The organism is Nocardia rhamnosiphila NBRC 108938 (genome assembly GCF_000720425.1).
Classification (GTDB): domain Bacteria; phylum Actinomycetota; class Actinomycetes; order Mycobacteriales; family Mycobacteriaceae; genus Nocardia; species Nocardia rhamnosiphila.
The window spans coordinates 573,695-631,044 of record NZ_JOAJ01000003.1; the positions used below are offsets into that span (position 1 = coordinate 573,695).

A 57,350-nucleotide genomic window follows, 5' to 3' on the forward strand; every position below is an offset into this window, starting at 1 on the left:
GATCCCCGCGACGACCCGGTCGCTGAGATCGGAGTTGCCCACGATGTGGCGGGCGTCGAGCATGCCGAGCGCGGCCACCAGATCGTCGGAGGCCACCTTCAGGGCATGCGGGACCGTGCGCACACTGTGGTCGAGTTTGATATGCGCGTCCCACAGCGGATACCAGAGCCGGTCGGCGATCTCGGCGACCCGTTTCGGGTCCATATCCTCGTGTAACAGCACCAGATCCAGATCGGAGTACGGCAGCATCTCCCGGCGGCCGAGTCCGCCCACGGCCATGATCGCCAGTCCGCTGTCCGGCGCTATCCCCACTTCGGCACCCTTGCTGGTGAGCCACAGCTCGTACAGATCGACCAGGGCCGCGCGCAGCGATTCGGCGTCCAGCCGCGGATGTCGCGGCGCGCCGCCGCCCAGCAGCTGATCCCGGGCCCGTACCAGGTCCGCGGCACCGTGCGACAGTGCGGCCGCTTTTCCGGGCCACCCACCGCCGGTTCGCCCGGGCTCCCGACCCTGCCGGTTGTCTCCCAACGAAACCACCACCCGTTCACGCAGGCGACCCCGCCCCGACCGGTAATCGGTAGGAGCGGGGCCGCGTTGTCGTCGTGCACCCGCCGGCGCGCTCGATGCGCGCAGCGGTCTATAGCGCGTCGGTGCCGCGTTCCCCGGTCCGGACCCGGACGATCGTTTCGACCGGGGTGACCCAGACCTTGCCGTCGCCGATCTTGCCGGTGCGCGACGCCTCGACGATCAGATCCACGACCCGGTCCACCGTCGCGTCGTCGACCACGACCTCGACCCGCACCTTCGGCACGAAATCCACCGAGTACTCGGCACCGCGATAGACCTCGGTGTGACCCTTCTGCCGTCCGTATCCCTGGACCTCGCTCACGGTCATACCGAATACGCCCGCCTGCTCCAGGCCGGTTTTGACGTCTTCGAGCGTGAACGGTTTGACGATTGCGGTGATCAGTTTCATGGGGTTCATGCCTCCTTGACGGCCGAACGTGCGGTTCCACCCAGTGCAGCGAAATCGTATGCCGTCTCCGCGTGTTCGGAATCGTCCATACCGTTGGACTCCGCTTCGGCGTCGGCGCGCAGGCCGATGGTGAACTTGATCGCGTACGCGATCACCAGAGCGATCACGAAGGAGTACACCAGAACCGCGACCGCGCCGAGGGCCTGCCGGCCCAGCAGCTCGAGATCACCACCGTAGAACAGGCCTTCCGCACCGGCGGGCGCCTCGGGCGCGGCGAACAAGCCGATCAGCACCGTGCCGAGGATACCGCCGACCATGTGGATACCCACGACGTCGAGCGAATCGTCGTAACCGAACTTGAACTTCAGGCTCACCGCCAGGGCGCAGACCACACCCGCGATGACGCCGATGGCCAGCGCGCCGAGGACGTTCACCGAGGAGCAGGAGGGCGTGATGGCCACCAGGCCGGCGACGATTCCGGAGGCGGCGCCCAGCGAGGTCGGCTTGCCGTCGCGGATCTTCTCCACCACCAGCCAGCCGATCATCGCGGCGGCGGTGGCGACCAGTGTGGTGACGAAGGTGGCCCCGGCGACACCGTCGGCGGCCGCCGCGGAACCGGCGTTGAAGCCGAACCAGCCGAACCACAACAGCGCGGCACCGAGCATGACGAAGGGAAGGTTGTGCGGGCGGAAGGGAGTTTTCGGCCAGCCCGCGCGCTTACCGACGACGATGGCCAGCGCGAGCGCCGCGGCACCCGAGTTGATGTGTACGGCGGTACCACCGGCGAAGTCGATGGCCTCGACCTTCTCCATGATCCAGCCGCCACCCCAGACCCAGTGCGCGACCGGGAAGTACACCACGGTGGCCCAGATGGCGGCGAAGACCAGCCAGGCGCTGAACTTCAGGCGGTCGGCCACCGCACCGGAGATGAGCGCCACGGTGATGATCGCGAACATCGCCTGGAACGCGACGAATACCGTCGCGGGAATGGTCCCGATCAGCGGGACACCCGCCGATTCGTCGCCGAACCCGGCGATCAGGGTCTTCAGGCCGAAGAACTGCCCGGGGTCCCCGAGTAGTCCGCCTTTGTCGGTGCCGAAAGCGACCGAGAAGCCGTACAGCACCCAGAGCACGGTGACCACGCCCATCGCGCTGATGCTCATCATGATCATGTTGAGCACGTTCTTACCGCGGACCATACCGCCGTAGAAGAAAGCCAGCCCGGGTGTCATCAACAGGACGAGCGCAGCGCTCGTCAGCATCCATGCGGTGTCGCCGGCGTTGGGCGCGCCGATCACGGTTTCCACCAGTTTCCTCCCTCATCCTCTGGCCCCGCCGCTCACGCGACATCGGGCCCGCTTATGAAGGGTCCTCATTCGGTGTTTCATCCGTGACGCCCAGGTGTTTCACCTAGGTGAATGGATCACGCCCCAATGTTTCGGGTGTGTTGCGCACACTGTGCGGAGGTTTCCGGACCGCTGTGCGACCCGCCGGAAGCACCCATATCGACACGGAATCCCGGTGGTTATCACGGTGCGGTGAGGGCGCGGGCGAGGCGCGCCGCCTCATGCGCGAGACCTGTGGGGTCTGTCGCGATGAATGTCGTGGTGCTCGCGATATTGCCCTGCGCGAACCAGGTGCGGTCGGGACGGCCCGCGACGAGAAGCCTCCCGCTGCCGGGCTGGGTGGTCAGACCGCCGAACGGATGCCGTTCGGCGGAGGCGGAGGTCAACAGCGAATGCACCAACCCCTCGGCGGCCTGCGGCACGGTATAGGCCGGTGGGTTGACCGCGTTGATCACCACGTCGGCGGTCCATTCGGTGTCGTCGGTCACCATGAACCCGCTGCGAGACCGGGGGTGGATCTTCTGCAACCCTGGTCGCAGCCGTACCTGACCGGAATCGAGCAGGTTCAGCAGGATATTCGCATTGCGCGGCACCATGGGCGAACTCAGGCAGTTGATGGTGCGGAAGTACGCGCCGCGCAGCATTGTCTTGTCCTGCTCGCCGAACAGCGGCCACACCGCCGGCACAACGGTCCGGACGGCCCGGCCGAGCAGTCGCCGGCCTTGATGCGGGTCCGCCACCGAGGACAGCTGGCGCCGCAACCGCTGCACCGGAGGCTCGGTGTCATTGCCGACGACCTCATCGGTCAGCGTCCCGAAATCCTGCCCGAGCTCGGCGAGCTCCTTCTTCATCAGTTCGATCAGCATGGTGAGTGTCACCTGATCTCGGCCCTCGCGCACTTCTCGCAATACGTATTCGGGGGTCAGAAACCGCGGCTCGTACCGGATGGGACGTTGCTGGACGGCGGGCAGTACGCCGCTGCGGGACATGAGGGTGATCGGACCGGCGTGTCCGGTGGAGGCCAGGCCGACGACGATATCGACAGCGGTCAGTCCACTGCCGATGACGGCGACGTGCCGGTCCGCGGGAACCTCGGCCAACCTGCGGGACAACGGGTAAGGCTCATGGATGTACCCCGGCACTGCGGCCAGCCCATAACTGTCGTGTGGCTGTCCGCCGCCGACGGACAGCACCGCGCGGTCCACTCGGAATGCGCTGCCGGCGGCGGTGTGCAGAATGGCATCGCTATCTCGCGAGAACCCGGTGACGCCGGAATTCACGACACTCACCCGCCATCCGTTCCGGCGCAGGCCGGCGATGGCGATATGCGCGGTCTGTTCCAGGTATTGCCCGTACACCGCGCGCGGCACCACCGGCAGGCCGAGTCCATCGTCGAGGTAGCGGACGAGTTCGGGGCGTTCCTGCAACCAACGCCGGTAATGATCCAGATCTCCGCCGCGCGCGGTCATGGCCATCGGTGGTGCGTTTACTCGTACGGAGTCCTGGTCGCATTGGTATGCCCGGCCGCGCCAGACCGCGGAGGAGCTCTCGAACACCGTGATCTCACCCGGCTTCGCGTCCGAGGCGGCGAGCGCGTCGAGTAGGGCCACCGTGGCCATTCCCGCGCCGACGATTCCGATATGCATGGCTGATCCCTTTTCCTGGTTCTCGACGGACGTGCGTCGACCAGCCTTCTCGGCCGCCGGGCGAGATCCCATCCCTCGATCAGGGGGTTCCGGCACCCCCTCATATGCGGGGTTGCCCGACGTCTCGCGTGCGGGAACCATGGCGCGCATGCGCAAGTCGACCGGTGAGCCGCCGGGTGGTCTGCTGGCGGGAATCGCCGCAGCGCCCGACGCGGAGAGTCTGTTCGCCGTGACGTCGGACCGCCTGCGCCGTGTCGCGCCCTTCGACGCGGCCGTATGGGTTGCCACTGATCCGAGCAACGGCTTGACGGCGGCACCGGTGCGGATCGAGAACCTGCAGCCGGGGGGATGCGGCATCTACTGGGAATCGGAATTCCTCGTCGACGCTGTCAATCCCTTTCGGCTGTTGACCGAATCCCCGGTGCCGGTCTCCGGGTTGCGGGAGGCCACCGGCGATCGTCCGTGGTCGAGCCCGCTGTATCGCGATTTCATGCGGCCCCGGGGCTTCGACGACGAATTGCGGGCCGTGTTCCGGGTAGATGGCAGGCCGTGGGGACAGCTGAGTCTGTTCCGCGAGCGCGGTCACGCGCCGTTCCGGGCCGAGGAGATGGCGGTGGTCGGCTCGTTGTCGAGCCCGATGGCCCAGCGGCTACGCTCGTACGCCCGATCCACCGAGCCGCCGCGACGGCCCTCCGATACGCCGGGAATGCTGCTCTTCGACAATGCCGGAAACCTGACGTCGATCAATGACGAGGCCCGGAGTTTCCTCGCCGAGATGCCGCCGGGTCCGCGCGCGGCGACGCCGTCCGGTATCGACCTGCCTCTGCCGGTGTGGATCCGTAGCACCGTCGGCCGTGCCCGCGAGGCAGGTGGAAACGCGCGCATTCGGATGCGGGCGCTCACCGGCGGGTGGCTGATATGCCATGCCTCGTGCCTGCGCGGTGCCGACGGCACCGCGGGGATGACCGCGATGACGATCGGACCCGCCCCGGTATCGGAGATCGCCACACTGGTTGTCGCCGCCTACGAGCTGACCTCCCGCGAGCGCGAAGTGACCGAACTGATCGCGCGTGGGCTGTCCACCGCCGAGATCGCGAGCCGACTGTTCCTGTCGCCGCATACGGTCCGCGACCATGTGAAGGCGATCTTCGACAAGGTCGCCGTAGCGACCAGGGGTGAGTTGGTCGCGAAACTCTACACCGAGCATTACGAACCGCTCGTAGCGCCCGAAAGCACCCGAGTTCGCTACCCGTAGCGGGCAGCGGGTCGAAGACCAGGTATCCCGTACCGACAGACCTAGCCCAGCAGTGCGTCGACGAAGGCGGAGGGTTCGAACGGCGCCAGATCGTCGGCGCCCTCGCCCAGACCCACCAGTTTGACCGGTACGCCCAGTTCGTGCTGGATCTGGAAGACGATTCCGCCCTTGGCGGTGCCGTCCAGCTTGGTCAGTACGACACCGCTGATATCCACCACTTCGGCGAAGATACGGGCCTGCGCGAGACCGTTCTGGCCCACGGTGGCGTCGAGTACGAGCAGCACCTCGTCCACCGAGGCCTTCTTCTCGACGACGCGTTTGACCTTGCCCAGCTCATCCATGAGCCCGGTCTTGGTGTGCAACCGACCCGCGGTATCGACCAGGACCACGTCCACACCGGCGTCGATACCGGTGGAGACGGCGTCGAAGGCGACGGCGGCCGGGTCGGCACCCTCGCGGCCGCGCACGGTATCCGCGCCGACCCGCTCGCCCCAGGTCTGCAACTGATCGGCCGCCGCGGCGCGGAAGGTGTCCGCGGCCCCGAGCAGTACCCGGCGTCCGTCGGCGACCAGCACCCGGGCGAGTTTGCCGGTGGTGGTCGTCTTCCCGGTGCCGTTCACCCCGACGACGAGCAGGATCGACGGGTGATCGGCGTGCGGCAGCGCGCGCACCGAACGGTCCAGTTCCGGCCGCAACGATTCGATCAGCACCTCGCGCAGGACCGACCGCGCGTCCTCGGCGGTGCGGACACTGCGGGCGGCCATCTCCTCGCGCAGCCGTTCCACGATGACGGTGGTGACCGCGGTACCGATATCGGCCATCACCAGCGTGTCCTCGACCTCTTCCCAGGAGTCCTCATCCAGGTCGCCACCGCCGAGCAGCCCCAGCAGGCTCTTGCCGACCGCGTTCTGCGACCGGGACAACCGCCCGCGCAGCCGGGTCAGCCGACCCGAGGTCGGTGCGATCTCCTCGACCTCCGGGACCAGATGGGCTCCGGCGGCGGTATCGGGTGCCACCACCGCCGGCTCCGCACCCGCTTCGGCGGGTGCGCTCGCCTGCTCGGCGGCCGCCTCGGCCGCGGCAGTATCCGGAGTCGCGGGGACATGGCCGGTACCCGGTTCCGTTACCGGCCCGGTGGCTGCGGTGTCCGTAGGCCCGGCGGTCCCGGTATCCGCCGGTGCGGTCGAGGTCGTCTCCGTCGTCTCGGGCGGGACGGTGCCGGTACCGTCGGCGGTCGTCGCGCCGGATTCCGTGCCGGTCGCCGCGGTGTCGATGGTATCGGCCTCGGGTAGCGGTACATCGGTGATCCCACGGCGCGGAGCATCCCGCGGGACGGCGGCGTCGTCGCCGATATGCGGCTGCCCCTCCACATCGGTCCGCTCAGTGGGACTCGGAGTCGCCCGTTCCACAGGGCTCGGCCCCGGCGGTACGGGGGCGGCGGTGGCACCCCGGCCGCCCTGGCTGAACGAGAATCCACCCGCCGCCTGATACCCGCCCGACCGGTCGGTCAGCTCTTCCTTCTCCGCCGGCGCCGTCAGCGAGACCCGGCCACGCTTGTACCGGACGAAACCGGCCACGAGCGCGACCAGCAGTACGGCGGCGATCACTGCGATCAGAATCCAGGCTTGCGCACTCACGCCGACCATCCTTCCAGAGCGGTACCGAGCGGTAGGTTACCCGGCCCGGCCCGCGCGGCGGCGGCCCGCACCCGCTGCCGCGCACCCGGTACATCCCCAGCTCAGCCCCGCGAACACGGCCGGTGAGATTTCTTGTCCTGCGGAACTTCTCGCGACAGGCCAATAGGATCGGCGATGTGACCGATCGAAACGTGCTTGGGGGTCCGCTACAAGAGTGCGGCACCGATCCTCTGACCGGGTTCTACCGGGACGGCTGCTGCAGCACCGGCCCGGAGGACCTGGGCAGCCATACCGTGTGCACGGTCGTCACAGCAGAGTTCCTCGAGCATCAGGCGTCCATCGGAAACGATCTGAGCACGCCTCGTCCGGAGAACAATTTCCCCGGGCTCCAGCCGGGGGACAGATGGTGTGTCGTGGCGGTGCGCTGGTTACACGCGCACGAGGACGGTGTCGCCGCACCGGTGGTGCTGGCGGCGACCCATGAGAATGCCCTGGAAGTGATCGCTATGGAAATCCTGCGCAAATACGCGGTAGACGTACCCGACGACGTCAGCGACCTGCTCTGAACACCGGCGCGGACCCACGGCCGGTGGTCGGGCGCGGCGGCTACTCCGCCGCGCTCCCGGCCGCCGCGAGATCGTGCCCGCGCAGTCGCTGCGAGATGACCTGGGTGATGCCGTCGCCGCGCATGCTCACGCCGTAGAGCGCGTCGGCGATCTCCATGGTCGGCTTCTGGTGGGTGATGACGATCAGCTGGCTCTTCTCCCGCAACTGCTCGAACAGTCCGATGAGCCGGCGCAGATTGGTGTCGTCGAGTGCCGCCTCCACCTCGTCCATCACATAGAACGGCGAGGGGCGGGCACGGAAGATGGCGACCAGCAGCGCCACGGCGGTCAGGGATTTCTCCCCGCCGGACAGCAACGACAACCGCTTGACCTTCTTCCCGGGCGGGCGCGCCTCCACCTCGATACCGGTGGTGAGCATATCGGTGGGATCGGTGAGCAGCAGCCGGCCGTCGCCGCCGGGGAACAGCGCGGCGAAGACCTGGACGAACTCCCGTTCCACATCGGCGTAGGCGTCGGTGAAGACCTGCAGGATCCGCGCGTCGACCTCGGCCACCACGTCCAGCAGATCCTGGCGGGCCTTTTTGACATCCTCGAGCTGGGTGGCCAGAAAGTTGTAGCGCTCCTCGAGCGCCGCGAACTCCTCGAGGGCCAGCGGGTTGACCTTGCCGAGGGTGGCCAGATCCTTTTCGGCGCGTTTGGCGCGCCGCTCCTGCGAGGCGCGGTCGAACGGCATCGGCGCCGGCGCGCTGACCTGCTCACCGCGTTCCTTGGCCTGCTCGTATTCCCGCATCTCCAGCTCGCTGGGTGGCAGGGCGACCGCGGGACCGTATTCGGCGATGAGATCGTCGAGCGCGATACCGAACTGTTCGGCGATGGTGACTTCCAGCTGTTCGATCCGCAATGCCGCCTGCGCTTTGGCCACCTCGTCCCGGTGGACCGCGTCGGTGAGCTGTTCGAGCTGGGCGTTCAGGGCCCGCACCCGCTCTTTGATCCGGTCCACCTCGGTGGCGCATTCGGTACGCCGCCGGACCAGTTCGTCGCGGCGTGCGGCGGCGGCGGCCACCACTTTCTCGAGTTCGGCCGCCAGGTCCGCACCGGATCCGGCGACCGCGGCGGCGACGCCGGCGGCCTGCCGCCGGGCGGCCTGCGCCCGTTCGGCCCGGGCCCGTGCCTCGCGTTCGGCACGGGCGGTGCGCCGCAGCGAATCCGCCTTACCGCGGACCGATTCGGCACGCTCTTCGGCCGTGCGCACCGCCAGCCGCGCTTCCACCTCCATGGCCCGGGCTTCGGCGAGTGCGGCGGCGGCCTCCTCCCGGGCCAGTGCGGCGGCCTCGGTTCCGGCGGCGCCGGCGGCATCGCTGTCGGTATCGGCCTGTTCGCGCTCGGCGTGCCGCAGCCGGTCCTCGAGCTCGGCCAGCTCGCCGACGGCTTTCTCGTGTGTGGTCTCGGCGTCGGCGCGCTGGCCGGTCAGCCGCTCGGATTCGGCGTCGGCCGCGCGGACGGCCGCACCGAGCCGGCCGAGCCGCTCGTAGACGGCATTGAGGGCCTGATCGGATTCGTGCAGGGCCAGCAGGGCGTGGTCGACCGCTTCTTTGCGGTCGGCCTGTTCCTCCAGCGCCCCGGCCAGGCTCGCTTCCAATTCTTCGGCGTGCCGGCGGGCGGCGATCAGATCGGCCTCGGCGGCATCGATACTCGCCTGGATCTCCAACCGGCCGGGTGCGCGGTCCGAACCGCCGACCAGCCATCCGGTCCCGGCCAGATCGCCCTCGCGGGTGACCACCCGCAGTTCCGGGCGCGCACTGAGCAGCGCGGACGCCGCGTCCAGATCGTCGACCACCGCGACCCGGCGGGTCAGCGCCACCACGGCCGCGCGTACCGGCCCCGGGCAGTCCACCACCTCCAGCAACCAGCGTGCCGCCGCGGGCAGTGCCGGTTCGTCGAGATCCGCCGCCGCCGGCCCCTCGTACACCAGTGCGGCCCGTCCGCCGTCGGCTTTCCCCAGCGCCCGCAGTGCGCTGAGAGCCGTCTCCCCGGTATCGGCCACCACCGCTTCGGCCACCGGCCCCAGTACCGCCGCGACCGCGGACTCGTACCCGGTGTGTACCCGCAACTGCCCCGACAGCGGGCCCAGCAGGCCGGCCGGATGGTTCTCGGTGAGCCAGGCCGCGCCGTCGCGACTGGCCAGGTTCATGCCGAGCGCTTCGATCCGCGCCGTCAGCGAGGCCACCAGCCGACCGGCCTCCCGATCCTCGGCGCGCAGTTCGGTGACCCGGCGGTCGGCCAGGCCGAGCGCCTCCACGGCGTGCTCGTGCTGGACATCGAGTCCGGCCTCGCCGGCGTCCAGCTCGGCCAGTTCGTCCTGTACGGCATCGAATTCCGACTGTGCCGCGGTACCTCGCGCCCGGGCCTCGGTGATGGCGGCGGACAACCGCACGATCTCGGCGTCGATCGATTGCGCGCGGGTGCGCAGGTTCTCGACCTGTCCGGACAACCGGACCAGCCCCTCACGCCGGTCGGCGATGGCCCGTACCGCGGCCAGATGCGCCTGTTCGGCGGCCTTGGCGGTGTGCTCGCGATCGCCCAGACTCTCCCGCGCGGCCTCCAGCGTTTCGGTGGCCATTTCGACGGCCTCGCGCAGTTCGGCTTCCTCGGCCTCCACCCGGTCGGCCTCGGCCTCGAGCTGATCGGGGTCGCGGCCGGTGTTGGCGGGGGCGGCCGTATCGAGGTGCCGGGCGCGATCGCCGGCGATCCGGATGGTCGCGTTGACCCGTTCGGAGAGCGCGGAGAGCTGGAACCACAACTGTCCGGCGGCCTCGGCGCCGGGAGTGAGCCGGGAGAGCTGGTACTCCTGCTGGGCGAGCGCGGCATTCGCGGCATCGAGTTCGCTGCGCACGGTGATCTGCTGTTCCCGCGCGTAGGCCTCTTTGCTCTGCTGACTCTCCAGTTCGTGGCGCCGGGTGACCAGATCGTCGGCGGCCAGCCGCAGCCGGGCGTCGCGCAGATCCGCCTGCACCGTCTGTGCCCGGCGCGCGACCTCCGCCTGCCGGCCCAGCGGTTTGAGCTGGCGGCGGAGTTCGGTGGTGAGGTCGGTGAGCCGGGCCAGGTTGGCCTGCATCGCATCCAGTTTGCGAACGGCCTTTTCCTTGCGTTTGCGGTGTTTGAGCACACCGGCGGCTTCCTCGATGAAGGCGCGCCGGTCCTCGGGACGCGATTCGAGAATCGCCGAGAGCTGACCCTGCCCGACAATGACGTGCATTTCCCGGCCGATACCGGAATCGCTGAGCAGTTCCTGCACATCCATGAGCCGGCAGGAGTTGCCGTTGATCTCGTATTCGCCGGCGCCGTCGCGGAACATGCGGCGGGTGATGGAGACCTCGGCGTAGTCGATGGGCAGGGCGCCGTCGGAATTGTCGATGGTCAGCGTGACCTCGGCGCGGCCCAGCGGGGCCCGCCCGGAGGTACCGGCGAAGATGACGTCCTGCATCTTCCCGCCGCGCAACGCCTTGGCACCCTGTTCGCCCATCACCCAGGTGAGCGCGTCGACGACATTGGATTTACCGGATCCGTTCGGCCCCACCACACAGGTGATCCCGGGCTCGAAGCGCAGGGTCGTCGCGGACGCGAAGGATTTGAAACCCTTCAACGTCAAGCTTTTCAGGTGCAACGCCGACGACCCTTTCCGCCTCCGTGACTCTCCGCCTCGCCCAGGCCGATCAGCCATGGTATAGGCCTGCGGCGCCGTGACCTCAACCGGCGCACCGGCCGTGGCCGATCGATTGCCGGGTTGCCCGGCGACCGCGGCCGGGCGTGCCCGCCGGCCGGATGTCAGGAAGGCTACCGGGCGTTATATCTTCCGGCGATAGCGGTGGCCGCTCTCGAGACCGGTTGCCGCCCGTACTGCCAGCACCGCGCCCCACGGGCCGATGACCCATATGGGCCAGAAATAGGTGAACTCACCGACACCGAGCGAGATCGCACCCCAGATCACCAGCACCAGCACGCTGACCGTGAGCCACCCGGTGGCCTCGATCCGCTGCCAGATCGGGAATCGCGAGCGCGGCGTCGCCGAACGCGCCGGCGCCAGGGCGGGCAGGTCCGCGAGGACGCCGGTGAGTTCCTCGCGGGTGGTGGTGCGGTACACCTGCGCGACCCGCTGATCGTATTCGGCCAGGTCGATGCGGCCGTCGCCGAGATGGCGGCTCAGCTCGCGCACGATCCGATCGCGTTCGGCGTCCGAGGCCCGGGTTCCCGTCGTGATCTCCATAACCGCTCCCCTTACAGGTCGGACCACATTCCACAATGGATGCACCCAGAGTGCACCTTCCACTGTGTTATGTCAAGGGCGAGCGGCCCCGGCTACCGTTCGGCGAAACCGTCCAGCCCACCCCGCGCCGGCTCCCACGACTCGACCACCAGATCCACCCGGCCGGGCGTTTCCCCGGACCGCAGAAACGCCAGCAACCGGTCGGCCGCGGCACGCGACCCCTCCGCCACCACATGCACCCGGCCGTCGGCGGCATTCGTGGCATGCCCGGCGAGGCCGAGCTCCAGCGCCCGCGCCCGCGTCCACCACCGGAAGCCCACACCCTGCACGTATCCATGTACCCAGGCACTCAACCGCACCGGGTCGGATCCCTCCGTCGCCGCGGCCACGATCAGTCGACCGTGTCGATATCGAACGACAACGTCACCTTGCTGCCGGCCTTCAAGGTGCGGCCGACCGTGCAGACTTTGTCGATGGCCCGCTGCACCGTCACCAGCAACCGGTCCCGGGCCGCCGCGTCGAGCTCGCTTAGGTCGAGCTCGAAGACCTCGTCGAGCTGCGGATACACCTCGTTCTCCCGGTCGGCGGCACCGGACACCCGGATTGTCGCGTCGTAGTCGTCACCGAGCCGCCGCGACAGCGGGAAATCCGAGCTCATTCCCGAGCAGGCCGCCAACGCGATCTTCAGCAGCTCGCCGGGGGTGAACACGCCGGGTACGCCCTCGGAACCGATGAGCACCTCGGCGCCCCGCGAACTGTGACCGGTGTAGCGGCGGGTACCCGTCCGTTCCACCCACAGGGTGGTCGGCCCGGCCTGCGCCGCGGGCACCGTCTCGCCCGCTGCCGAGACGGGTGCCGCAGAGGTGTTGTCAACCATGCTCGCGATCCTGCCACCCGCCGTCGCCACACCGCGCACCCGACCTCGGCCGATCAGCGCCGGTGCGGCCGACGACGACTGCGCACCGGTACCCGGACCCGCTGCTCATCGCGCGCTTCGAGGAACACCGCCACGGCCCGCAGCAGGAGCAGACCGAAGACGAATCCCGCGATCAATACGCACGCCACCAGGGACATGGCCGTCCTCTCCGTCCGGTTCCCGGCACCGGAGACCCCTCCGGCGCCGTACCGCGCCCGTGGTGCCGGAAAGTTCCGGTCGTTCGGGTGGGTACGTCGGAAACTACCCCGCAGACCCGGCCGGACCCCCGATACTTACGCGTTGTTCACGCCGACGTGCGCGGGCTCACGGCCCCGGGCACCGCAGGCCGACCGGCACCGAGATCCCGCCGGCGACCTTCTGCTCGCCTCTTCTTCGCGCACCCGCCCCGGGCCACCGCCGGCCCCGAGGTCGCCGGGCCCGCTGCGCACGGTCGCACCGGTCGGCACCCTGCGCCGCCGCGGGGCATCGTCAGGCACGCGGGTGGCACAGCGCGGGGTCGGCGACGTCGGCACACGGCAGATTGCCGGAGGAGCGGATCACATCCTGACCGGCCTCACCGACGAGAAACCGCAGGAACCCGGCACCCAGCGAACCCGGCGCGAAATCACCGTGGCCGAACGCGTACTCCACTCCCCAGAGCGGATAGCCGCCGGCGGCGACCTCGTCCCGGGTGGCGTGCCGGCCGTCGATCGTCACCCCCACGACCCCCGCGGTATCGGCGGCATCGGCGGATTCGCTGTAACCGATCGCACCGGTCGTGGCGGCGACCTCGGTGAGCATATCGTCGGTGTAGAGCGTCTGGCAGCGTCCGGGGGCAGCGCCGCGCCGCAGTTCGCGGCAGGTCACTCCGGGTTCGGGCGGTTGCGCGGAATCGAGCAGGCGGGATTCGAAGGTCCAGCGCGAGCCCGAGCCGGCATAGCGGTTGACCACGCGTACCGGTTGATCTGCGCCGCCCACCTCCCGCCAGTTCGCCACCCGCCCCTGGAACAGGTCGCGGATCTGCCCGGCCGTCAGATCCCGCACTCCCGCACTCGGATGCACGACCACCGAGAACAGCGATACCGCCAGCGGCCGCTGCACCAGAGCCGGATAGTCCGCGCCCTTGGGAGCGTCACCGATCGCGAGCAGCCCGCCGTGACCACCGGCCTCTTCTTCGAGCCGCGCCATACCGCGTTCGCTGCCCTCGAAGCCGAAGGCGAAACCGGACCCGGGACAGGTCTGCTGGTAGAGCCGGGCCGCCTCCCGGATCACCGGCTCGAAGGCGGTGGAACCGACCACGGTCAGCTCACCGGTCGCGCAGCCCAGCGGCGCGGGTTCGGGTTCGGCGATCTCGAGGACGGCCATCGCCGCGATGACCAGGACGAGGAACCCGGTGAGCGCCACCATCAGCAGCGAAACCCCGGTGCGGCCTTTTGTCCTGGTGATACCCCCACCGGTCACCACACCCTGCATGACCGGGTCGGGGTAGGGGCCGTGCCCCGAAGTGCGCTCCAGCGTGGCCAGGATCTTGTAGTGATCGTTGCGGTTCAGCGGGACCTTGGGCAGGTCGATCACGCCGATACCCTGCTCGAGTTGCCGGTGCCCGAAACCCGAATCGGGTTCGAAACAGACGGCCAGGCCCGGATTGCTCAATTCGGTGACCGCCATCCCGATCACTGTGCGGTCCGGGAACTGCAGGTGCAGACCGGCCTGATTGTTCTGCGCGGTCACATAATCCGCGGCATCGATGGTGGTGGCGCCGTTGTTCTCGATCCGCACCAGCACCACCGACAGGTTCTGCAGGTTGCGCTCGGTGCCGTCGGAGGTCTGCCGGAGTTGCCGCAGGGCTCCCGCATGCCCGGATTCGGCCTCGCCGGTGACGGGGGTGTCCATCTGTACCCGCCACCCGAGGCGTTTCCGGCCGACGACGACGAACTCCCACAGGAACGCGGCCACCGGTATCGCGATACCGGCCAGCGGCAGAACGAGATTGAGCAACAGTTCGCTCACCAGCGGCTACCCTCCCCCCGAATCGACACAGTTCCCATCATCTTTGGGCACCGGAAACCGAAACCGGCCGAGCACGTGAATTGTTCGGCCGGCGTTCACCACGCGGTCACCACCGTCGTACCGAGCTGATCACCTCGTTCGGCCGCGACACGTCCACCCCACGTGCCGGTCACCGCCCGGGAGTACGGGTCCACTCCAGCAGCTCGTCCACCGGTCGGGTGTTCACGATCCGCTCCGGCGGGACCTCGGCGGCCACCGCGCGGGCGCATCCGTAACCCTGCCAGTCCAGTTGGCCCGGTGCGTGCGCGTCGGTATCGATGGAGAACTCGCAACCCATCTCCACGGCGAGCCGGATCAGCCGCGACGGCGGGTCCCGCCGCTCGGGACGGCTGTTGATCTCGACCGCCGTACCGTAGCGGCGGCAGGCCTCGAACACGATCGGGGCGTCGAAATCCGATTCCGGCCGGGTGCCGCGCCCGCCCTCGACCAACCGGCCGGTGCAGTGGCCGAGCACATCGACATTCGGATTCGCCACCGCGTACACCATCCGCCGGGTCATGGTGTCGCGGTCGTCGCGCAACCGCGAATGCACACTGGCGACGACGATATCGAGTTCGGCGAGCAGGTCGGCGTCCTGATCGAGCGAGCCGTCGTCGAGGATATCGACCTCGATCCCGGTCAGTACCCGCAGTGGCGCCAGTTCCGCGTTGAGGGCGGCCACCACGTCCAGCTGCCGCCGCAGCCGGTCGGCCGAGAGTCCGCCTGCCACGGTGAGCCGCGGCGAATGGTCGGTGAGGGCGCAGTACTCGTGCCCGATCGCGGCCGCACAGCCCATCATCTCGGCGATCGGGCTACCGCCGTCCGACCAGTCCGAATGGGTGTGCAGATCACCGCGCAGCAGCTCCCGCAGCGGCGCGCCTTCCGCACCGATCGGTTTCGCGGCGGCGCGCAGTTCGGCCAGATAGCGGGGCACGGTCCCGTCGTACGCCTCCTCGATCACCGCGGCGGTTTTGGGGCCGATCCCCGCCAGTTCCTGCCAGCTGCGATTCCGGCGGTGCCGATCGGCCGCGGCAGCGTCGAGGCCGGCGAGAATATCGGCGGCCCGGCGGTAGGCCTTCACCCGGTGCGTCTGTGCCCGGTCGCGTTCGAGCCAGAACCCGATCTCGCGCAGGGCCGCGACCGGCCCCGGAGCGGCCGGTCCGGCTCGCTCCGGCCCCTGCGGCTCGTCCGCCACCGCCTAACCCACCCGGCCGTACTTCACGAAGGCGACACCGTCCTCGAAGACCTGACTGGTGATCACCCGGAAACACGCCGGATCCGGCAGTTGCGGGCCGGTGCCGAACAGCGGCCGTCCGCGGCCCAGCACGATCGGATACAGCTTCAGGAAGACCTGATCTATTTCCGGCAGCAGCGCCCGGGCCAGTTCACCGCCACCGCACAACCAGATCCCCAGACCCTGCTCCCGTTTGAGTCCGGCGACCGCCGCGACCGGATCGGCGCCGATCAGCGCCACCGCCGGGTCCGGCGGAGCGGTGAGCGTAGTGGACACCACGTACTGCCGTAGATGCGCGTACGGATTCGCGGTGCCGGTACGGACCCCGAAATCGTGCGTCCTGCGGCCCATGATCACGGTGTCGAAGTTCTCGTTGCCCTTGGTGATACCCAGCGATTCGCGTACCCGCGACGGCAGCGTCTCCGGATACTGCGCGGTGATGGCGGGGCCGTGATCGCCACCGACCGGGAAGAAGTCCACCGAGCCGTCCTCGGTGGCGATGAACCCATCGATGGTGGCGGCGACGTAATAGGTGAGCTTGCGCATGGCCTTGCCTCCCAGCCGGACCGGGTCGGTGATCTTGCCGAGGCCCACCGTAGCCCGCCGCCGGGCCCGGCGCGAGAGGGTCGTCAGGAAGAAATTCGGCGCCCGCGTGGTGGCGGCTGACAGCGCGGACAGGAATAGGACGAGCGGTTCATGAACTTCTCCCGCACGATCACCGCCCCGCAGCGCGGGCACGGCCGGTCGCCGCGCCCATACACCGCCAGGGCGCGCTCGAAGTAGCCGGATTCGCCGTTCACATTCACATACAGGGCGTCGAAGGAGGTACCGCCGGCGGCGAGCGCGTCGGTCATCACCGCGCGGGCCTCGGCGAGCAGGGTGCGCAGTACCGGACGGGTGAGCGCCGAGGCGATCCGGCCGCCGTGCACCTTCGCCCGCCACAAGGCCTCGTCGGCGTAGATGTTGCCGATCCCGGAGATCACGGCCTGATCCAGCAGCACCCGCTTGATCTCGGTGTTCTTGGTCCGCAGCACACCGACGACCCGCTCGGCGTCGAACCGGGGGTCCAGCGGGTCGCGGGCGATATGCGCGAGCAGGTCGGGCAGCAGATCACCATCCACCTCCACCAGCGGCGCCAGCACCCAGCCACCGAAGGTGCGCTGGTCGACGAAGCGCAACTCTCGCCCGTCGTCGAGGGTCGCCCGGATATGGGCGTGCTTCTCCACCGGGGCGCCGGCGGGCTGTACCAGCATCTGCCCGCTCATACCCAGATGCACGACCAGCGCGGTATCAGCGGATCCGCCGCCGGGTTCGTCGAAGGTGAGCCACAGATACTTCCCGCGCCGCTGCGCCGCGGCCACCGTGAGCCCGGTGAGCCGGGCCGCCATATCGGCGGCCCCCGGCTCGTGCCGGCGCACCGACCGTGGATGGGTGACGGTGACCGATTCGACGGTCCGCCCGCACAGGTGTTCGGTGAGGCCGCGGCGTACGACCTCGACCTCGGGGAGTTCGGGCATTCAGGATTCGCCGGTCAATGCGCGGTAGGCGGCGCCCGCCGCCTTCTGCTCGGCTTCTTTCTTCGACCGGCCGACGCCCTGACCGTAGGCATCCCCGGCGATCACGGTGGTCGCGGTGAATTCCTTGTCGTGGTCGGGGCCGGTGGACGTGATCTCGTAGCTGGGTACACCGAGACCGCGCTCGGCGGTCAACTCCTGCAGGCTGGTCTTGAAGTCCAGCCCCGCGCCCATCCGCGGGCCGCGTTCGAGCAGGTCGGCGAAGAGCCGCAGCACGACCTCACGGGCCACGTCGATGCCGTGCTCGAGATGGACGGCGCCGAGCAGCGATTCCATGCCGTCGGCGAGGATGCTGGGCTTGTCCCGGCCGCCGGTGAGTTCCTCACCTTTGCCGAGCAGCAGATACGCGCCCAGACCACCCTCACCCAGGTTGCGTGCCACCTCGGCGAGCGCATGCATGTTCACCACACTTGCGCGCAGCTTGGCGAGCTCACCCTCGGATTTCTCCGGATGCTCGTGGTAGAGCCGTTCGGTGATGCTCAGACCGAGCACGGAGTCCCCGAGGAACTCGAGCCGCTCATTGGTCGGCAGGCCGCCGTTCTCGTACGCGTACGAGCGATGGGTCAGCGCCAGTCGCAACAATTCCGGAGCCACCTCGACGCCCAGGGCGGCGAGCAGGCCCGAATGATCACCCGGTTCACCGGGTTCGTCTTTACCCGCGGTCAACGGTCGACCGGGGGTCAGACGGCGGAAACGACCTGGCGGCCCTTGTAAGTACCGCAGGAGGGGCACGCGATATGCGGCGGGGTCTTCTGACCACACGCCCGGTTCGGGCAGGTGATCAGGGTGGGAGCGGCGGCCTTCCACTGGCTGCGCCGCGACCGGGTGTTGGAACGGGACATCCGGCGCTTGGGAACGGCCACGACTAATTCTCCTCTGTACTGTTACGTGCTGTCTCGGTGGAATGATCTCCGGTGGCCGCACCCTCGTCGGGGCTGCCGCTGCCGGGCGATCCGGAGGCGAAATTCGCCAGCCCGGCCCAGCGGGGATCAAGTATCTCATGCCCGTGATCGGATCCCGCAATCGCCATCCGAACACCGCACTCCGGGCACAGGCCCGCGCAATCCGGTGAGCACAGCGGCTGCAGCGGCAACTCCAGGCCCAGCTGGTCCACTACCAGGGGTTCCAGGTCGATGAGATCGTCGCGCATGCGGTAGACCTCGTCCTCGGAGGAGGTCTGGTCGGTGGCACTGTCCGGGTAGGCGAACAGCTCGGTCAGCGACAACCGCACCGTATCGGTGAACGGTTCGAGACACCGCGAGCACTCACCGGTCACCGGCGCCTCGAGGGTCCCGGTGACGAGCACCCCCTCGGATACGGATTGCAACCGCAGATCCAGCTCGACCTCCGCGCCGACGGGTACGCCGACGAGGTCGAGTCCGAGTCGTTCGGTGGTGGTGACCGTCCGCCGCAGTTCGCGCATCGAGCCCGGGGCGCGACCGAGGCTGCGGACATCCAGCACGAAACCCGCGCCGTGTGCACGAGGTGCACCGGAACGCGAGCGCGCGGTGGTATCGGCAGGCATCGCAAACACTCCACTGGGTGGGTCGGGGCTGTTGGTTTTGCGCCGGAATCGGCGAGCAACCACACCACAGTACGGCGAACCGGCCACCCGGGCAAAACCCGGCGAGACGGGCCCACCAACGACAAACGGCCGAGAAGCATCCGGATCGTGACGTCCCGCCGACGCAACCGTATGTGTCGAGTTTTGCGAGACGCCTCCAAGGGTTGAGGCCCGTCTCGCCGTTTCGGCCTCGAAAGCGCAGGAGCCGAAGGCTCGAGTCCCGAGGCCGAAACGGCGAGACCGAGGGGGCCTCAACCCCGCGCGCGCCAGCGCGCCAAAAACACAGCACCTTCACGAGCAGGTCGACATTCCCACCTCCGCGAACCGGCCCGCCCCCTCAACCCCGCCCGCGCCGGCACCAGAACACAGCGCCATTCGCTGGTAGGCCCACCTGCCCCGCATCGTGTACGCAAGGCGCGGGGCCGATATCACCGCCGGAACTCGGCGGCGTAGTCGGGGACGCCCGCTCCGTTACGCAACTGCTGGCGGCCCCTGCCGACGGTGCGCAGCGCGCTGCCGAGGGTGTCCTCGAACTCGGCGAGCTTGGTGTCGACGTAGTGGTCGCAGTCGGCGCGCATCCGGTCGGCGTCGGCGTGCGCGGTGTCGATGATGCGGGCCGATTCGGCGTGCGCCGCCCGGACCACCTCGGTGTCCTCCACCAGCCGGCGCTGTTCGGCCTGGCCGTCGGCGACCGAGCGGTCGTAGGAGGCCTGGCCGGCCTCGACGGTCCGTTCGGCCTCGGCACGGGCCCGGCCGGTGACCGCCTCGTATTCGGCCTTGGCATCGGTGACCAGGCGTTCGGCCTCGGCGGTGGCCGTATCGACCATCCGGTCGGCGTGCGCGGTGGCCTCGGCGACCATCCGGTCGGCGTGTGCCTTGGCCTCGGCGAGGATCCGGTCGGCTTCGGCGCGGGCGTCGGCCACCGTGCCGGCGGCCTGTTCGTCCGCGGACCGGATGGTGTCCTCCGCGAGCCCCCGGGCGTCGTCGACGATCTTGTCCCGATGGTCGAGCACATCCTGGGCGTCGTCGATTTCGGTGGGCAGCGCGTCCCGCACATCGTCGAGCAGATCGAGCGTTTCCGGACGCGGCACGATGCAGTTGCGCGTCGCGGGGATACCCCGCGCCTCCTCGACTATGGCGACCAGTTCGTCGAGCGCCTCGAATACCCGGTACATGCTCACTGTCCTCCTGCTGACGATCGGCGACACATCACGCCGTTCCCAGTGTGCCCCGGGCCGGTGGATGCGCCGAACCTACTTTCGGTGTGTCGCCGTTCTGCCCGATATCTGCAGAGTCACACAATCAACTGGAGACCCACCCTCCGCTTGGTGTTAAATTCTTAGGGAGCCCCACCGCGGCGCGGAGGGACTGCCTGTCCCTTGCCCGATCGGAACCGCCCATGACCATCCTGCAGTTGCCTACTTCCACGGCACTGACCACCGGGGATCTGGATATCGATTGGCCGGAACCGTTCGCCCCCGCCGCCTGGCAACAGCGCCTCCTGCAGTACCTGCGCGGTGATCGTGTTTTCCCGCAGTTGATTCGTTTCGCACTGGTCGGTGGATTGAGCAATATTTCGTATGTCCTGCTCTTCCTGACCCTCACCGGCGCCGGGACACTGCTCGCCAATGTGGCAGGCTCGGTGGTGAGCACCGTCCTGGCCAACGAACTGCACCGCCGCCTCACCTTCCACGCCGCCGAGCGGGTCGGCTGGTTCACCGCACAGTGGGAAGGCGGCGGACTGGCGCTGCTGGGGCTGGGTATCAGTACCGCGGCCCTCGCCGCGCTGGAGGTTCTGGCCCCGACACTGAACGAACCCGCCCAGGCCGCGGCCGTGCTGGCGATCAGCGCCGCGGTCGGCGGTCTGCGATTCCTGGCGCTGCGCGGTCTGGTGTTCCGGCCGCTGCAGCGGGCCCGGGAAATGACCGCCCAGCGGTCCGGGTCAGCCCGCCCGCTCGGCCAGCCGGTCGAGTAGTCGCTTGTGCACCAGCGGCGGCAGCATATCGCTGACATCGCCGCCGAAGGCCGCCACTTCCTTGACAAGGGAGCTGGACAGGTAGCTGAAGGTGGGGTTGGTCGCGATGAAGAAGGTGTCGACGCCGGAGAGCTTCTTGTTCATCTGCGCCATCTGGAGTTCGTAGCCGAAATCACCGGCGTCGCGCAGCCCCTTGACGATGGCGGTGATGCCCTGCTCCCGGGCGAAATCGACCAGCAGCCCGTCCCAGGAGGCGACCCGCACGCCCGCCAGATCCGCGGTGGCGTCGCGCAGCATCTCGATCCGTTCGTCGATCGAGAACATGCCCTGCTTCTTCTTGTTGATCATCACCGTGATCACGACCTCGTCGAACTGCTCGGCGACCCGCCGGAACACATCGAGATGGCCGTTGGTCACCGGATCGAAGGATCCCGGGCACAAAGCTCCTGCCATGGGTCAGACGCTAGCAGGTTCGCCCGGGTCCGCCGGGGTCGCGCCGACGTACACCGCCGACTCGATCCGGGTCTCCCCATAGCGCCGCGCGGCGCGACCCTCGAGGCCTGCGGGCCAGGCGATCTCGGCCGACCGGGCGGAACGCTCCACCAGCAGTAATGCGTCCTCGGCGAGCCACCCGTGCGCGGCGAGCGCCGTGAGATCACCCTCGACGGCCGCGGTCGGCAGCTCGTAGGGGGGATCGGCGAATACCAGATCGAAAGCGCCCGCGCCGCCGTGGGCGAGCACCTGGGTCACTGTCCCGATCCGCACCTGGGCACCGCCCAAGCCCAGCTCGGCGATATTGCCGCGCAGCACCCCGGCCGCCCGCCGGTCGGATTCGACCAGCAGCGCGGCGGCGGCGCCGCGCGACAGCGCCTCCAGCCCGAGCGCACCCGAGCCGGCGTAGAGGTCGAGCACCCGGGCGCCCGCGAGGTCCATCCACGCCTCGATCGAGGAGAACACGGCCTCCCGCACCCGGTCCGAGGTGGGCCGGGTCCCGGCCGGCGGCACCTTCAGGCGCCGCCCACCGGCGATCCCGGCGACGATCCGGGTCATTCGGATTCGCGCTCGCCCAGCTCGACCAGCAGATCACCGCCTTCGACCTGCTGCACCTGCGCGATGGCCACCCGGCCCACCACCCCGCCGCGCGGTGCGGTGATGGCGGCTTCCATCTTCATGGCCTCGATGGTGCCGATGGTGTCGCCCGAGGCGACCGTTTCGCCTTCGGCCACGGTCAGCGTCACGACACCGGCGAAGGGCGCCGCGATGTGATGCGGATTGTTCTTGTCGGCCTTCTCCGCGGCCGGGATCTCACTGGCGATGGAACGGTCACGCACGGACACCGGGCGCAACTGCCCGTTGAGGATGCACATGACCGTGCGCATCCCGCGTTCGTCGGGTTCGGAGATCGCCTCCAGCCCGATGAGCAGGATGACGCCCTTCTCGAGCTGCACCCGGTGTTCCTCGCCGTGCCGCAGGCCGTAGAAGAACTGATTGGCCGACAGTCCGGTGGTATCGCCGTATTTCTCCCGGTGCGCCAGGAATTCCGCGGTCGGGCCGGGGAACAGCAGCCGATTGAGGGTTGCGCGGCGCTCATCGGAGGTACCGGCCAGGCCCGCTTCGTCCGCCTCGGACAACTCGGATTCGGGCTTGGCCGCGCCACGGCCGGCGAGCGCCTTCTCCCGGAACGGTTCCGGCCAGCCACCCGCGGGGGTTCCGAGGTCGCCACGCAGGAAACCGATCACCGAATCGGGGATGTCGTAACGGCCCGGATCGGCGGCGAAATCCTCGATCTCGATACCGGAGCCGACCAGCGACAGCGCCAGGTCACCGACCACCTTGGAGGACGGCGTGACCTTGATCAGCCGGCCCAGCAAACGGTCCGCGGCCGCGTATTTCGCCTCGACCTCCTCGAATCGGTCACCGAGCCCCAGGGCGATGGCCTGCTGGCGCAGATTCGACAGCTGCCCGCCGGGGATTTCGTGGGTGTAGACACGCCCGGTGGGCGCCGGCAAACCGGATTCGAACGGCGCGTACACCTTGCGCAGCGCCTCCCAATAGGGCTCGAGATCGCAGACATTGCGCAGGTTCAGCCCGGTGTCGTATTCGCTGTGCGCGGCGGCAGCCACGATCGCCGAGAGCGCGGGCTGGCTGGTGGTACCGGCCATGGCGGCCGACGCGCCGTCGACGGCGTCGGCACCGGCCTGCCAGGCGGCGAGATAGGTGGCCAGCTGCCCACCCGGAGTGTCGTGGGTGTGGACATGAACCGGCAGATCGAAATTGCTGCGCAGCGCGGTCACCAGTTTCGCCGCGGCGGGCGCGCGCAACAGACCGGCCATATCCTTGATCGCCAGCACGTGCGCGCCCGCGTCCACGATCTGCTCGGCCAGCTTGAGGTAGTAGTCGAGGGTGTAGAGCTTCTCGTCCGGGTCGGTGAGATCACCGGTGTAGGACAGCGCGACCTCGGCGATCGCGGTACCGGTTTCCCGGACCGCGTCGATGGCCGGGCGCATCTGGTCCACATTGTTCAGGGCGTCGAAGATCCGGAAGATATCGATACCGGTCTCGGTGGCCTCGGCCACGAACGCCCGGGTCACCCGCTCCGGATACGGGGTGTAGCCGACGGTGTTGCGGCCGCGCAGCAGCATTTGCAGGCAGATGTTCGGAATCGCCTCACGCAAAGCGGCCAGCCGCTCCCACGGGTCCTCGTAGAGGAACCGCAGCGCCACATCGTAGGTCGCCCCACCCCACGCCTCGATGGACAGCAGTTCCGGGGTCAGTCGCGCCACATGCCCGGCCACATCGAGCAGGCCGTTGGTGCGTACCCGGGTCGCCAGCAGCGACTGGTGCGCGTCGCGGAAGGTGGTGTCGGTGACTCCGACGGCCTTCTGTTCGCGCAGCGCCCGCGCGAATTCCTCCGGGCCCAGCGTCAGCAGTTTCTGCCGCGAACCGTCCGGCGGCGGCACCGACAGGTCGATCGCGGGCAGTTTGTCGTGCGGGTACACTGCGGTCGGCCGGGCGCCGTGCGGTTTGTTCACCGTGATATCGGCCAGGTAGTTCAGGATCTTGGTGCCGCGGTCGGCGGGTTCGCGGGTGGCCAGCAGTTCCGGGCGCTCGTCGATGAACGAGGTGGTGATACGGCCCGCGGTGAAATCGTCGTCGCCGAGTACCGCGAGCAGGAACGGGATATTGGTGGTGACACCGCGAATCCGGAATTCCATCAGCGCCCGCCGGGCCCGCGCCACCGCCGCCGGGAAGTCCCGGCCGCGGCAGGTGAGCTTGACCAGCATGGAATCGAAGTAGGCGCCGATCTCCGCGCCCAGGTTCGCACCGCCGTCGAGCCGGATACCGGCGCCGCCGGGGGTGCGGTAGGCGGTGATGCGGCCGGTATCGGGGCGGAATCCGTTGGCCGGGTCCTCGGTGGTGATCCGGCACTGTAGCGCGGCACCGCGGATGGTCACCTTGTCCTGGCTCAGTCCCAGGTCGGGCAGGCTCTCCCCGGCCGCGATCCGCAACTGCGACTGCACCAGATCCACATCGGTGATCTCCTCGGTCACCGTGTGTTCCACCTGGATCCGCGGATTCATCTCGATGAACACGTGATTACCGCGTTCGTCGAGCAGGAACTCCACCGTGCCCGCGCAGCTGTACCCGATCTGCCGGGCGAATGCCACCGCGTCCGCGCAGATCCGGTCCCGCAACGCCGGATCCAGATTCGGGGCGGGGGCCAGCTCGATCACCTTCTGGTGCCGCCGCTGCAGCGAGCAGTCCCGCTCGAACAGATGCATCACATTGCCCTGGGTATCGGCCAGGATCTGTACCTCGATATGCCGCGGGTTCACCACGGCCTGTTCCAGGAACACCGTCGGATCACCGAACGCCGACTCCGCCTCGCGCGAGGCCGCTTCGATCGCTTCCCGCAGCCCGGACCGCTCGGCCACCCGGCGCATACCGCGCCCGCCACCACCGGCGACAGCCTTCACGAATACCGGGAACTCCATGGATTCCGCGGCCGCCAGCAACTCCGCCACCTCGGCCGAGGGCGCGCTCGAATCCAGGACCGGCAGCCCGGCCTCGCGCGCCGCGGCGATCGCGCGGGCCTTGTTGCCCGCCAGTTCGAGAACCTCGGCCGACGGCCCGATGAAGGTGATGCCCTCCCGCGCGCACGCGGCGGCCAGATCGGGATTCTCCGACAGGAACCCGTAGCCGGGATAGATCGCGTCGGCGCCCGCGGTCTTCGCCGCTTCGATGATGGCGTCGACCGAGAGGTAGGCGCGGACCGGATGGCCTTCCTCGCCGATCTCGTATGCCTCGTCCGCCTTCAGGCGGTGGACCGAATTGCGGTCCTCGTGTGGGAAGACGGCAACCGTTCCGACACCGAGCTCGTACGCCGCGCGGAAGGCTCGGATGGCGATTTCGCCGCGGTTGGCAACCAAGACTTTCGAGAACATTGACCCAACGTACCCGGCGCCACACCCAGGGGCGACAGCGAAGTCCACTTGGCAGAATCTTCACAAGTACGTATGGCAACGCTGCGAAGTCCAGTTCACCGCACCGTCACATCTCACCGCCCACGATCCCGGCCTGTGCGTATCATCCGCCGCGGCCATTTCCCGGCTATCCGAGCAGCCCGGGCCTCTTGCGAAGATGTGCGAAGCCGAACGCTGTTCGTGCCGCTGCGGGCGCGCTCGGTGCGTCCGCGTTATGGTGGACCCGCAGCTGGTCCGCCGGCCGGACGACGAGGAGCCCCGAACGTCCGCCCCCGGCGCCGAAGCCCGCACCACGCGGGTGAGAGGGAATCCGGTGGAAATCCGGAACTGTCCCGCAGCGGTGAGCAGGAACGACCGCCGTCATCAGCACTGGGCAGCACGCCTGGGAAGCGACGGCCAGTAGGTCGGCCGACAGGCCGGTGCCCGCGAGTCCGAAGACCTGCCGGTTGTACCGGATACGCCGTATCCGGTGGCCGTCGCCTCGTGGAGCGGGCGCCGCCACCAGTGCTGACATCCGACCCGACCGCACGGCCGGGTCATTCGGGGTCTCATCGGTGCCGTGCGCCCGGGAACGGCGACCGCCGTCGAACTTCAGCACTGGAGAACACCGTGACTGTTATTTCGCACCGACCGTTCACCGCAACGGTTCTCGGACTCCCCCGGGTGGGGCCGCGCCGGGAGTTGAAACGCGCGATCGAGTCCTACTGGGCGGGCCGGATCGACGCGGCGCAGCTGCACGAGACCGGCCGCGCACTGCGCCGGGACCAGTACGCAGAACTGGCCGCCACCGGACTGGATTCGATTCCCGTCGGCACCTTCTCCTACTACGACCAGATGCTCGACACCGCCGTCCTCCTCGGCGCCCTGCCCGCCCGGGTCGCCGGGATAGCGGATCGGCTGGACCGCTATTTCGCCGCCGCCCGCGGAACCGAATCGGTGGAACCGCTGGAGATGACCAAGTGGTTCGACACCAATTACCACTACCTGGTGCCCGAACTCGGCCCGGACACCACCTTCGGCCTGCATCCGGAAGACCTGCTGGCGCAGGTGGCCGAAGCGGTCGAACTCGGCGTGCCGGCCCGGCCGGTGGTCATCGGACCGGTCACCTTCCTGAAACTGGCCAAGACCACCGGCGGCGCGGCCCTGGACCGGATCGACGAACTGATCCCGCTGTACCGGGAGTTGCTGCGGCTGCTCGCCGACGCGGGCTCGGGCTGGGTACAACTGGACGAGCCCGCGCTGGTCACCGATCTCACCCCGGCGGAACTGGCGACGGTCCGCCGGGTCTACACCGAACTCACCGCGGCGGCGCAGCGGCCGGCGGTGCTGGTGGCCACCTATTTCGGGCATCCGGGCGCCGCGCTGGAAGCCCTGGCCGCCACCGATGTCGAAGGTATCGCCGTCGATCTGGTCGCGGGCACCGACGTCGCCGCGGTGGCGGCCGTCCCCGCGCTATCGCACAAACTGCTGGTCGCGGGTGTGGTCGACGGCCGCAATGTCTGGCGTACCGACCTCGACGGTGCGCTGTCGACGCTGGCCACCCTGCTGGGCAGCGTGCGGGCACTGGCCGTTTCCACCTCGTGTTCGCTGCTGCACGTCCCGTACTCGCTGGCGGTGGAGACGCGGCTCGACGACGCGCTGCGCTCCTGGCTCGCCTTCGGCGCCGAGAAGACCGCCGAGGTACACGTACTGGCGACCGGCCTGAACTCCGGCACCGAGGCGGTCGCCGCGGAACTGGAAACCGCCCGGGCCGCCGCGGCGAGCCGCCGCGCCGATCCGCGGATCAGCAACGCGCAGGTACGGGCGCGACTCGCCGCGCTGGGCCCGGACGCCGCGCGGCGGGCGCCCGCCGAACAGCGCCGGACCCTCCAGCGGGAGCGCCTGCCCCTGCCGCCGCTGCCGACCACCACCATCGGCTCCTACCCGCAGACCTCGGCCATCCGGCTGGCCCGGGCGGCACTGCGGTCCGGGGAGGTCGACCGGACCGAGTACGTGCGGCGGATGCGGGCGGAGATCGGCGAGGTCATCGCGCTGCAGGAGAAACTCGGGCTCGACGTTCTCGTGCACGGCGAACCGGAACGCAACGATATGGTGCAGTACTTCGCCGAACAGTTCGACGGATTCGCGGCGACCGATCTGGGCTGGGTGCAGTCCTACGGCACCCGTTGTGTGCGCCCGCCCATCCTGTTCGGTGACGTCTCCCGTCCGGCTGCGATGACCGTGGACTGGATCACCTACGCGCAGTCGCTCACCGACAAACCGGTCAAGGGCATGCTCACCGGCCCGGTCACCATTTTGGCCTGGTCCTTCGTCCGCGACGACCAACCGCCGGCGGATTCGGCCCGGCAGGTGGCCCTGGCGATCCGGGACGAGACGGTGGATCTGCAGAACGCCGGTATCCGGATCATCCAGGTCGACGAGCCCGCGCTGCGGGAACTGCTCCCGCTGCGCGCCGCCGATCAGCAGGCGTACCTGGACTGGTCGGTGCACGCGTTCCGGCTGGCGACCTCCGGGGTGGCCGACTCCGTCCAAATCCACACCCATCTGTGCTATTCGGAGTTCGGTGAGGTGATCGACGCCATTGCCGGACTGGACGCCGATGTCACGTCCATCGAGGCCGCCCGCTCGCGAATGGAGGTACTGGGCGATCTGACCGCCTCCGGCTTCGCCGCCGGGGTGGGACCGGGCGTCTACGATATCCACTCGCCCCGGGTGCCCGGCGTCGAGGAGATCACCGCGTCCCTGCGCGCCGCCCTGGAAGCGGTTCCGGCCGAACGTCTCTGGGTCAATCCCGACTGCGGTCTGAAGACCCGCGGCCCGGCCGAGGTGGAGGCATCCCTGCGCAATATGGTGGCCGCCGCCCACGGCGTCCGCTGAATTCCCGCCCGGGCCGCCGCGCGTGCGGCCCGGGCCGGTCAGCCCTCCAGCTCCCCGGCCCCGGGTTCCCGGCGTTTCGTCCGCCGGGCCACACAGTGCGGGCAGTCCTGCGCCACCCGCAGCACCGGCCGGATCCGGGCCGGTGCGGACGGCCCCCGCCGCACCGCCCGGCACCCCTGTCTTTCCCCCATGAGACCTGATCCTTTCCTTCGGCGTTACCGTTGCCAGGTTTGACGCCGGGTGTCCCGGCACGGTTCCCACGCTCGCCGATCAGGATTTGGCCAGGTACTCCAGGCGTTCGGAATCGACGGCGGCGTGCATCATCGCCGCCAGCCCGGGGTGCCGGGCCAGTCCGGGATCCTGCTCCACCACAGTGCGGGCCAATTCCTGGGCGGCGGTGATGACCTCGAGATCGTCGAGCAGCGACAGCAGGCGCAACGACCGGGTGGTTCCCGACTGCGCGGCGCCGAGCACATCGCCCTCGCGGCGCTGCCGCAGATCGAGTACCGAGAGCTCGAATCCGTCGGTGGTGGCGGCGACGGCCTCCAGCCTGGTCATCGCCGGACCCCCGGGCGCGGCATCGGTGATCAGCAGGCACAATCCGGGATGCGCACCGCGCCCGATCCGGCCCCGGAGCTGGTGCAGCTGGCTCACGCCGAACCGGTCGGCGTCCACGATCACCATCACGGTCGCGTTCGGCACATCCACGCCCACCTCGACCACCGTCGTACAGACCAGCACATCGATATCGCCGGCATTGAAGTCGCGCATCACCTGGTCTTTTTCATCCGACGGCAGCCGTCCGTGCAGCAGCCCGATCCGTAGTTGCGCGAGCGGTCCGGTGCGCAGGCGGTCGAAGACATCGACCACGGCCTGGGTGGATGGGGCCTCCTTCTCCGTGGCTTTCTTGCCCCGCGCCCCCGAACCGTCCTCGTCGTCACCGATGCGCGAGCACACGACATAGGCCTGCCGGCCGGCGCCGACCTCCTCGGTGATCCGCTCCCAGGCCCGGTCCACCCAGTTGGGATGCACCCGGCGCGGTACCACCTTCGACTGGATCGGCGAACGCCCGCGGGGCAGTTCGCTGAGCGTGGAGGTCTCCAGGTCGCCCAGGGTGGTCATGGCGATGGTGCGGGGAATCGGGGTCGCGGTCATCACCAGCAGATGCGGGGAGAAACCCGATTTCGCCTTGGCCCGCAGCGCATCGCGCTGTTCCACCCCGAACCGGTGCTGTTCGTCCACCACCACCAGGCCCAGATCGAAGAATTCGACCGCGTCCTGGATCAGGGCGTGGGTACCGATCACAATGCCCGCGTCTCCGGTCACCGCGGCGAGGAGGGCGGCGCGTTTCGTCGCGGCCGGCATGGAACCGGTCACCAGCGTCACCCGGGTGGCGGCATCGGCCGCGCCCAGCTCTCCCGCCTGCCCGAGATCGCCCAGCATCGCGCGCAGCGACCGATAGTGCTGGGCGGCGAGCACCTCGGTGGGCGCGAGCAGCGCGCACTGCTGACCCGCATCGATCACCTGCAGCATGGCGTGCAGCGCGACGATGGTCTTACCCGAACCCACTTCGCCCTGCAGCAGCCGGTGCATGGGTTGTTCCCGGGACAGATCCGCCGAGATCTCGCCGATGACCCCGCGCTGTCCCGCGGTGAGTTCGAACGGCAGCCGCTCCTCGAAGGCGGCGACGATTCCGTCCCCGCGCAGTGGACAGGCCCGGGCGGTGCGGCCCGCCACCTCGTGCCGCCGTTCGGCGAGGACCAGTTGCAGTGCCAGCGCTTCGTCGAAACGCAGCCTTTCCCGGGCACGTTCGATATCGGAGGTGTGTTCGGGCAGGTGGATCAGGCGCAGCGCATCGCCCACCGGCATCAGCTCCCGTTCCTCGCGCACCTCGGCGGGCAACGGATCGGCGAGCGGGTCGAGCTGGTCGAGAACCTGCCGGACACAGGCCAGGATCTCCCAGCTCTGCACCTTCGCCGTCGCCGGATAGACCGGGATGAATTCACGATCGAAGAAGGACATGTCCACCCCGCCCGCGCCCTTCGCGCTCTGCGCGATTCCGCGCAGGTCACCCCCGCCGCGCACGGTGGTCAGGGTCGGCTCCTCGTCGTCGGCCTCCGGCAGGATCAGATATCCCGGATGGCTGAGATTCCACTGGCCGGGCCGCCAGTAGTTGACCGTGCCCGACATCATCGCCCGGACACCCTGGCGAATCGCGTATTTCACCTTGTCACCGTTGAAAAACGTGACATCCACGCCGCGCCCGCCGCCGGTATCGAGCACCACCTTCAGCAGCGATCCGCGCCGCTGCCGCATCGGCCGCAGGTCCGCCTTGGTGACCCGGCCGATCACGGTGATGTGCGCCCCGTCCTCCGGCGCCTCCTCGGTGAGCGGCTGCCCCTGGGTGGCGTAGCGCAAAGGATAGTGCCGCAGCAGATCTTCCACGGTGTCCATATCGAACGCGTCCGCCAGCATTGCGGCGGCCTTCGCGCCGAGCAGATGGTCGAGCCGGTCGCTCAGTGTCGCCATCGCGCTACTCCTGTCCCCACGGCCCGCGGCGGCGGGTCCGGCGGATACTCATTCCACACCGATCTGTATCAGGTCGCCCTGCTGGCCTCCGGCATACACCGTGACCTCCACACCGGGGAATTCGCCACCGATATGGCGCGCGAGGTCATCGGCGAGCCCGTCCGGCGCGGCCGCGCCGACCAGCAGGGTCACCAGTTCGCCGCCCAGCCCGAGCATCCGGTCCAGCAGGGTCTGGCCCGCGGCCCGGGTATCCCGGTCGATCACCACCACATCGTGGCCCACCAGGCCGAGCCCGTCGCCGGGCGCACAGGTCCCGACCATGGTGAGCGCCCGGCCGCGGGCGCGGCGCAGCGCGCCCCAGCGGGTGCTCGCGGCCGCCTCGGACATGGTGAACGCATCGTCCACGGCGATCCGGGCCCGATCGTGCACCGCCAGGGCCGCGAGGCCCTGCACCATGCTGGCGCTCGGCAGCAGCAGCACGTCCCGGCGTGTGTCGCGTGCCGCCGCGCCGACCGCCACGAGTTCGTGGGCCGGTAACGCACCATTGGGAAGTACCAGCACTTCCCGATGCGGGAGCTGCCGGATGGCAGCGAGCAGTACCGCCGATTCCAGTGTCTGTCCGGCGTTCAGCACCACCGCGCCCGCCGCCTCGAAGAGCGCCGCGGCGCCGGCACCGGACGCGACGGCCAGTACGCCACGATCGGCAGGTTCACCGAGGCGTCCGCTGATCTGCCGGGCGGCCCGGTCGTGCACCTGCCTGCTGTCCGCGGCGTCACACACCTCCGTGACCACGGCACCACCGGCGCGCGGACGGCTGTGCCCGGCGGTCGCGCCGTCCCCGTGGCCGGGGGCCTCGATCAGGTGCTCGATCCGGATCGCGACCGGGCGGCCCACGGCGAGCCCTGCCTCCACCGCAGCACCCGCGTCCGCGCAGTGCACATGCGCCGACCAGCCGCCGGCGCCATCGGCGGCCACCACCACCGAATCCCCCAGGGCGGCGAGCCGGGAACGCAGTTCGGCGGCGAGATCGGCGCGAGCCCCGTCGATCCGGTACATCACCTCGTAGCGCTGCGCCGATTCGGGCCGGGCCGACGGCATCCGGGGCTCGGCGGCCCGGTACTCGGCCCGTACGGGGGTCTCGCCGGTCACCACGGTGACCAGCCCGTCCAGCAGTACCAGCAACCCGCGCGCTCCGGCGTCCACCACCCCGGCCTCGCGCAGCACCGCCAACTGGTCGCGGGTGTCCTCCAGCGCCCGCGCCGCCGCGTCGGCGCCGGCCCGCACCACCGCCGCCAGCCCGGGCTCGGCGCAGCGGTGCGCCGCGGCGCCCGCCCGGTCGAGAACCGTGAGGATGGTGCCCTCCACCGGATCGCTCAGGCTTCCCCGGACCAGTGCGGCCGCCCGCGCCAATGCGGCCCGATAGGTCTGCTCGGTCAGCCCGGTGTCCACCGTCGCGTCCGCGATACCCCGTAATACCTGGGACACGATGATGCCGGAGTTTCCCCGCGCGCCGGCGGTCGCGCCCCGGGCCAGTGCCGCGGCCACCGGATGAGCGGCCGGCCGGCCCCGGTCCCCGTCGGCGCCCGAGGCCGGGCGCTGCGCTTCCGCGACGGCGGCGCGCATGGTCGCCAGGAGGTTGGTCCCGGTATCGGAATCCGGCACCGGGAAGACATTGAGCGCATCGATCTCCGTGCGCCGCTGTTCGAGCGCGGCCACACAGAGACGACCCCAGGACAGAAGTTCGGCCCCGCCCAGCCCGCCGTCCGCGGATCCGGTGATCGGCGAACCATCGCCGCCCACCTGCCGGGTTTCGGGCACCGTCACCTCGTTTCTCGTCGTCGCGGAAGTCGAACGCCAGGTTAGCGGCCGGTCCCGACACCGCGGCCCGGGGCGGGCCCGCGCGTACGGCGCCTCGCGTGGGTTCGCCGGGTAGGCTCCGGATTGATGGATCAACCCCAGTTTGGTGGATCGCAGCGGGTCGGGCTACCCTTGCAGGGTTGCCTGGCGCGGCCGTTCTCGGTCGGCGCTGTCCGATGGTCATCGAATCCGCCGATGCTCGTCGGCAGGCATGACGACATTGATCAGGATCGACCGCTGTACCGGTGGCAGGTCCCCCATGATGACATGAAGGAGTTCGCGACTATGGCTGCCGTCTGCGACGTCTGCGCCAAAGGCCCCGGCTTCGGTAAATCGGTCTCGCATTCGCACCGGCGCACCAACCGTCGCTGGAACCCGAATATCCAGACCGTGCGGGCGCAGGTCGCCCCGGGTAACACCCGCCGGATGAACGTATGCACCTCCTGCCTGAAGGCGGGCAAGGTGGTCCGCGGCTGAACACCGGGCTACCCGGTTTCATCCGAGACCCTCAGCTCTGACGACCTCGCCCCGGCTCCGCCTAGGACCCGGGGCGAGGTCGTATCCGTATCCGATGCGAGGAGCACCAGACGACCGAGCATCCGACGAGCAAGGCCGCGGCGGCCCCGCATGCCGCGCACGGGCCCTGGAACCTCGTGCCCGTCGAGCCCACGCACGCCCGGGCCCTGGCGGAGTGCAATATCGCCTGCTGGCGTGAGGCCTACCGAGGTCTTGTCCCCGATCACGTCCTGGACGCCTTCGATGTCGATCGCCGCGCCGCGAACTTGGAGCGGATCGCCCGGAACCACTCCGGGCAGCTCCTGGTCGCCGAAGCGGGCACCGAGATCGCCGGGTTCACCCAGTACGGCCCGCCCCGCGACGAACCCGCGGTCGCCGAGCGCGAACTGCAGGCCATGTACGTCCGCGCCCGCTGGTATGGCACCGGCCTCGCGCACGCGTTGATCCGCGCGGTGCTCGAACCGGACCGATCGTGCTCGCTGTGGGTTTTCGAACGCAATCCGCGGGCCCGCGCTTTCTACACCAAATACGGATTCGTGCCGGACGGCACCGCCCGGGCCGAACGCTTCGCCATGGCCACCGAGATCCGGATGGTCCGTAGGTAGCGATATCGCCCGGTTCTCCCGCTCGGTAGTGTCGCGACCATGAGCACCGAAGCCGAGTACATCCGCATCGAGGACGGCGTCCTGGAGATCACCCTGTCCACCGCGGCCAAGGGCACCTCCCTGGATTTCGCCGGAGTCGCCGCGGGCACCGCCGCCCTGCACAAATCCGGATCCGATGTGGGCGCGGTGCTACTCGTCGGCGCCGGCCCGAACTTCTGCGCCGGCGGCGATGTGCGCGATTTCGCGGCGGCGCAGGACCGTTCCGCGCATCTGTACCAACTCGCCGACACCCTGCACGTTTTCGTCCGGGCGCTGGACAGCGCCCCGGTTCCGGTCGTCGCCGCGGTGCACGGCTGGGCGGCGGGCGCCGGAATGAGCCTGGTCTGCGCCGCCGATATCGCGATCGGGGGTCCGGGCACCCGGATGCGCCCCGCGTATCCGGGGGTCGGGCTCAGCCCCGACGGCGGGATGTCGTGGACGCTGCCCCGGCTGGTGGGTGCGGCCAAAGCCCGCGAGATCCTGCTCACCGACGCCGTACTCGATGCCGCGGAGGCCCAGCGCCTCGGGATTCTGACGCGTATCGCCGAGAGCGACGAGGCGGTCCGCGACGACGCCCGCGAACTGGCGCGCACCCTGGCGCGCGGACCACGCGCGAGCTACGCCTCGATCCGGACCCTGCTCAGCCGGTCGGCCACCACGACCCTCGGCGAGCAGCTGGACGCCGAACGCGATGCGATGGGAGCGGCCGCGGGCAGTCCGACCGGCCGCGAAGGGGTGGACGCGTTCCTCGCCAAGCGCGCCCCGGACTATTCCGGGCTGAGCTGACCGTCCCCGGCCCGGCGGCGCGGGGCCGATCGACGCGCCGCCCGCGGCCGGTCCCGGTCAGCGAGATCGGGTCACGAATTTCGCGACCGCCTCGGTGAAGGCGTCGTTGTCGTCGCCGGCGGCGGTATGGGCAGCATTGCCGATCTCGACCAGCTCGGCGTGGGGCACCAACTCCAGGAATTCCGCGGCGCCCGCGGCACTCACCACATCCGATTGCAATCCCCGCACCAGCAGCACCGGAATATCGAGTGTCCGTGCCGCGCCCTCGAGTGTGCGGGCCATCTCGTCGGGGTCGGCGGATTTGTCGCCGAGAATGCCCGGATCCCAGTGCCAGTACCAGCGGCCGTCGCGTTGGCGCAGGTTACGCAGTAGTCCCGCGTTGGATTTGGGCCGGGGCCGGTGTGGGAGATAGTCGGCCACGGCGTCCGCGGCCTCGTCGAGGGTGGCGAATCCGTCGGGGTTCTTGCTCAGGAAGGTGAGCACACGGTCGACACCCTCGGGTTCGGGCCGGGTGACGATATCCACCAGGACCAACGCGCCGATCGCGTCTCCGCCCGGGGCCGCCGTGGCCAGCAGCCCGGTGATCCCGCCCATACTGGCGCCGACCACCACCACGGGTCCACCGCCCAGTTGTTCCAGAACCGCGAGTACATCCCCGACCATGGCCTCGTAGCGGTAGTCACGATCGGGTGCCCATTGGCTGTCGCCGTGGCCGCGCGCGTCCAGCGTGACCGCCCGGATCCCCGCCGCGCCGAGCTGCGCCCCGGTTTGTTTCCAGGAGTGCCGGGTCTGACCGCCGCCGTGCAGGAAGAGCACGGCCGGGCCGTCCGGCGGGCCGTACTGGTCCGCAACGAGCTCGATCCCGCCCCGGCCGCGTAACCGCAGCCGGACGGGATCGAGCAGATTGTTCGCATTACTCACGATTTTCAGCATCGCAAATATGCGGGCGTTACGCCGTACGAACGGACGAATCAGCAGTCCAGGTCCATGGCGCTCAGGGTCCGCTGGAAGAGGCAGGCGCCCTTGGCGTTGACCGAGGCCGAGATCGTGGACGAGCCGGTCGAGGTGAAATCCTCGGCGATCGGGGCAGCGGGCTCGGTCGCCGGACTCATCGGTTCCAGAGTCAGCGGGGCCGCTCCGGCCGTCGCTCCGGCCGCGCCCGTCAGGGCGGCGCCCAACGCGAGCGAGGCAGTGATGCCGCGCAGTTTCATGGTGTGCTCCTCAATCTTGTTTCTCGTTCGACGCCCACTCAGGGCAGGCGCCAGTCCACCGGCTCGGCGCCGAGTTCGTCCAGCAGTTCGTTGACCCGGGAGAACGGACGCGAGCCGAAAAACCCACGCGATGCCGACAGCGGTGACGGGTGCGCGGATTCGATACTGGGCACTTCCGCGGCGGCCAGCGCCGGCTTCAGCGAGGCGGCGTCCCGGCCCCACAGCACGGCCACCAGCGGCTCGTCGCGCGCCACCAGCGCGCTGATCGCCTGCTCGGTGACCTTTTCCCAGCCTTTGCCGCGATGGGAGGCCGGCTTGCCGGGAGATACCGTCAGAACCCGGTTCAGCATCAGCACACCCTGGCGCGACCAGGGGCTCAGATCGCCGCAACTCGGGGTGGGATGGCCCAGATCCTTGGTGTATTCGGCGAAGATATTGGCCAGGCTGCGGGGTACCGGCGAAACATCGGGCGCCACCGAGAAGCTCAATCCCATCGGATGGCCCGGAGTCGGATAGGGGTCCTGGCCGACGATCAGCACCCGGACATTGTCGAACGGCTCCTGGAAAGCACGCAGCACATTCTCCCCGGCGGGGAGATACCCGCGGCCCGAGGCGTTCTCGGCACGCAGGAATTCGCCCATCTCCGCAATACGGTCGGCGACCGGATCCAGTGCCTTCGCCCAGCCCGGATCGATGATTTCCACGAGTGGTTTCGTGCTCATGACCGCACAACCTATCGTGAGTGGCCGACATTCGCCGAGTCCGTCCCGGAGAACGCTTCCCAGCCCTGCGGACCGCAGTACCGCGCACCGTCCACGGTCACCCCGTGACCGGCCTCGATATCGCCGATAACGGTCCATCCGGGGGGCGGCGGCGAACCGGCCGGCCAGACCCCGGCGAACACATGATCCTCACCTCCGGTCAGAATCCATTGCCGCGCATCGGATTCCAGCACACCGGCGCATTCCGCGAGCTCGGTATCGCGCAACGCCGCCGAACGCACATCGATCGCGACTCCCGAGGATTCGGCCAGATGCCCGATATCGGCGAGCAGCCCATCGGAGATATCGGTGAGCGCCACCGGCGGATGTGCGCCGGTCACGGCGGCCCGGACGAGGTCGTAGGCGGGTCGCGGGGCACGGTGCGCGGCGACAGCCGTGGCCGCGCCCGGACCGGACTCCGGTACGTGCCCGCCCGCGAGTAGGGCGTAACCGGCCGCCGACCAGCCCGGCCGGCCGGCGATCGCGAGGAGCCCACCGGGCCGCGCACCGGACCGGGTCACCGGTTCTTCGCCCAGCGGGTCACCGAAGGCCGTCACCGAGATCACCACCTGCGGGCTGCGCACGATATCCCCACCGGCGATCGAGCCCCCCGCCCGTGTCGCCTCCGCCCAGAACCCGTCCGCGAGTCCGGTCACGAAATCCACCGGGGTCCGTTCCGGTATCCCGAGGCCCACCACGTAGCCGACGGGTTCGGCGCCCATCGCATAGATATCGGCGGCGTTCTGGGCGATCGCCTTGCGGCCGATGTCCTCGGCCGTCGACCAGTCCAGCCGGAAATGCCGGTCCTCGATCAACATATCCGTGCTCACCACGTAGCGCCCGCGGGCCGCCGTCAGCACCGCCGCGTCGTCACCGGGGCCCAGCTGCACGGCGGACCCCTGTTCCCGGCCCGCGTTGATCCGGGCGATGAGGGCGAATTCGCCCACCTCGCGCACCGTCGGTCCTGTACTGATCGTGGGACCTTCCTCACTCGCTGCTGTCACCGGCGGCGTCGGACGCCGCCGCGCCGGCCCGGACCACGGGGCCGTGTGTCCACCGGCGGAACGCCGCTCTGCCGTACCCCGGAGCGCGCGGATCCCCGATCCCGCGCGCCCGGCCGATACTCCGGCGCTCCCCGCACGACGGTACCCTGTGCCCGGTGACCAGGCGCGGCGGCCGGGACCCCCGCGTGCGCCCCGCCCACCGTGTACACGCTGACGAAAGGACCGCCGAGGATGCCGGGGACATCGCCGGACGAGGACACCGATACCCCGGACAGCGGCGGCACCGCGCGCACCGGGTACTCGCCCGCGCTCATCGCGACCGCGGTCGCGCTGCCGATCGCCCTGCTGATCGGCGTGGTGGTCGCGGCGGTAATCGCCGCGCGCACGCCGGTCGAACGCGAACCGCTGGCGCTGGGTCCGGTTCCGGCGCCCGCGGCCGACGGGCCCGCCTGTGCCACCCTGCTGCCCGCACTGCCCGCCGACCTCGGTGAGTACACCCGCGCCACCCTCGTCGAACCGGCGCCGCCGGCGACGACGGCCTGGCAGCTGCCCGACGGCGGCGAACCGATCGTGCTGCGCTGCGGACTCGACCGCCCCCTGGAGTTCCACCGGGCGTCCCCGTTACAGGTGGTCAACGGGGTGCAGTGGTTCGAAATTCGCGACGACGCGGCCGCCACGGCCACCTGGTTCGCGGTGGACCGCGAAACCTATATCGCCCTCACGGTTCCCGACGGCTCCGGCCCGACACCCCTGCAGGCGGTATCGGATACCGTCACCGCGCAGCTGCCGGCCCGCCCGCTCGACCCGGGCAAACTGCCGAACTGAGCGCGATCAGCGCAGCCCGGTACCGCGGGCGAGGGCCGTTTCCACGAGTGTGGTCAGCAGTTTCCCGTAACCGACCCCGGTCTCGTCCCACATCCGCGGATACATCGAGATCGGCGTGAACCCGGGCATGGTGTTGATCTCGTTGATCACCGGGCCGTCCTCGGTCAGGAAAAAATCGACGCGGGCCAGGCCCTGGCAGTCCAGCGCGCGGAAGGCGCGCACCGCGATCTCGCGAACCTCGTCGGACACGTCGTCGTCGAGTTTGGCCGGGACGTCGAATTCGCAGACGTCGTCGAGATATTTGGTGTCGAAATCGTAGAAGGCGGGACCGGGTTTCTCCCCGGCGTCGGCATCGGCCAGATCCTCGGGCATCTTGATCTCGGCGAGCACACTGGCTTCCACCCGGCCGTCCGGGAATTCCAGCACCCCGCATTCGACCTCGCGGCCCACGACGCCCGCTTCCACGATCACCTTCGGGTCGTGGGCGCGAGCGGCGGCGATCGCGGTGTCGAGATCGGCCCAATCGGTGACCTTGGTGATCCCGATCGAGGAACCGCCGCGCGCGGGTTTCACGAACACCGGCAATCCCAGTCGTTCCCGCTCCGCGGCGGGGACGGTGGCGGTGCCCGGCCGCAACACCACCTGCACGCCGACCGGCAGGCCGTCGGCGGCGAGGAGTTTCTTGGTGAACTCCTTGTCCATACCGGCCGCACTCGCCAGCACCCCGGGTCCCACGTAGGGGATACCGGCCAGTTCGAGCATGCCCTGCACGGTGCCGTCCTCGCCGAACGCGCCGTGCAGTACCGGGAACACCACATCGATGGCTTCCAGCACGGTGTGCGGTTCGTCCAGCGCGACCAGTGTCCCGGCCCGGCTCGGGTCCGCGGCCAGCATCAGTTCCCGGCCGCCGCCGGTGACCGAGGGCAGGGACCGGTCGTGCCGGCCGAGTTCGGCGGCGTCCCCGCCGACCAGCACCCAGGTGCCCTCCGGGGTGATCCCGATCGGCACCGCGTCGAAACGCGCCGGATCGAGGTTCCGCAGCACAGCACCGGCCGACACACACGACACCGTGTGCTCGTTGCTGCGTCCGCCGAAGACTACGGCCACCCTGATCCGGTTCATGACCGAACCGTACCCTGCCGGGGCCTCTCCCAACCGTGCCGGACCACCGGTGTGGCTATTCGGGTTTTATCTGCCTGCCCAGCAGCTTCTCCAATGCCGTCTGCACCGGCAATCCTTCGTGGCACACCTGGTGCACGGCCTCGGTGAGTGGCATCTCCACATTCTTGGCCGCGGCCAGTGCGCGCACCGAGGTGCACGATTTCACCCCTTCGGCGACCTGGCCGTGCGTCGCCTCCTGCGCGGCCTGCATGGATCCGCCGCTGCCGAGGACCTGACCGAACGAGCGGTTCCGGGACAGCGGCGAGGTACAGGTCGCGATGAGGTCCCCGACGCCGGCCAGCCCGGCCAGAGTCACCGGTTCCGCGCCCAGTGCCACACCGAGCCGGATGATCTCGGCCAGCCCCCGGGTCATGAGCCCGGCGAGGGAGTTGTCGCCGAAACCCATCCCCGAGGCGATCCCGCAGGCCAGAGCGATGACATTTTTGCAGGCACCGCCGAGTTCGCAGCCGATCACATCGGTGTTGGTGTAGGGCCGGAAGTAACCGGTCACGCAGGCGCGCTGCACCGCGGCCGCTCGTTCGGCATCGGCGCAGCCGATCACCGTGGCCGCAGGCTGTCCGGCGGCGATCTCCTTGGCCAGATTGGGCCCCGACAGCACCGCGATCCGCTCCGGTGCGGCACCGCTGACCTCGGCGATCACCTCGCTCATCCGCAGCAGGGTGCCGTTCTCGATCCCCTTGGCCAGACTCAGCAGCGTGGCGTCGGGGCCGATGGCCGGTGTCCAGACCTTCAGATTCGCGCGCAGGGATTGCGACGGCACCGCGAGGACCACGATATCGGCGCCGTCGAGTGCCCGCGCGTAGTCGTCGGTCGCCGCGACCGGCGGCAGCTGCACCCCCGGCAGGTAGTAGGGGTTGCGGTGGTCGGTGGCCAGCGCCTCGGCGACCTCGGGCCGGCGGGCCCAGATGGTCACCTCGGTTCCCGCCTCGGCCAACACCTTCCCGAATGCCGTGCCCCACGATCCCGCACCCAGTACCGCCGCCCTCGTCATCAGCCCAATATGCCATGACAGGATGGGACTATGTGCCCGCACACCGTGCACGCCGTCATCGCGGTGAAAACCCTGGACAGCGCCAAGAGCCGGCTGGCCGGGGTCCTGCCCCCGGCCCAGCGGTCCCGGCTGGTCCTGGCCATGCTGACCGATACCGTGCGCGCGGCCGCGGCGGCCCCGGAGATCGCGTCGATCACCGTGGTGACCCCTGATCCCGTGGTCTCCCGCGCGACCCGCGCGCTCGGTGCCACCGTCCATCCCGAACCCCGCAGCGCCGCCACCGACCCCGATCCCCTCAACACCGCCCTGTCCACCGCGGCGGCCGCGCTGCGCGCCCGGCACGGCGATGTGTCCGTGCTGGCCCTGCAGGCCGACCTGCCGGCCCTGCGCACGCCGGAACTGTCCGCGGTCCTCGCGACCGCCCGCGGTATCCGCGCATTCGTGGCCGACCACGCGGGCACCGGTACCGCGGCGCTGCTGGCTCCGGCCGGTACCGCGCTGCGGCCCAAATTCGGGCGGGATTCCGCGCGCCACCATCGGGACGACGGCGCGGTCCGGCTGCACGGGGACTGGCCCGGCCTGCGCCACGATGTCGATACCGCCGACGATCTGGCGGCGGTACGGGCGCTGGGCACGGGCCCCGATACCGCCGCGCTGCTCGCCGAACTCGGCTGGCCGGCTCCGGTCCGGGAAGCGGTCACCCAGGTGTGTCAGGCGTAACTCCGCTTTCGCTCCGCACCGCGCGGCCGGTGGCCGGGAGCCACTCGACCGCACCAACGGGCAGCCGCCACCGCGTGAACTCGAGATAACAGTCATCTACGGCATATGCATGGTCACCGGTTCGTAGGGAATGATCGTAGGTGTGAGCGATACGGAAACCATCAAGCAGCAGCAGGTGCTCCCGACCCCGCCTCCGGCCGCCACCCAGATCCCTGCCGTCGGGACCGCACCTCGTTTGCCGGCCGATCGCTACCTGAACCGGGAGTTGAGCTGGCTGGATTTCAATGCCAGAGTCCTGGCCCTGGCCGAGGACAGTTCGCTGCCGTTGCTGGAACGCGCGAAATTCCTGGCGATCTTCGCCTCGAACCTCGACGAGTTCTACATGGTCCGCGTCGCCGGTCTCAAACGCCGCGCCGAAACGGGGCTTTCGGTGCGGTCGGCCGACGGCCTCACGCCGAACGAACAACTGGCCCTCATCGCGGTGCGCAGTCAGGATCTCGCGGTCCGGCACGCCGAGGTCTTCCTCTCCGAGGTGCTTCCCGCGCTCACCGCGGAGGGTATCGAGATCATCGATTGGGCCGACCTCGACGACGCCGAACGGGAACGACTGTCGGCGCATTTCCAGGATCAGGTCTTCCCCGTACTCACCCCGCTGGCCGTCGACCCGGCCCACCCCTTCCCCTACATCAGCGGCCTGAGCCTCAATCTCGCGGTGACCGTTCAGGACGAGAGCACCGGCGGCGAGCATTTCGCCCGGGTGAAGGTGCCCGACAATGTGGACCGTTTCGTCCGGGTGCGCCGGCCGGGACCCAGCGGTGGCGGCATCGCCGCCTTCCTCCCGATGGAAGCGCTCATCGCGGCCCATCTGGATCAACTGTTCCCCGGTATGACCGTGGTGGAGCACCATTCGTTCCGGATCACCCGCAATGCCGATTTCGAGGTCGACGAGGACCGGGACGAGGACCTGCTGCAGGCGCTGGAGCGTGAACTCGCGCGCCGCCGCTTCGGGTCCCCGGTCCGGCTCGAGGTCTCCGACGATATGACCGAGCACATGCTCGATCTGCTGCTGCGCGAGCTCGAGGTCGATCCCGCCGATGTCATACAGGTCCCCGGGCTGCTGGATCTGTCCTGCCTGTGGCAGGTGTACGGGGTGGACCGCCCGAACCTCAAGGACGCCCCCTATGTGCCCGCGACGCCGCCCGCGTTCGGCGAACGGGAGACACCGCGCAATGTGTTCCAGGCACTGCGCGAGGGCGATGTGCTGGTGCACCACCCCTACGATTCGTTCTCCACGAGTGTGCAGCGTTTCATCGAACAGGCCGCCGCCGATCCGCAGGTGCTGGCCATCAAACAGACCCTGTACCGGACCTCCGGCGACTCCCCGATCGTGAACGCCCTCATCGATGCCGCCGAGGCGGGCAAACAGGTGGTGGCGCTGGTGGAGATCAAGGCCCGGTTCGACGAGCAGGCCAACATCAAATGGGCGCGCACGCTGGAACAGGCGGGCGTGCACGTGGTCTACGGTCTGGTCGGGCTGAAGACCCACTGCAAGACCTGTCTGGTGGTGCGCCGCGAGGGTTCCACCATCCGCCGCTACTGCCATATCGGTACCGGGAACTACAACCCCAAGACCGCCCGCCTGTACGAGGATGTCGGATTGCTCACCGCGGCACCCGAAATTGGTGCCGATCTCACCGATCTGTTCAATTCGCTCACCGGCTACTCCCGTAAAACCGACTACCGCAATCTGCTGGTGGCCCCGAACGGTATCCGGGCCGGGATCATCGCCCGGATCGAACGGGAGATCGAACTCGCCCGCTCCGGCGCCGAGGCCGGGATCCGGTTGAAGGCCAATGCGCTGGTCGACGAGCAGATCATCGACGCGCTCTACCGCGCCTCCCAGGCGGGGGTGCCGGTACGCATCGTGGTGCGCAGTATCTGCGGCCTGCGGGCCGGGGTCCCCGGAATGAGCGAGAACATCGAGGTGCGCTCCATTCTGGGCCGCGTACTGGAACATTCCCGGATCCTCAACTTCCGGGCACAGAACGAATTCTGGATCGGCAGCGCCGATATGATGCACCGCAATCTGGACCGCCGGGTGGAGGTCATGGCCCAGGTGAAGGATCCCAAGCTGTGCGAGCGGCTCGACGATATCTTCGAATCCGCCCTGCACCCGATGACCCGTTGCTGGATCCTGGACGCCGACGGCAACTGGAAATCCAGCCCCGACCGGGCCGGCACCGACGGTGACGGTATCGAAGTCCGCGATCACCAGGTGGCGCTCATGCGGCTTCGCCGTCCGGATCAGCAGTGAACGGCACGCATACCCCACCGACCTACCCGGATCCCCGGACAGCACCCAATATCCATGCGGCGGGCACCGTGTTGTGGCGGCACGCACCCGGTTCCGCGGGCGGTATCGAGATCGCGGTCATCCGGCGCCCCAAATACCAGGACTGGTCGCTGCCCAAGGGCAAACTCGATCCCGGTGAGTCGCCGGTGCTGGCGGCGTTCCGGGAGACCGAGGAGGAGACCGGATTGCGGCCCCGGCTGGGCCGCTATCTCGGCAAAGTGACCTACCCGGTCACCGGGCATCGCAAGATGAAACGGGTCGACTACTGGGCCGCCGAGGTCGTCGACGGGGAATTCAGCGCCAACAGCGAGGTCGACGAACTGACCTGGTGTGCGCTGGACACGGTGATGTCGGAGCTGTCGTATCCGATGGACCGCCAGATCGTGCGGGCGTTCACCCGGCTGCCCGCCGATACGCATACCGTGCTGCTGGTGCGCCACGCCAAGGCCGGGCGACGCGACCGCTACAAGGGCCCCGACGAACAGCGCCCGCTGGAATCGGCCGGCTATCGGCAGTCGCTGGCGCTGGTCCCGAATCTGCTGGCGTTCGGCGCGCAGGACATCTATTCGGCCGAACCGCTGCGCTGTGTGCAGACGGTGGCGCCGCTGGCCGAGGAACTCGGCGTCGAGGTGGAGATCGAACCGCTACTGGGCGATATCGGCTATGCCGCCGATCCGGACAAGGCGCGGGACCGGATCCGGTCGCTGGTCTCGACGCAGCGTGTCCGGGTGCTGTGCAGTCAGGGCGATACCATTCCGGATCTGGTCCGCTGGTGGGCGGCACAGGACGGGATGCGGTTGTCGCCCGCGCGGACCCGTAAGGGGTCGGTCTGGGTGTTGTCGTTCTCGGGTGAGCGGCTGGTGGCCGCCGATCATCTCGACCGATCGCTGGCGGTCGATACCGCGCCCGCGGTCACCGCGTAGGACGCGCGCCCGGGCACAAGAGACGGCTACGCCCCCGGGGGTTGCCCGGGGGCTCGTCCGTCCGGCGTTCCGGTTGTGTGGATCTGCGAGTCCCCGAGTCGTCACACCCGGTGACTCGCTGACGAGAACCGATCGCGGGGTCTCGTGCCGTCCGCGGGTGCGAGCACGCACCCGGGATCCGGCGGAGTCGAACAGTGCGGCGGAGCCGCATGGGCGGGCCGGGCATACGGGATCCGGTGGGACCCCGGCTGGAATCAGTGCGGCGCCGGCACGCCTGGGCTGCGGGTCAGCGAGCCCTTTTGGCTGTCGTCTTCTTGGCCGGGGTCCGCTTCGCGGTGGCCGACTTCTTGGCCGTGGACTTGGCGGCCGTGGTGGTCTTCTTGGCGGTGGCCTTCTTGGTGGCCGTGGCCTTGGCGGGCGTCTTCTTCGCCGCCGTCTTGCGGGCCGCGGCCTTGGTGGCCGTCTTCTTGGCGGCGGTGCTCTTGGCCGGCGCCTTGGTGGCCGTCTTCCGTGCCGTTGTTTTGGCGGGTGCCTTCGTCGCGGCCTTCTTGGCGGTGGTTTTCTTCGCCGTTGTCTTCTTCGCCGTGGATTTCTTGGCCGCCACAGGAGCATTGACACCGCGTTTCACCGCGGGGCCGGTCGCCGCGAGCTTCTGTTTACCCGCGATAACCGCCTTGAACTGGGCGCCGGGCCGGAACGCCGGCACCGAAGTGGGCTTCACCTTGACGGTTTCCCCGGTACGCGGATTCCGCGCCACCCGGGCTGCCCGCTTACGCTGTTCGAACACACCGAATCCGGTGATGGTGACGCTCTGCCCTTTGTGTACCGCGCGCACGATGGTGTCGACCACATGCTCGACTGCCGCGGTGGCCGTGCGCCTGTCAGTACCCAACTTTTCGGTCAGAACGTCGATCAGTTCCGCCTTGTTCATTGAATCCTCCGCAGACTAATGGCCCGTCGTCGGACCGACTAGGTACCACGGTAAACCCACATTGGGCAAGAGTCTATGTGCCACGCCAAAATTCATGTGGTCTAGCACACGCACAGCTACCACGACATCTGGGGGGCCGCTAAGAGGCCGAGAACATTACGCCTGCGAAATAGGTTCGGGCAGGGTCTTTGGTTTCCAAGCCGGCCTTGTCTTTTCGAACTCGGCGATCACATCGCTACGCCGCAGCGTCAGGCCGATGTCGTCCAAACCCTCCAACAGGCGCCACCTGGTGTAGTCGTCAATATCGAACGGCAACACGATGGTTCCTGCGGTCACCGTGCGCGCCGCGAGGTCCACAACCAATTCCAGTCCGGGCTGTTCCTCGAGCAACTTCCAGAGCATTTCGACATCATTCTGTGACATTCGTGCCGCCAGCAGACCGCCCTTGCCCGCATTACCGCGGAAGATGTCGGCGAAACGTGAAGAGATAACTACCCGAAAGCCATAGTCCATGAGCGCCCAGACAGCGTGCTCACGGGAAGATCCGGTCCCGAAATCGGGTCCGGCCACCAGGACGCTGCCGTGCTTGTACGGCTCGGTGTTCAGAATGAAGTCCTCGTCACTCCGCCAGGCGGCGAACAGGCCGTCTTCGAATCCCGTACGAGTGACGCGCTTCAGATAGACGGCCGGGATGATCTGGTCGGTGTCGACATTGGACCGGCGCAGCGGAACGCCGATCCCCTTGTGCACGGTGAAGGCTTCCATCGTATTTCTCCTGTTTCGGCTATAAGTGGGTTTCGATATAAGACGGGCTCAGTCGATGTCCGCGGGCGCCGACAGCGTGCCGCGGACCGCGGTCGCGGCGGCCACCGGCGGCGACACCAGGTGGGTACGCCCGCCTTTGCCCTGCCGGCCCTCGAAGTTCCGGTTCGAGGTGGACGCGCAACGCTGGCCCGGGGCGAGCTGATCGGGGTTCATCCCCAGGCACATCGAGCATCCGGCCTGCCGCCATTCGGCCCCGGCCGCGGTGAAGATCTCGCCCAGCCCCTCCGCCTCGGCTTGTTCCCGCACCCGCATCGAGCCCGGTACCACCAGCATTCGCACGCCCTCGGCCACCTTGCGGCCCTGCAGCACCTCCGCCACGGCCCGCAGATCCTCGATCCGGCCGTTGGTGCAGGATCCGACGAACACGGTGTCCACCGAGACCTCGCGCAGCGGCATACCCGGGGTCAAATCCATATAGCGCAGCGCCTTCTCCGCGGACTCACGCGCGGTCTCGTCGGCGATCTGCGCCGGGTCGGGCACATTCGCGCCCAGCGGCAGCCCCTGCCCCGGGTTGGTGCCCCAGGTGACGAACGGGGTGAGCGCGCTCGCGTCGATGTGCACCTCCCGGTCGAAAACCGCGTCCTCGTCCGTCTTCAGCGCCTCCCATGCCTCCACCGCGGCATCCCAGTCCGCGCCCTGCGGGGCGTGCGGACGGCCTTTCAAGAACTCGTAGGTGGTTTCGTCCGGGGCGATCATTCCGGCCCGGGCACCGGCTTCGATGGACATATTGCAGACGGTCATCCGCGCTTCCATCGACATATTTCGAATGGCCTCACCGCGATACTCGAGCACATAGCCCTGGCCGCCGCCGGTACCGATTTCGGCGATCACCGCGAGAATCAGGTCTTTACTGGTGACCCCCGGCGGCAGCACGCCGTCCACGGTGATCGCCATTGTCTTGAACGGCTGCAGCGAAAGGGTCTGCGTGGCCAGCACATGCTCGACCTCGCTGGTGCCGATTCCCATGGCCAGCGCACCGAAGGCGCCGTGGGTGGAGGTGTGGCTGTCCCCGCAGACAACGGTGGTGCCGGGCTGGGTCAGCCCCAGCTGCGGTCCCACGACGTGGACGATGCCCTGTTCCCGGTCGCCCATCGGGTGCAGCCGGACGCCGAATTCCGCGCAGTTACGGCGCAGCGTCTCCACCTGCGTCCGCGACACCGGGTCGGCGATGGGTTTGTCGATATCGACGGTCGGGACATTGTGGTCCTCGGTCGCGATGGTGAGATCCGGCCGGCGCACCGGGCGACCGGCGGCCCGCAGACCGTCGAAGGCCTGCGGGCTGGTCACCTCGTGCACCAGATGGAGATCGATGTAGATGAGATCGGGTTCACGCGCCTCGCCCTCACCCTCGCCGCGGGCGACGACGTGCTGTTCCCATACCTTCTCGGCCAGCGTACGTGGCATTGTTGCGATCACCTTTCGGGCTCGGCATCCGGCCCGGACCTGCCCGGCACCGGATACGCGCTAGCTGGAATCATGCGACCCCTTCCAGGACGCCACCTGGGCTGTTCGTAATGGCATCTCAGAATGCAGGACGCTAATATCGTTGTATGAGACAGCATAGCGGTATCGGCGTCCTGGACAAAGCGGTGGCAGTGTTGTATGCGGTCGCCGAGCGGCCCTGCGGTCTCAACGAGCTGTGCGAGCGCACCGGCCTGCCCCGCGCGACCGCGCACCGGCTCGCGGTCGGCCTGGAAACCCACCGGCTGCTCGCCCGGGACGGAAACGGCTCCTGGCGCCCCGGCCCCGCCCTCGCCGAACTCGCCGCCGGCGCCGCCGACCCACTGCTCGAGGCCGCGGGCTCGATCCTGCCCCGGCTGCGGGAGATCACCGGCGAAAGTGTGCAGTTGTACTGCCGGGAGGGCAACGAACGGGTCTGCGTCGCCGCCCTCGAACCCCCGGCCGGGCTGCGCGACACCGTACCGATCGGCTCCCGCCTCCCGCTGACCGCGGGATCCGCGGCCAAGGTACTCCTCGCCTGGTCCGATCCCGAGCTGCAGCGCACCGTCCTCGGTGACGCCATGTTCACCGAGCGCACGCTCGCCGAGGTCCGCAAACGCGGCTGGGCCCAGAGCGCGGGCGAGCGCGCGGCCGGGGTGGCCAGCGTTTCGGCGCCGGTGCGCGATCAACAGGGCGCGGTGGTCGCCGCGGTCTCGGTATCGGGGCCGATCGATCGAATGGGCCGCCGACCGGGGGCCCGCTGGGCAGCGGACCTGGTCGCGGCCGCCGATGCGCTGCACCGCCGACTCTGAGCGGCGGGCAGCTGCCGTCACTTATGGTGGCCTGATGGGAGTGAACCAACGGTCACAGATCGTGATGACCGATACCGAGATCACCGATTTCCTCACCCGCAGTCGCGTCGCCACCCTGGCAAGCCTGGGCGCGGACGGTAAACCGCACCTCACCGCCATGTGGTACGCGCTGATCGCCGATCCGGAGCGACCCGACGCGATACCCGAACTGTGGTTCGAGACCAAGGGCAAATCCCAAAAGGCCGTCAACCTGCGCCGCAACCCCACGGTCACCTGCATGGTCGAGGCCGGGAAAACCTATGACACCCTGCGCGGAGTCTCCCTCGAGGGCCACGCCGAGGTCATCGAGGACCCGGAGAAACTGTTCGCTGTCGGGGCCAGCGTCTGGGAGCGCTACACCGGCCCGTACACCGACGATATGCGCGAATATGTCGAAGGCATGCTGAACAAGCGCGTCGCGGTCCGTATCGTCCCCGACCGCATCCGCAGCTGGGACCACCGCAAACTCGGCCTGCCCGCCATGCCCCTGGCCGGATCCACCGCCCACGCCCTGGACGACTGATCGCCCCGGGTGCTGTTCCCGCAGCAGCACCCGGCACGCGTCCGGTCAGGACCCGGGCACCGCGCTTACCCGGCCACTACCGGCCCGAACCAAGGCGATCGAGCCCGACCAACCGGCCCCTCCGACAGCACCACACCGAAATTCCAGGGCAAGGACCCGCCGTTCGGGCAGACAACCGGCCGAACCCCGGGACGGGCAGCCTGCAACCATCCGGACCGAAAACGGACCGCCCCAACCGGCGACGAAACAACGGCATCGGCCGCGGACCCCCAAGCCCGGTCCGGGCTACCACTTCACCTCACAGAACAACAACCCACCCGGGCCTCCACGGGCGAAAACCCCGGCACCAGCTCGACAGCTGACCGACTCATAAAGGGCTTCAGGGGCGAAAGCCCCGGCACTTTTCCGGTAGGTAACCAACTCACGGAGCGCCTCCAGGGGGCAAAGCCTCAGCCCGATTCGTAGATACCCACCCAGCCCGCACGAGTAGGGTCCAGGGACGAAGCCCCGGCCCGGCCCCGGACCGTTTCCAGTCCGCAAGAGGGTCCAGGGGGCGCCGAGCCCGCCTGGGCGGGGTGCGGGGGTTGCACCCTCGCAAAACATCGCGAATCAACAAAGGCTCATGCTCTCCATGAGCATGAGCCTTCCAGTTGAGTAGCCCCGACGGGATTTGAACCCGCGCTACCGCCTTGAGAGGGCGGCGTCCTAGGCCGCTAGACGACGGGGCCAGGACTTGTGATCAACTCCTGGCTGGAGTGGATCGCGGATCTCTCGATCCGAAGCTCGATCAGCGTAACCGACCGGGCGGCGGCGACCAAATCGCCTGGATAATTCGTTCCGCACCGCATCTGGACGATGAAGCTGAGAGCGATCTCCGCTGGGGTACCAGGACTCGAACCTAGAATGGCTGAACCAGAATCAGCTGTGTTGCCAATTACACCATACCCCAATGACCTGGGCTTTCGGCTTCACCGCTGGCTGCGGTGGCACCGTCGTTCCGGCCGAGAAAGAGAGTACCAAACCGTTCCGGGGAAACTACAAATCGCCTGGTCACGCCGCCACATCAGGTGCGTAACGGTGCCGTGGCCTGCCGCCCGGCCGCGGGTGGCGGGTGGACGGACGCCGTCCCCGGTGGCGCGGGGACGGCGCCGTCACACCGGCGCTCACTCGGCCGGCGGCGTCCATTCGCGGCCCGCGCGCAGTCGCTGCATGGTGAGCTCGCGGCCCAGCAGTTCCATGGATTCGTACAGCGGCGGACTGATATGTGATCCGGTGACCGATACCCGCACCGGCGCGAACGCTTTCCGCGGTTTCAATTCCATTCCGTCGATGAGCGCGACTTTCAGCGCGTCCTCGATCTCGGAAGCGGTCCAGGCGGTCAGCGGTTCGAGTGCGGAAATTGCGGCGTCCAATACCGGAATCGCGTCCGGACCCAAATTCTTCTTGCCCGCGGCGGGGTCGATACCGAACTCGTCGGAAGGCGCGAAGAGGAATCGCAACAGACCCCATGCGTCATCGAGCACGACAATGCGGGTCTGCACCAGATCGGCGGCGGCGGCAAAAACCTTCTCGTCTACTCCGGCACCGATATATCCGCGGTCCGTGAAAAAGGTGCGCAACCGTCCGGCAAAATCGGCCGGCTCCAGCAAACGGATGTGCTCGGCATTGATCGCATCGGCCTTCTTCTGGTCGAAGCGGGCCGGGTTCGAATTCACTTTCGATATGTCGAAGGCCGCGACCATCTCGTTCATGGAGAAGACATCGTGGTCGTCGGCGATGCTCCAGCCGAGGAGCGCGAGGTAATTGAGGAGCCCCTCGGGAATGAATCCCCGATCGCGGTGGAGGAAGAGGTCGGACTCCGGGTCGCGCTTGGACAGCTTCTTGTTCCCCTGCCCCATCACGAACGGCAGATGGCCGAATTCGGGAGTGAAATCGGTGACCCCGATGCGCTGCAGTGCGGCATAGAGCGCGAGCTGGCGCGGCGTGGAGGAGAGGAGGTCTTCGCCGCGCAGGACGTGGGTTATCCGCATGGTGGCGTCGTCGACCGGGTTGACCAGCGTATAGAGCGGATCGCCGGTGCCACGGGTGAGTGCGTAATCCGGCACCGAACCCGCTTTGAAAGTGGTTTCTCCGCGTACCAGATCGTGCCAGGTGAGGTCGGTATCGGGCATACGCAGCCGGACCACCGCGCCCCGGCCGGCGGCCTTGTATTCGGCGATCTGCTCGGCCGTGAGGTCGCGGTCGAAATTATCGTAGCCGAGTTTCGGATCACGCCCGGCCGCCCGGTGGCGCGCCTCGACTTCTTCTGGCGTGGAAAAGGATTCGTACGCCTCGCCGGCGTCGAGGAGTTTTTGCACCACGTCGCGGTGGATTTCGCGCCGCTGCGACTGCCGGTAGGGCGCATAGGGCCCGCCGATTTCCGGACCTTCGTCCCAATCGAGTCCGAGCCAGCGCAACGCGTCCAACAGCGCCTGATAGGACTCTTCGGAATCCCGTGCGGCATCGGTGTCTTCGATACGGAAGACGAACGTGCCGCCCTGATGGCGGGCATAGGCCCAGTTGAACAGCGCCGTGCGGATGAGCCCGACATGCGGTGTCCCGGTGGGTGACGGGCAGAAACGGACCCGTACGTTTGTCATGTCCCTCTTTCGTTCAGCGTTTTGCGGCAACGGGATTGGTCAGCGTGCCGATACCGGAGACGGTGACCGACACCGTTTGTCCGTCTTTCATCGGGCCGACACCCTCGGGAGTTCCGGTGAGGATCACGTCACCGGGGAGCAGGGTCATCACGCGGGTGACCCATTCGATGATATCCGGAATATCATGCAGCAGTAGCGATGTGGTACTGCGTTGACGTACTTCACCGTCGAGTTCGGTGGTGATCTCGAGATCCGCCGGATCGAGTTCGGTTTCGATCCACGGCCCCAGCGGGCAGAAGGTGTCGTAGCCCTTGGCCCGGGTCCACTGGCCGTCCTGGGCCTGCTGGTCGCGGGCGGTCACATCGTTGGCGACGGTGTAGCCCAGGATGACGTCCTTGGCCCGGGCCGCGGGAACGTCCTTGCAGGGCCGGCCGATGACCACGGCGAGTTCGCCCTCGTAGTCGACGCGGGACGAACTGGGCGGCACGATGATCGGGATATCGGGGCCGATGATGGACGTATTCGGTTTCATGAAGATCACCGGTTCGGCCGGCGCCTCACCGCCCATCTCGGCAGCATGGGACGCGTAGTTCTTGCCGACACAGATCACCTTGCTGGCCAGGATCGGAGCGAGCAGACGGATATCGGCCAGCGGCCAGCTGCGGCCGGTGAACGTCGGGGTACCGAACGGGTGTTCGGCGATTTCCTTGGCGGTTTCGCCTTCGATGGCGACGAACGCGACCCCGTCGGGGCTGGCAACTCGACCTAGACGCATGACCGAAGTCTATCCAGCCGGGTTCACCAGCCCGAATGCGCCCGACCGGTCGGTCCGCCCGATGGTGAGAACCGTGCCACTACTTGCGGGATCCGGGGCCCGGAGGTGTACCGTGACCCTCATACGTTCAAAGGCTGAGAATTTCCTCTCATATATTGAGATGCTCTCGTTCCGAGATGGGGAACCATGGCGCACAGTCCTTCGGCGGCCCTCCCGATCGCCGCGTCCGGCAGGCAGATCTCCCCCGCCCACCGTTGGCTCATGCTCGCCTTCGGGGTCTTCGCCCAGGTGTCCAGCGCGATCTTCGTGCACGGGGTGCCGTTCCTGCTCCCCGCGCTGACCGCCGGGGGCATGCCGTTGCCCACCGCCGGCCTGCTGGTGGCCATGCCCACCGTCGGCCTGTGCTGCGCCCTCATCGCCTGGGGTTATCTGGTCGACCGGGTCGGCGAACGGATCGCCCTGGTCGCCGGGCCGGTGATCATGTGCGCGGCCGGTGCGGCCGCCGCCTTCACCACCAGCTACCCCGCCCTCGGGGTCCTGCTGTTCCTCGGCGGGATAGGCGCCGCCAGCACCAACGGTGCCAGCGGCCGGGTGATCGTCGGCTGGTTCCCGCCCGACCGCCGCGGCCTGGCCATGGGAATCCGGCAGACCGGTCAGCCGCTGGGCGTCGGAATCGCGGCGATGTCCGTGCCCCTGGTCGCCGACCGCTTCGGCGTCGCGCCCGCGCTCAGCGTGCCCGCGCTATTGGCCGGACTGGCCGCCGTGTGCTGCCTGCTGGGCATCATCGACCCACCCCGGCCGCCACGAGCCCAGGAGACCGGCGCCAATCCCTACCGGGGCAGCAGCACACTATGGCGTATCCACGGTGTATCGATCCTGCTGGTCGTCCCCCAGGCCACCGTCTGGACCTTCGCCCTGCTGTGGCTGCACCGCGACCTCGGCTGGTCGCTGGCGGCGGCCGGCGCACTGGTTACCGGCACCCAGATCCTGGGCGCGCTGGGCCGGATCGGCGCCGGCGCCTGGTCGGACCGGGTCGGCAGCCGGATGGGCCCACTGCGCCAGGTCGCGATCGCCGCGGTCGCCACCATGGCCCTGCTGGCGCTGACCTCCTGGACGCACTGGTGGTGGGCCGCCGTCCCGCTGCTCGTCGTCGCCTCGGTGGTCACGGTCTCCGACAACGGCCTGGCCTTCACCGCCATCGCCGAACGCGCCGGGCCGTTCTGGAGCGGTCGCGGGCTGGGCATCCAGAACACCGGCCAGAACCTGACCGTCGCCGCGGTGCCCCCAGTATTCGGCGCGCTCATCACCGCCACCGGTTTCCCGGCGGTCTACCTCGCGGCAGCGGCCTTGGCGGCCGTGGCGATCCCGCTGGTCCCGGTGGCGTCGGAAAAGCCTATGGAGTAACCGGGAGCCGGATCCGTTACCGCCGACAACTCCCTCGGCCGTACCGGCTGCCGCACGGATACTCGGTCAGGTCCGGATGAGCACAGCCGAGGCGGCCACCACACGGATTGTCGTGCCGGTGGCTCATCCGGTGGCCGGGCCGGACGAGCGGATGACGCCGTCAGATCTCGATGAGTACCGCCGGATCGAGCGCCACGCGAATCCTCGTGTCGGCCTCGATATCGGAGATGAACTCGGCACCTTCCGCAACCGGCGGGTCCCACCGATAGGAGGCACCGTCGAGAGTGCCTCGATGAATCCGTATATGCGGCTGATGTTCGACGATCCAGTACTCCGCAATTCCCAACGCCGCGTACTCATGCACCTTGCGCACTCGGTCGGTGCGCTCGCTGCCGCTACCCGGTGACACCACCTCGACGGCCAGCAGGATGTCGGTACCCGGGATCAGTTTCGGCGATTCATCGACAATCGCGGCTCGCGCCACTGCTTTCGGGACGACGAACACATCGGGCTTACGGACACCCGACGGCGTGCTGACCTCCCACTCGCCGCCGTCACAGACGAATACATCGGCGCGTTCTGCGGCTGTCCGGATTCGGCCGGCCAGCGACCACCCGATGAAGTTGTGCCGCGCCCCCGCTGCCACCTCGACCAACCACCCGTCTTCGAGTTCGAAACCCTTGCCGTCCTCCGGCAGATCGTAGAGATCCAGCACCGTGTACGGGCCGAAGCCGACATCACTGGTGGCGTGCCACGCGGTCATGCTGCCTCCAAGTGCTCGGGCCGTCCATCGGGGATACGCCCAGGTATCCCCGATGGTATCGGACACGCAACCCGATTTCGTGCACGAAAATCCGGGCCGTCGGGTCAGAGGGCGGCAGCGATCCGATCGCCGATCTCGGTGGTGGACGCGGTGCCGGTGCGGCCGGACAGATCCTTGGCGACCGCGTCCTGGACACGGGCGGCGGCAGCGGTCTCGCCCTTGTGCTCGAGCAGCAGCGAGACCGAGAGGATGGCCGCGGTCGGGTCGGCCTTGGACTGGCCGGCGATATCGGGGGCGCTGCCGTGCACCGGTTCGAACATGCTCGGGTTGGTGCCGGTGGCGTCGATATTGCCGCTGGCGGCCAGGCCGATACCGCCGCTGACGGCGGCGGCGAGGTCGGTGATGATATCGCCGAACAGGTTGTCGGTGACGATCACGTCGAAGCGGCCCGGATCGTTGACCATATGGATGGTGGCGGCGTCGATGTGCTGGTAGGCCACCTCGACATCACCGAACTCCGCACCGACCTCGTCCACCGTGCGCTGCCACAGCGAACCGGCGAAGGCGAGCACATTCGTCTTGTGCACCAGGGTGAGATGCTTGCGCCGGGCCTGCGCCTTGGCGAAGGCGTAGCGGACCACGCGTTCGACGCCGAACCGGGTGTTGGTGCTGACCTCGGTGGCGACCTCGTGCGGCGTATCCACCCGGATCGCGCCCCCGGTGCCGGTGTACGGGCCCTCGGTACCTTCCCGGACCACCACGAAGTCGATATCCGGGGTACCCGCCAGCGGGCTGCCGACGCCCGGGTACAGCTTGGAGGGGCGCAGGTTCACGTGGTGATCGAGGGCGAAACGGGTGCGCAGCAGCAGACCGCGTTCCAGGATGCCGCTGGGCACCGACGGGTCGCCGATGGCGCCGAGCAGGATCGCGTCGTGCTGTTTCAGTTCCGGCAGCACCGATTCGGGCAGGATCTCCCCGGTGGCGTGGTAGCGCTTGGCGCCCAGGTCGTAGTGGGTCCGTTCGACCCCGGGCAGCACCACATCGAGCACTTTGAGCGCCTCGGTGACGACTTCCGGTCCGATACCGTCACCGGGGATCACGGCGAGTTTCATGACAACCACGCTTTCTACGAACGAGGCCGCGAACAGGGCGGGACGCGGCTGCCGGGCCGGGTTGGTCTGTCACCGGGACGGTGGCCGGGTACGGCCCGCCCCGGACCGCGTGGCCCGGGGCGGGTGCGTACCCGTCGGCGCACGCCGCCCACCGGCCCGGGCGGCAGCGTGCACGGAACAGCTCAGAACAGGTCGACCAGGGCGACCTTGGCGGCACCGACCGCGGCGGCGATCTCGGAACGCACCGCTTCGGGCACCTCCTTGTTGACCCGCAGCACGACGGTGGCGCCTTCTTTGTTGGCGTCCTGGGTGAGCTGCGCGGCGAGAATATCGACTTCGGCGGCGCCCAGCGCGGTGCCGACCTTGCCCAGCGCGCCCGGCTTGTCCTCGTAGTTGAGGACGGCCAGGTTGATGCCCTCGGCGCGCATATCGTAGTTGCGGCCGTTGATGTTGACGATCTTTTCGACCTGCTGCGGTTCGGTCAGCGCACCCGCGACATTGATGGTGCGGCCGTCGCCGAACACCGCGCGCAGATCCACCAGGCTGCGGTGGCTGGGACTTTCGGTCGCGGTGGTCACCTCGGCGCTGATCCCGCGGGCCTCGGCCAGCGCCGGAGCGTTGACGAAGGTGACCTGATCGTCGACATGGGCGGAGAACACCCCGCGCAGCGCCGCGAGCTGCAGCACCTCCACCTCGGAGGCGGCCAGTTCACCGCGCACCTGCACCTCGAGGCTCACCGGCAGTTCGTCGGCGAGCGCACCGAGCAGGGCGCCCTGCTTGCGCACCAGGTCCAGCCAGGGGGCGACATCGTCGCCGACGGTGCCGCCGGTGACATTGACCGCGCCCGGCACGAACTCACCGGCCAGGGCCAGCAGCACCGACTTGGCGACATCGGTGCCGGCCCGGTCCTGTGCCTCGCTGGTGGAGGCGCCCAGGTGCGGGGTCACCACGACCTGGGGCAGTGCGAACAGCGGGCTGTCGGTGCAGGGCTCGGTCTCGTAGACGTCGATACCGGCGGCCCGGACATGTCCGGAGGTGATCGCCTCGGCGAGCGCGGCCTCGTCCACCAGGCCGCCGCGCGCGGCGTTGACGATGATGACGCCCTTCTTGGTCTTGGCGAGGGCGTCCTTGCCGAGCAGGCCCTTGGTCTCCGGGGTCTTCGGCAGGTGGACGGAGATGAGGTCGGCCCGTTCGAGCACCTCGTCGAGACTCAGCAGTTCGATACCGAGCTGGGCGGCGCGCGCCGGGGAGACGTAGGGGTCGTAGGCGACGATCTTGGTCTCGAAGGCGGCGAGGCGCGCCGCGAACAGCTGCCCGATCCGGCCCAGACCGATCACACCGACGGTTTTGTCGAAGATCTCCACGCCGTTGAAGCTGCTGCGCTTCCAGGTGTGCGCGCGCAGGGTGGCGTCGGCGGCCGGG

The 57,350-nt window shown here is 68.8% G+C and carries 52 protein-coding genes, 2 tRNA genes and 1 riboswitch (2 of these 55 running past the window's edge); of the genes, 14 read left to right on the forward strand and 40 right to left on the reverse strand.

What is annotated here, in order from left to right:
* The 4 genes from IG75_RS0114530 to IG75_RS0114545 all read right to left on the reverse strand — a co-directional run.
* Positions 1-528, reverse strand: partial view of a [protein-PII] uridylyltransferase gene (locus tag IG75_RS0114530; protein ID WP_051714632.1) — the 5' end (the start) only. The gene continues 1,935 nt to the left of window position 1, outside the view; only the first 528 of its 2,463 coding nucleotides appear in the window; it begins with the start codon at positions 526-528; its stop codon lies off the left edge, out of view.
* A gap of 109 nt (positions 529-637) precedes the next feature.
* Entirely contained in the window at positions 638-976 is a 339-nt protein-coding gene (locus tag IG75_RS0114535) for a P-II family nitrogen regulator (protein ID WP_030521796.1), read from the reverse strand.
* Between the two features lie 5 nt (positions 977-981).
* Positions 982-2,238 (reverse strand): ammonium transporter, encoded by a 1,257-nt coding sequence (locus tag IG75_RS0114540; protein ID WP_051714633.1) that lies wholly within the window; start codon positions 2,236-2,238, stop codon positions 982-984.
* 266 nt (positions 2,239-2,504) lie between these two features.
* Entirely contained in the window at positions 2,505-3,968 is a 1,464-nt protein-coding gene (locus IG75_RS0114545) for an FAD/NAD(P)-binding protein (protein WP_030521798.1), read from the reverse strand.
* A 148-nt stretch (positions 3,969-4,116) separates the two neighbouring features.
* Here IG75_RS0114545 and IG75_RS0114550 point away from each other — a divergent pair, with 148 nt between their 5' ends.
* A complete protein-coding gene (locus IG75_RS0114550; protein ID WP_030521799.1) occupies positions 4,117-5,223 on the forward strand; it encodes a helix-turn-helix transcriptional regulator in 1,107 nt (368 codons plus the stop codon).
* A gap of 41 nt (positions 5,224-5,264) precedes the next feature.
* Here the strand turns inward: IG75_RS0114550 and ftsY are convergent, their stop codons facing one another.
* Positions 5,265-6,869, reverse strand: a complete 1,605-nt coding sequence (gene ftsY, locus IG75_RS0114555; RefSeq protein ID WP_051714570.1) for a signal recognition particle-docking protein FtsY — start codon at positions 6,867-6,869, stop codon at positions 5,265-5,267.
* Positions 6,870-7,036: 167 nt separating this feature from the next.
* Between ftsY and IG75_RS0114560 the strand changes: the two genes are divergently transcribed.
* Entirely contained in the window at positions 7,037-7,426 is a 390-nt protein-coding gene (locus IG75_RS0114560; protein WP_030521801.1) for a DUF2237 family protein, read from the forward strand.
* 40 nt (positions 7,427-7,466) lie between these two features.
* On the opposite strand, the gene smc is transcribed toward IG75_RS0114560, so the two are convergent.
* The 13 genes from smc to IG75_RS0114620 form a co-directional block, all read right to left on the reverse strand.
* The gene (gene smc, locus IG75_RS0114565) at positions 7,467-11,090 is read right to left on the reverse strand and encodes a chromosome segregation protein SMC (RefSeq protein WP_030521802.1); all 3,624 of its coding nucleotides are present in this window, start codon (positions 11,088-11,090) and stop codon (positions 7,467-7,469) included.
* 180 nt (positions 11,091-11,270) lie between these two features.
* The gene (locus tag IG75_RS0114570) at positions 11,271-11,690 is read right to left on the reverse strand and encodes a DUF1707 SHOCT-like domain-containing protein (protein WP_030521803.1); all 420 of its coding nucleotides are present in this window, start codon (positions 11,688-11,690) and stop codon (positions 11,271-11,273) included.
* Positions 11,691-11,782: 92 nt separating this feature from the next.
* On the reverse strand, positions 11,783-12,049 hold the full coding sequence (locus tag IG75_RS0114575) for an acylphosphatase (protein WP_245713163.1): 267 nt from the start codon (positions 12,047-12,049) through the stop codon (positions 11,783-11,785).
* 32 nt (positions 12,050-12,081) lie between these two features.
* A complete protein-coding gene (locus IG75_RS0114580; protein ID WP_081876922.1) occupies positions 12,082-12,567 on the reverse strand; it encodes an OsmC family protein in 486 nt (161 codons plus the stop codon).
* A gap of 53 nt (positions 12,568-12,620) precedes the next feature.
* Positions 12,621-12,764 (reverse strand): hypothetical protein, encoded by a 144-nt coding sequence (locus tag IG75_RS39075; RefSeq protein WP_156058901.1) that lies wholly within the window; start codon positions 12,762-12,764, stop codon positions 12,621-12,623.
* A 331-nt stretch (positions 12,765-13,095) separates the two neighbouring features.
* Complete coding sequence (locus tag IG75_RS0114590; protein WP_030521806.1) at positions 13,096-14,616, reverse strand: substrate-binding domain-containing protein; 1,521 nt, start codon at positions 14,614-14,616, stop codon at positions 13,096-13,098.
* 169 nt (positions 14,617-14,785) lie between these two features.
* A complete protein-coding gene (locus tag IG75_RS0114595; protein WP_051714571.1) occupies positions 14,786-15,850 on the reverse strand; it encodes a PHP domain-containing protein in 1,065 nt (354 codons plus the stop codon).
* Positions 15,851-15,853: 3 nt separating this feature from the next.
* On the reverse strand, positions 15,854-16,435 hold the full coding sequence (locus IG75_RS0114600) for a dihydrofolate reductase family protein (protein WP_030521808.1): 582 nt from the start codon (positions 16,433-16,435) through the stop codon (positions 15,854-15,856).
* 83 nt (positions 16,436-16,518) lie between these two features.
* Positions 16,519-17,406: a bifunctional DNA-formamidopyrimidine glycosylase/DNA-(apurinic or apyrimidinic site) lyase gene (gene mutM, locus IG75_RS0114605; protein ID WP_030521809.1), complete on the reverse strand. Its 888-nt coding sequence runs from the start codon at positions 17,404-17,406 to the stop codon at positions 16,519-16,521.
* Positions 17,407-18,129, reverse strand: coding sequence for a ribonuclease III (gene rnc / locus IG75_RS0114610; RefSeq protein WP_030521810.1), 723 nt, complete (start codon positions 18,127-18,129; stop codon positions 17,407-17,409).
* A 14-nt stretch (positions 18,130-18,143) separates the two neighbouring features.
* Positions 18,144-18,326, reverse strand: a complete 183-nt coding sequence (gene rpmF / locus IG75_RS38245) for a 50S ribosomal protein L32 (RefSeq protein ID WP_039825884.1) — start codon at positions 18,324-18,326, stop codon at positions 18,144-18,146.
* Positions 18,327-18,328: 2 nt separating this feature from the next.
* A complete protein-coding gene (locus tag IG75_RS36275; protein WP_030521811.1) occupies positions 18,329-18,988 on the reverse strand; it encodes a YceD family protein in 660 nt (219 codons plus the stop codon).
* Positions 18,989-19,455: 467 nt separating this feature from the next.
* Positions 19,456-20,202: a DivIVA domain-containing protein gene (locus IG75_RS0114620; protein ID WP_030521812.1), complete on the reverse strand. Its 747-nt coding sequence runs from the start codon at positions 20,200-20,202 to the stop codon at positions 19,456-19,458.
* 224 nt (positions 20,203-20,426) lie between these two features.
* Here IG75_RS0114620 and IG75_RS0114625 point away from each other — a divergent pair, with 224 nt between their 5' ends.
* A complete protein-coding gene (locus IG75_RS0114625; protein ID WP_081876873.1) occupies positions 20,427-21,002 on the forward strand; it encodes a GtrA family protein in 576 nt (191 codons plus the stop codon).
* Here the strand turns inward: IG75_RS0114625 and coaD are convergent.
* Genes coaD through IG75_RS0114640 form a run of 3 tightly spaced genes read right to left on the reverse strand, consistent with a single transcriptional unit; the run spans position 20,970 to position 25,447 of the window.
* Positions 20,970-21,455 (reverse strand): pantetheine-phosphate adenylyltransferase, encoded by a 486-nt coding sequence (gene coaD / locus IG75_RS0114630; RefSeq protein ID WP_030521814.1) that lies wholly within the window; start codon positions 21,453-21,455, stop codon positions 20,970-20,972. The genes IG75_RS0114625 and coaD overlap by 33 nt on opposite strands.
* Before the next feature lie 3 nt (positions 21,456-21,458).
* Positions 21,459-22,052, reverse strand: a complete 594-nt coding sequence (rsmD, locus tag IG75_RS0114635; protein WP_030521815.1) for a 16S rRNA (guanine(966)-N(2))-methyltransferase RsmD — start codon at positions 22,050-22,052, stop codon at positions 21,459-21,461.
* A complete protein-coding gene (locus tag IG75_RS0114640; protein WP_030521816.1) occupies positions 22,049-25,447 on the reverse strand; it encodes a pyruvate carboxylase in 3,399 nt (1,132 codons plus the stop codon). Before IG75_RS0114640 ends, rsmD begins: the two co-directional genes overlap by 4 nt.
* Before the next feature lie 342 nt (positions 25,448-25,789).
* A riboswitch (cobalamin riboswitch) is annotated at positions 25,790-25,927 on the forward strand.
* A 168-nt stretch (positions 25,928-26,095) separates the two neighbouring features.
* Here IG75_RS0114640 and metE point away from each other — a divergent pair.
* Positions 26,096-28,363 (forward strand): 5-methyltetrahydropteroyltriglutamate--homocysteine S-methyltransferase, encoded by a 2,268-nt coding sequence (gene metE, locus IG75_RS0114650; RefSeq protein ID WP_030521818.1) that lies wholly within the window; start codon positions 26,096-26,098, stop codon positions 28,361-28,363.
* 38 nt (positions 28,364-28,401) lie between these two features.
* Here metE and IG75_RS39080 read toward each other — a convergent pair whose 3' ends face one another.
* From IG75_RS39080 to IG75_RS0114660, 3 genes are all read right to left on the reverse strand, one after another.
* A complete protein-coding gene (locus IG75_RS39080) occupies positions 28,402-28,554 on the reverse strand; it encodes a hypothetical protein (RefSeq protein WP_156058904.1) in 153 nt (50 codons plus the stop codon).
* Positions 28,555-28,633: 79 nt separating this feature from the next.
* Positions 28,634-30,892: an ATP-dependent DNA helicase RecG gene (recG, locus tag IG75_RS0114655; protein ID WP_030521819.1), complete on the reverse strand. Its 2,259-nt coding sequence runs from the start codon at positions 30,890-30,892 to the stop codon at positions 28,634-28,636.
* A 48-nt stretch (positions 30,893-30,940) separates the two neighbouring features.
* Positions 30,941-32,647 carry a DAK2 domain-containing protein gene (locus tag IG75_RS0114660; protein ID WP_030521820.1) on the reverse strand — a complete coding sequence of 569 codons (1,707 nt, stop codon included), beginning with the start codon at positions 32,645-32,647 and terminating at the stop codon, positions 30,941-30,943.
* A 387-nt stretch (positions 32,648-33,034) separates the two neighbouring features.
* Between IG75_RS0114660 and rpmB the strand changes: the two genes are divergently transcribed.
* From rpmB to IG75_RS0114675, 3 genes are all read left to right on the forward strand, one after another.
* Positions 33,035-33,226, forward strand: coding sequence for a 50S ribosomal protein L28 (gene rpmB, locus IG75_RS0114665; protein ID WP_011210730.1), 192 nt, complete (start codon positions 33,035-33,037; stop codon positions 33,224-33,226).
* Positions 33,227-33,402: 176 nt separating this feature from the next.
* Positions 33,403-33,870: a GNAT family N-acetyltransferase gene (locus tag IG75_RS0114670; protein ID WP_030521821.1), complete on the forward strand. Its 468-nt coding sequence runs from the start codon at positions 33,403-33,405 to the stop codon at positions 33,868-33,870.
* Positions 33,871-33,909: 39 nt separating this feature from the next.
* Positions 33,910-34,695, forward strand: a complete 786-nt coding sequence (locus IG75_RS0114675; protein ID WP_030521822.1) for an enoyl-CoA hydratase/isomerase family protein — start codon at positions 33,910-33,912, stop codon at positions 34,693-34,695.
* A 57-nt stretch (positions 34,696-34,752) separates the two neighbouring features.
* Here the strand turns inward: IG75_RS0114675 and IG75_RS0114680 are convergent, their stop codons facing one another.
* Genes IG75_RS0114680 through IG75_RS0114695 form a run of 4 tightly spaced genes read right to left on the reverse strand, consistent with a single transcriptional unit; the run spans position 34,753 to position 37,671 of the window.
* Positions 34,753-35,616 carry an alpha/beta fold hydrolase gene (locus tag IG75_RS0114680; RefSeq protein ID WP_030521823.1) on the reverse strand — a complete coding sequence of 288 codons (864 nt, stop codon included), beginning with the start codon at positions 35,614-35,616 and terminating at the stop codon, positions 34,753-34,755.
* Between the two features lie 50 nt (positions 35,617-35,666).
* Positions 35,667-35,906 (reverse strand): hypothetical protein, encoded by a 240-nt coding sequence (locus tag IG75_RS0114685; RefSeq protein ID WP_030521824.1) that lies wholly within the window; start codon positions 35,904-35,906, stop codon positions 35,667-35,669.
* A gap of 38 nt (positions 35,907-35,944) precedes the next feature.
* Positions 35,945-36,628, reverse strand: coding sequence for a uracil-DNA glycosylase (locus tag IG75_RS0114690; protein WP_030521825.1), 684 nt, complete (start codon positions 36,626-36,628; stop codon positions 35,945-35,947).
* Between the two features lie 11 nt (positions 36,629-36,639).
* On the reverse strand, positions 36,640-37,671 hold the full coding sequence (locus tag IG75_RS0114695; RefSeq protein ID WP_307687502.1) for a thiamine-phosphate kinase: 1,032 nt from the start codon (positions 37,669-37,671) through the stop codon (positions 36,640-36,642).
* Between the two features lie 231 nt (positions 37,672-37,902).
* Here IG75_RS0114695 and IG75_RS0114700 point away from each other — a divergent pair, with 231 nt between their 5' ends.
* Positions 37,903-38,496, forward strand: coding sequence for a DUF3515 domain-containing protein (locus IG75_RS0114700; protein ID WP_030521827.1), 594 nt, complete (start codon positions 37,903-37,905; stop codon positions 38,494-38,496).
* A 6-nt stretch (positions 38,497-38,502) separates the two neighbouring features.
* On the opposite strand, the gene IG75_RS0114705 is transcribed toward IG75_RS0114700, so the two are convergent.
* Positions 38,503-39,618 (reverse strand): D-alanine--D-alanine ligase family protein, encoded by a 1,116-nt coding sequence (locus tag IG75_RS0114705; RefSeq protein ID WP_030521828.1) that lies wholly within the window; start codon positions 39,616-39,618, stop codon positions 38,503-38,505.
* A gap of 55 nt (positions 39,619-39,673) precedes the next feature.
* Positions 39,674-40,669 carry an NAD(P)H-dependent glycerol-3-phosphate dehydrogenase gene (locus IG75_RS0114710; RefSeq protein ID WP_030521829.1) on the reverse strand — a complete coding sequence of 332 codons (996 nt, stop codon included), beginning with the start codon at positions 40,667-40,669 and terminating at the stop codon, positions 39,674-39,676.
* A 30-nt stretch (positions 40,670-40,699) separates the two neighbouring features.
* Between IG75_RS0114710 and cofC the strand changes: the two genes are divergently transcribed.
* The 3 genes from cofC (at position 40,700) to IG75_RS0114725 (ending at position 44,665) form a co-directional block, all read left to right on the forward strand.
* Entirely contained in the window at positions 40,700-41,389 is a 690-nt protein-coding gene (gene cofC / locus IG75_RS0114715) for a 2-phospho-L-lactate guanylyltransferase (protein ID WP_030521830.1), read from the forward strand.
* Between the two features lie 130 nt (positions 41,390-41,519).
* Complete coding sequence (locus tag IG75_RS0114720) at positions 41,520-43,703, forward strand: RNA degradosome polyphosphate kinase (protein WP_030521831.1); 2,184 nt, start codon at positions 41,520-41,522, stop codon at positions 43,701-43,703.
* A complete protein-coding gene (locus tag IG75_RS0114725) occupies positions 43,700-44,665 on the forward strand; it encodes an NUDIX hydrolase (RefSeq protein WP_030521832.1) in 966 nt (321 codons plus the stop codon). Before IG75_RS0114720 ends, IG75_RS0114725 begins: the two co-directional genes overlap by 4 nt.
* Before the next feature lie 286 nt (positions 44,666-44,951).
* On the opposite strand, the gene IG75_RS0114730 is transcribed toward IG75_RS0114725, so the two are convergent.
* The 3 genes from IG75_RS0114730 to leuC form a co-directional block, all read right to left on the reverse strand.
* A complete protein-coding gene (locus IG75_RS0114730) occupies positions 44,952-45,596 on the reverse strand; it encodes an HU family DNA-binding protein (RefSeq protein ID WP_030521833.1) in 645 nt (214 codons plus the stop codon).
* Between the two features lie 156 nt (positions 45,597-45,752).
* Positions 45,753-46,361: a 3-isopropylmalate dehydratase small subunit gene (gene leuD / locus IG75_RS0114735; RefSeq protein ID WP_030521834.1), complete on the reverse strand. Its 609-nt coding sequence runs from the start codon at positions 46,359-46,361 to the stop codon at positions 45,753-45,755.
* Between the two features lie 48 nt (positions 46,362-46,409).
* Positions 46,410-47,825, reverse strand: a complete 1,416-nt coding sequence (leuC, locus tag IG75_RS0114740; RefSeq protein ID WP_030521835.1) for a 3-isopropylmalate dehydratase large subunit — start codon at positions 47,823-47,825, stop codon at positions 46,410-46,412.
* 146 nt (positions 47,826-47,971) lie between these two features.
* Here leuC and IG75_RS0114745 point away from each other — a divergent pair, with 146 nt between their 5' ends.
* Entirely contained in the window at positions 47,972-48,673 is a 702-nt protein-coding gene (locus IG75_RS0114745) for an IclR family transcriptional regulator (RefSeq protein ID WP_030521836.1), read from the forward strand.
* A gap of 34 nt (positions 48,674-48,707) precedes the next feature.
* Positions 48,708-49,235, forward strand: coding sequence for a pyridoxamine 5'-phosphate oxidase family protein (locus tag IG75_RS0114750; RefSeq protein WP_030521837.1), 528 nt, complete (start codon positions 48,708-48,710; stop codon positions 49,233-49,235).
* A 655-nt stretch (positions 49,236-49,890) separates the two neighbouring features.
* Here IG75_RS0114750 and IG75_RS0114755 read toward each other — a convergent pair.
* From IG75_RS0114755 to IG75_RS0114770, 4 genes are all read right to left on the reverse strand, one after another.
* Positions 49,891-49,963 (reverse strand) — tRNA-Glu (locus IG75_RS0114755).
* A gap of 149 nt (positions 49,964-50,112) precedes the next feature.
* Positions 50,113-50,184: transfer RNA gene (locus tag IG75_RS0114760), tRNA-Gln, on the reverse strand.
* 214 nt (positions 50,185-50,398) lie between these two features.
* Positions 50,399-51,874: a glutamate--tRNA ligase gene (gltX, locus tag IG75_RS0114765; protein ID WP_030521838.1), complete on the reverse strand. Its 1,476-nt coding sequence runs from the start codon at positions 51,872-51,874 to the stop codon at positions 50,399-50,401.
* A 13-nt stretch (positions 51,875-51,887) separates the two neighbouring features.
* Positions 51,888-52,649, reverse strand: a complete 762-nt coding sequence (locus IG75_RS0114770; protein WP_030521839.1) for a fumarylacetoacetate hydrolase family protein — start codon at positions 52,647-52,649, stop codon at positions 51,888-51,890.
* Positions 52,650-52,835: 186 nt separating this feature from the next.
* On the opposite strand from IG75_RS0114770, the gene IG75_RS0114775 reads away from it, so the two are divergent.
* The gene (locus IG75_RS0114775; protein ID WP_030521840.1) at positions 52,836-54,053 is read left to right on the forward strand and encodes an MFS transporter; all 1,218 of its coding nucleotides are present in this window, start codon (positions 52,836-52,838) and stop codon (positions 54,051-54,053) included.
* A 160-nt stretch (positions 54,054-54,213) separates the two neighbouring features.
* Here the strand turns inward: IG75_RS0114775 and IG75_RS0114780 are convergent, their stop codons facing one another.
* From IG75_RS0114780 to serA, 3 genes are all read right to left on the reverse strand, one after another.
* Positions 54,214-54,816, reverse strand: a complete 603-nt coding sequence (locus tag IG75_RS0114780; RefSeq protein ID WP_030521841.1) for a Uma2 family endonuclease — start codon at positions 54,814-54,816, stop codon at positions 54,214-54,216.
* 104 nt (positions 54,817-54,920) lie between these two features.
* Positions 54,921-55,928 carry a 3-isopropylmalate dehydrogenase gene (locus tag IG75_RS0114785; RefSeq protein ID WP_030521842.1) on the reverse strand — a complete coding sequence of 336 codons (1,008 nt, stop codon included), beginning with the start codon at positions 55,926-55,928 and terminating at the stop codon, positions 54,921-54,923.
* Positions 55,929-56,110: 182 nt separating this feature from the next.
* Positions 56,111-57,350, reverse strand: the 3' portion of a protein-coding gene (gene serA / locus IG75_RS0114790; RefSeq protein WP_030521843.1) for a phosphoglycerate dehydrogenase. 359 nt of this gene lie beyond the right edge of the window; only the last 1,240 of its 1,599 coding nucleotides appear in the window; its start codon lies beyond the right edge, outside the window; its stop codon occupies positions 56,111-56,113.

Excerpts from the sequence above, each read along its gene's own strand:
- IG75_RS0114535 (WP_030521796.1), bottom strand. The coding sequence starts at position 976 with ATGAAACTGATCACCGCAATCGTCAAACCGTTCACGCTCGAAGACGTC.
- IG75_RS0114540 (WP_051714633.1), bottom strand. The coding sequence starts at position 2,238 with ATGCTGACGAGCGCTGCGCTCGTCCTGTTGATGACACCCGGGCTGGCT.
- IG75_RS0114545 (WP_030521798.1), bottom strand. The coding sequence starts at position 3,968 with ATGCATATCGGAATCGTCGGCGCGGGAATGGCCACGGTGGCCCTACTC.
- IG75_RS0114550 (WP_030521799.1), top strand. The coding sequence starts at position 4,117 with ATGCGCAAGTCGACCGGTGAGCCGCCGGGTGGTCTGCTGGCGGGAATC.
- ftsY (WP_051714570.1), bottom strand. The coding sequence starts at position 6,869 with ATGGTCGGCGTGAGTGCGCAAGCCTGGATTCTGATCGCAGTGATCGCC.
- IG75_RS0114570 (WP_030521803.1), bottom strand. The coding sequence starts at position 11,690 with ATGGAGATCACGACGGGAACCCGGGCCTCGGACGCCGAACGCGATCGG.
- IG75_RS0114580 (WP_081876922.1), bottom strand. The coding sequence starts at position 12,567 with ATGGTTGACAACACCTCTGCGGCACCCGTCTCGGCAGCGGGCGAGACG.
- IG75_RS39075 (WP_156058901.1), bottom strand. The coding sequence starts at position 12,764 with ATGTCCCTGGTGGCGTGCGTATTGATCGCGGGATTCGTCTTCGGTCTG.
- IG75_RS0114600 (WP_030521808.1), bottom strand. The coding sequence starts at position 16,435 with ATGCGCAAGCTCACCTATTACGTCGCCGCCACCATCGATGGGTTCATC.
- mutM (WP_030521809.1), bottom strand. The coding sequence starts at position 17,406 with ATGCCCGAACTCCCCGAGGTCGAGGTCGTACGCCGCGGCCTCACCGAA.
- IG75_RS36275 (WP_030521811.1), bottom strand. The coding sequence starts at position 18,988 with ATGCCTGCCGATACCACCGCGCGCTCGCGTTCCGGTGCACCTCGTGCA.
- IG75_RS0114620 (WP_030521812.1), bottom strand. The coding sequence starts at position 20,202 with ATGTACCGGGTATTCGAGGCGCTCGACGAACTGGTCGCCATAGTCGAG.
- IG75_RS0114625 (WP_081876873.1), top strand. The coding sequence starts at position 20,427 with ATGACCATCCTGCAGTTGCCTACTTCCACGGCACTGACCACCGGGGAT.
- coaD (WP_030521814.1), bottom strand. The coding sequence starts at position 21,455 with ATGGCAGGAGCTTTGTGCCCGGGATCCTTCGATCCGGTGACCAACGGC.
- rsmD (WP_030521815.1), bottom strand. The coding sequence starts at position 22,052 with ATGACCCGGATCGTCGCCGGGATCGCCGGTGGGCGGCGCCTGAAGGTG.
- IG75_RS0114640 (WP_030521816.1), bottom strand. The coding sequence starts at position 25,447 with ATGTTCTCGAAAGTCTTGGTTGCCAACCGCGGCGAAATCGCCATCCGA.
- IG75_RS39080 (WP_156058904.1), bottom strand. The coding sequence starts at position 28,554 with ATGGGGGAAAGACAGGGGTGCCGGGCGGTGCGGCGGGGGCCGTCCGCA.
- recG (WP_030521819.1), bottom strand. The coding sequence starts at position 30,892 with ATGGCGACACTGAGCGACCGGCTCGACCATCTGCTCGGCGCGAAGGCC.
- rpmB (WP_011210730.1), top strand. The coding sequence starts at position 33,035 with ATGGCTGCCGTCTGCGACGTCTGCGCCAAAGGCCCCGGCTTCGGTAAA.
- IG75_RS0114675 (WP_030521822.1), top strand. The coding sequence starts at position 33,910 with ATGAGCACCGAAGCCGAGTACATCCGCATCGAGGACGGCGTCCTGGAG.
- IG75_RS0114685 (WP_030521824.1), bottom strand. The coding sequence starts at position 35,906 with ATGAAACTGCGCGGCATCACTGCCTCGCTCGCGTTGGGCGCCGCCCTG.
- IG75_RS0114690 (WP_030521825.1), bottom strand. The coding sequence starts at position 36,628 with ATGAGCACGAAACCACTCGTGGAAATCATCGATCCGGGCTGGGCGAAG.
- IG75_RS0114700 (WP_030521827.1), top strand. The coding sequence starts at position 37,903 with ATGCCGGGGACATCGCCGGACGAGGACACCGATACCCCGGACAGCGGC.
- IG75_RS0114705 (WP_030521828.1), bottom strand. The coding sequence starts at position 39,618 with ATGAACCGGATCAGGGTGGCCGTAGTCTTCGGCGGACGCAGCAACGAG.
- IG75_RS0114710 (WP_030521829.1), bottom strand. The coding sequence starts at position 40,669 with ATGACGAGGGCGGCGGTACTGGGTGCGGGATCGTGGGGCACGGCATTC.
- cofC (WP_030521830.1), top strand. The coding sequence starts at position 40,700 with ATGTGCCCGCACACCGTGCACGCCGTCATCGCGGTGAAAACCCTGGAC.
- IG75_RS0114720 (WP_030521831.1), top strand. The coding sequence starts at position 41,520 with ATGATCGTAGGTGTGAGCGATACGGAAACCATCAAGCAGCAGCAGGTG.
- IG75_RS0114730 (WP_030521833.1), bottom strand. The coding sequence starts at position 45,596 with ATGAACAAGGCGGAACTGATCGACGTTCTGACCGAAAAGTTGGGTACT.
- leuD (WP_030521834.1), bottom strand. The coding sequence starts at position 46,361 with ATGGAAGCCTTCACCGTGCACAAGGGGATCGGCGTTCCGCTGCGCCGG.
- leuC (WP_030521835.1), bottom strand. The coding sequence starts at position 47,825 with ATGCCACGTACGCTGGCCGAGAAGGTATGGGAACAGCACGTCGTCGCC.
- IG75_RS0114745 (WP_030521836.1), top strand. The coding sequence starts at position 47,972 with ATGAGACAGCATAGCGGTATCGGCGTCCTGGACAAAGCGGTGGCAGTG.
- IG75_RS0114750 (WP_030521837.1), top strand. The coding sequence starts at position 48,708 with ATGGGAGTGAACCAACGGTCACAGATCGTGATGACCGATACCGAGATC.
- gltX (WP_030521838.1), bottom strand. The coding sequence starts at position 51,874 with ATGACAAACGTACGGGTCCGTTTCTGCCCGTCACCCACCGGGACACCG.
- IG75_RS0114770 (WP_030521839.1), bottom strand. The coding sequence starts at position 52,649 with ATGCGTCTAGGTCGAGTTGCCAGCCCCGACGGGGTCGCGTTCGTCGCC.
- IG75_RS0114775 (WP_030521840.1), top strand. The coding sequence starts at position 52,836 with ATGGCGCACAGTCCTTCGGCGGCCCTCCCGATCGCCGCGTCCGGCAGG.
- IG75_RS0114780 (WP_030521841.1), bottom strand. The coding sequence starts at position 54,816 with ATGACCGCGTGGCACGCCACCAGTGATGTCGGCTTCGGCCCGTACACG.
- IG75_RS0114785 (WP_030521842.1), bottom strand. The coding sequence starts at position 55,928 with ATGAAACTCGCCGTGATCCCCGGTGACGGTATCGGACCGGAAGTCGTC.